Raw genomic sequence first — 50,602 nt, 5'->3', positions numbered from 1 at the left:
GGTTCTCCCCCGCTCACTTCGCCGCCGCGCGCGGGTCCAGCGCGTCGCGCAGCGCATCGGTCAACATGCTGAAGGCAGTCACCAGGGTGGACATGAACACCACCACCATGGCCAGTTGCCACCAATAGCCCTGCAACAGCTCTTCCGGCACTTCCGCCAGCATGGAGCCCCAGCTCACCTGGCGCACGTCCACGCCGAAGCCTAGGAAGGACAGGATCACTTCGTACTTGATCAGGCCCACCATCAAGAGGGAGAACTGCACCAGCAGCAGGTGGGAGACATTGGGCAGGATGTGGATGAACATGCGGCGGCTGTGGCTGGCGCCGATGGCGTCCGCCGCCTGCACGTACTCGCGCGAGCGGTTCTTGATGAACTCCGCGCGCACCAGGCGGAAGGTACCGGTCCAACTGGTCAGTGACAGCACCAGAATGACGGTGGCGATGCCGCGCCCGGCCACGGCGGCGAAGGCGAGCAGCAGCAGCATGTCCGGCACCGAGGTGAACACGCTGTAGAACCACATCAGGAAGTCGTCCACCTTGCGGCCAAAATAGCCGGCCATCGCGCCCAGCGAGGTGCCGATCAGGATGGACAGCAGCGCGCCGAAGAAGCCCACCAGCAGCGAGGTCGCGGTGCCCTTGATCACTTTGTCCAGGATGTCGCGGCCGCGCTGGTCCGCGCCGAAGGGCAGCGACGCCACTTTCTTCACTTCCGGCACCGCGTACTGGGCGGCGTGCGGGCGCGCGGCCTCCAGCCAATCATGGATGGGGTCTTCCGACGGTTTCAAGCGTTCGGTGGGCACGATGGCGCTGGACAGACCTCCAGCGGCGGCCGGTGTTTCCTGCTGGCGGTATTTCTCCAACAATAAAGTGGGCGGCGCGTAGGAGGCGGCGATTTCGTCGTTCCAGCCGCGGCCGGCCAGGTTGAGCCAGCCGGCGGCGGCCAGCAGCATGAAGGCCGCCACCACCCACAGGGAAACGAAGCCGATGCGGTCGCGTTTCAAGCGTTGCCAGCCCAGCGCCCACAGGCTGCGCGAGGGGGCGGCCGGCGGCGCGCCGGCGGTATTGTGCAATGTTGTCATGTCTTGTGCTCCGCGCTTACTTGAGTTGCACGCGTGGATCGATCCACTTGTAGATGATGTCGGCCAGCAGGTTGAACACCATGGCGGCGGCGGCGATGGTCACGGTGATGGCCTTGATCACCGGGAAATCGCTCTTGTCCACCGCCATCAGCAGTTCATTGCCCATGCCGGGGATGCCGAAGAAGCGCTCCAGCAGCATCGAGCCCAGCACCAGGAAGGGCAAGGACATCATCACCGCGGTGACCACCGGGATCAGCGCGTTGCGCAGCACGTGCTTGAACAGCACGGTTTTTTCGGACAAGCCCTTGGCGCGCGCGGTGCGCACGTAGTCGTGGCCCAGTTCTTCCACCACGAAGCTGCGGTAGAAACGCACATTGGGCGCCAGCGACACCAGCATGCCCAGGATCAACGGCAGCGGCACGTAGATCAGCAGGCTGCGCAGCAGGCTGTCGTCGTCCCAGCCCATCACCGGAAACCAATCCAGTTTGAAAGCCAGCAGGTACTGGCCGACGATGATGTAGGCCAGCGAGCTGATGGACATGGCCACGGTGCAGATCAGCGTCACCATGCGGTCGGTCAGGGTGCCGCGGTAGTAAGCCACGACGATGGCGATGGGCAGCGCGGTCAGCAGTTCGAACACCAGCAAAGTGCCGGTCAGCGTCACTGAGGGGCCGATGCGCGAAGCCAGCGTGGCGGTGACGGACTGCTGAGTGGACCAGGAGGTGCCGAAGTCGAAGGCGGCCACTTGCTTGACGAAGAGCCAGAACTGCTGCGGCAAGCTCAGGTCCAGGCCCAACTGGGCGCGGATATTAGCCATGATTTCCGGCGTCAGGCGTTTGCCGGCCAGGATGTAGGTGGGGTCTCCGCCCACCCAGTTGAACAGCACGAACACCAGCAGCATGACGCCGAACATCGTCGGCACCATCTGCCAGATTCGGCGGATGATGAAATTGAACATCTGCTTCTCCAGAATATAGCGGCGCGGCTGCGCCCCGGATCAAGGCGGTTAGCGGCGCTTGCTCAGGTCGATGTCGACATAACGCCAGGACACGCCTACCGTGGCCAACGGATGCGGTTTGTAACCCTTGAGATAGTCGTGACTGACGATATTTTCGAAGCGGGTCACGCCCAGCACATAGGGCTGATAGGCGGCCGCCACCCGATTCATGCGGTCAAACAGCGCGTCGCGCTCCGGGCCGTTGGGCAGCACTTGCGAAGCCTCGTAGGCCTTGTCGAACTCCGGCCGGCTGAAGAACGGCAGGTTGCCGACGCCGATCTGCTTGCTCCACAGGCCGGTGACGAAATCGTCGCCGTCCGGAATGGCGGCGGAACCGCCCAGCGACCACATCTGCACCTTGCCGGCGTAGGCGGCCTTGAGGTTTTCGTTCCACTTGGCCACTTTGAAGGTGACGCGCAGCTTGATGCTGTCGAAAGCCTTCTGCCAGATCTGATTGAACTGCTTGTCGAAAGCGCTGCCTTGGGTGGCCTGGGTGATTAGCAGCGGCTGACCGTTGGGCTGGCGGCGGTAACCGTCCGGGCCTATCTTGTAGCCGGCCTGGTCCAGCAGCGCGTTGGCCAACGCCGGATTGAAGTCCGGCGCGCCGTGAAAGCGCGGATCGTTGCCCACCATGTTTAAAGGCACCAGATTTTGCAGCTGGATGGCCTGCCCGCTGTACAGCAGCTTGATCACTTCCTGACTGGGGTAGGCCATGCCGATGGCGCGGCGCAAGGCAATCTTTTGCTTGCTGTAGCCGCCCACCACCGGGTCGCGCATATTGAAGAAAGCGTAAGTCAGGTCCATGCCCAGGTTGTGGTGCAGGCGAATGCCGCGCTGCGCCAGCGTTGGGTTGAGGCTGGCCTGGAAGGGGTTGGCCTCGCTGCTGTGCACGGTAGAGGGAATGGCGGACTTGGGCACGCCGATGTAGTCGATCTGCTTGTTGAGGAAGGACAGCCAGCGCGGCTGCTCTTCTTCTATCACCTTGATGTCGATGCGGCCGATGACCGGCAGCGTCTTGCCGCGCAGTTGCTCGGCGATTTCGCGGTCCTGAGGCGGCGCGTCGGCAGCCGGCTCGTCGGAGAACACTTCCTTGCGATAGCCAGGGTTGGCTTCCAGAATGATGCGGTTGCCCGGTTTCCATTCCTTCAGCATGAACGGACCGGTACCCACCGGGTGGGCGTTGGTGTTGCTGTCGTAGGCTTCAATCACCTCGCGCGCCACCGCGCCGCTGAATTTGGCGGCCACGGTATAGAGAAAGTTGTAATTGGGCTTTTTCAGCGTCAGCTGTAGGGTATAGCGGTCCAGCGCCTTGATGCCTTCTATAGGCTTATCGTAATCAAAGCGCCCTTTCTTGCTGGCCGCGCTGCCCGCCTCCGCCAACCCCAGCACATAGTCGGTATAGGAGGTGGCGTTGGGCGAGCTGACCTTGGGGTCGGCAAAGCGCTTGATGCTGTAGGCGTAGTCCGCGGCGGTCAGCTCCCGCTTTTTGCCCTTGAAGGCCGGATCGTCGGCAAAGTAGATGCCGGGCCGCACCTTGAAAGTGAACACCTTGCCGTCCGCCGAAATTTCCGGCAGCGCCTGGGCGGTGCCCGGCTTGAGCTTGACCGGCCGCGCCAGATAATCGTATCTGAGCAGATTGTCGAAAATGTTCTCGATCACGCCCAGCGAATAGATATCGCTCATCTTGGCCGGATCAAAGCCGGTCTCAGGCGCTAGGAAAGACACCTTCAGCGTCTTGTTCATATCGGCCGCCTGAGCGGACGCGAATAGGCCCGCCCCCGCCAGCAGCAGGGGCAGCCATTTCCAGCGATTCATCTCGCTTACTCCTTTGTGTCACGGAGCCGGGAAACCCGGCGTCTCTATTGTTATGCCTGCTCCAGCATGAGGAAATGCCATGAGCAAGTGCCGTGACTGTAAAGCGAATCCGCCGGCTAGATCAACAAGAAACTATCAAAATGGCATCAAAGAAAAAACATGCCTATGCATAGAAAAACTCATGCTAAGCCAAGGGCTTGGCGCCACCTTAAGTCGCCGCGCGCAAGGCCCAGTCAAAACAACGGGTTGGCAGCAAACGGCGTAGCCACCAATACAATTTGGTAGGGAAAGTCACCCGGTAACGCGCCGCCGGCTTGGCCGCCGTGATGGCGCGATGCACCGCCTCCGCCACCGCGCTGGCCGGCAAGGTGAACGGCGCGGCGTGTCCCTCTTTCTTCAGCCGCGCCAGCTGCTGCTGATACGCGTCGCGATGATGGCTGGCGTCGATGTCCACGTTTTTCAGGAAACGCGCCAGCGCATTGGGACGGAAACGGCTTTCTATCGGCCCCGGCTCCACCAGGGAGACATGGATATTGGTGCCGTGCAGCTCATGACGCAGGGTGTCGCACAGGCCTTCCATCGCGAACTTGCTGGCGTTGTAGGCGCCGCGCCAGCGCATGGCGGCGAAACCGAGGATGGAGCTGTTGAACACGATGCGGCCATGACCCTGGGCTCGCATCACTTTGAGCGCGGCGTTGGTCAGTTCCCAGGGACCGAACAGATTGGTCTCGAACTGCTCGCGCATCGCCGCTCGGCTGATGTCCTCCACCGCGCCAGGCTGGCCGAAGCCGGCGTTGTTGAACAAGGCGTCCAGTCGCCCGCCGGCCATCTCCAGCGCCTGGGCCAGGCCGTCGCGAATGGAATCGGCGTCGTCCACGTCCAGCCGGATGCAGGCCATGCCCTCGCTGCATAGGCGCTCCACGTCGGCGGCGGCGCGGCAGCTGGCGATCACGCGCCAGCCGCGCTGAGCCAGGATCAAGGCGGTGTGGTAGCCGATGCCGCTGGAGCAGCCGGTAATCAGAATGGATGGTTGCGAATGCATGCTGGCCTCTGTCGTTTTCAATTGGCGACACCCTACCGCAAATGCGGACGACGGGGAATTGTCCGCTAGGCGCGTTCCCTTTCCGCGCAGTTAGCATCCCAACAGCATCCACGCTTGCCGAAAGCGCTCAATCGCCTCTGTCGCCGCACCCTGTAATTGGACTAGAATGACGGCCTTAAAGAGCCGCCTGCGCCCACGCGACACCGACGGAGCCCGCACGGCCCGGCCACCACGAAAGCACCATAAGGAAAACGCCATGGCTAAAGCCAACAAAGCGCCGGCCAGTTTCGAAACCGCACTGGCCCAACTGGAAGACATCATCCAGGCGATGGAAAGCGGCGACATGCCGCTGGAAACGGCGCTCGGCTCCTACAAGCAGGGCATAGAATTGATCAAGTTCTGCCAGGCCAAACTGGCCGACGCGGAACAGCAACTGAAAATACTCGAAAACAACGAACTCAAACCACTGGAATTGTCCAATGGCCAATAAACCTTTCATGGCCTGGATGACCGAGATCCAGCAGCAAGTGGAAGGTGCGCTGGAACGGCTGCTGCCCTCCGATCAGCACACGCCGCAAAAACTGCACGAAGCGATGCGCTACGTCTGCCTGGGCGGCGGTAAGCGGGTACGCCCGCTACTGGTGTTCGCCGCCGGCGAATTGGTGGGGGCCTCGGCCGACAACCTGGCCCGCATCGGCGCCGCGCTGGAGATGGTCCACGTCTATTCGCTGGTGCACGACGACATGCCCTGTATGGACGACGATGTGCTGCGCCGCGGCAAACCCACTTGTCACGTGGCTTACGACGAAGCCACCGCGCTTTTGGCGGGCGACGCGCTGCAAACCCATGCCTTCGATACGCTGAGCGCGCCGCTGCCGGGCGTGGGCCCCGCGGCTCAGCTCGCCATGGTTCACACCCTGGCCCGCGCCGCCGGCCACGCCGGCATGGCCGGCGGCCAGGCCATAGACTTGGCCAGCGTGGGCAAGGCGCTGAATCAGCCGGAGCTGGAATACATGCATTTGCTGAAAACCGGCGCGCTGATCCGCTCGTCGGTGTTGCTGGGCGCCATGGCCGGCCGGCCGTTGAGCGAGGAGGAAACCGCCCGTCTGGACGTGTTCGCCAAGCGCATGGGCCTGGCCTTCCAGGTGGTGGACGATGTGCTGGACTGCGAGGCGGACACCGCTACGCTGGGCAAAACCGCCGGCAAGGACGCCGCCCACGACAAGCCCACCTACGTCAGCCTGATGGGGCTGTCCGAAGCCAAGCAGTTTGCCCGCGACTTGCGCGACGAGGCGTTTGCCGCGCTGGAAGGATTTGGCGATTCCGCCCAACGATTGAAGGAACTGGCCGACTACATCGTCGCGCGCTCGTTCTGAGAAGCAGAAAACTATGTATCCCTTGCTCGAGACCATTCAAAGCCCCGCCGACCTGCGCAAGCTGTCGCGCCAGCAGCTTGCGCCGCTGGCCACGGAACTGCGCGACTTTCTGGTGGAAAGCGTCAGCAAGACCGGCGGCCACTTCGCCTCCAACCTGGGCAGCATTGAGCTGACCATCGCCCTGCACTATGTGTTCAACACCCCGGACGACCGCCTGGTGTGGGACGTGGGCCATCAAACCTACCCGCACAAGATCCTGACCGGCCGCCGCGAACGCATGGGCAGCATGCGCCAGAAAGGCGGCCTGGCCGGCTTTCCCAAGCGCGACGAATCGGAATACGACACCTTCGGCGTCGGCCATTCCTCCACCTCCATCGGCGCGGCGCTGGGCATGGCGGTGGCCGCCAAGACTCAGGGCATAGAGCGCAAGTGCGTGGCCATTATCGGCGACGGCTCCATGACCGCCGGCCAGGCCTTCGAGGCCCTCAACAACGCCGGCGCGATGGACACCGACCTGCTGGTGGTGCTCAACGACAACGAGATGTCCATCTCGCCCAATGTCGGCGCGCTGAACAACTACCTGGCCAAGCTGATGTCCGGCCGCTTCTACGCGGCGATGCGCGAAGGCTCCAGCAAGGTGCTGGGCATCGCTCCGCCGCTGAAGGAGATCGCCAGCAAGGTGGAAGAGCACGTCAAGGGCTTCTTCACCCCGGGCACCCTGTTCGAGGAGTTCGGCTTCAACTACATCGGCCCCATCGACGGCCATGATGTGGACGTACTGGTGGACACCCTGAGCAATATCCGCAGCCTCAAGGGGCCGCAGTTCCTGCACATCGTCACCAAGAAAGGCCACGGCTACAAGCTGGCGGAGAGCGACCCGGTCAAATACCACGGCGTCACCAAATTCGACCCTAGCAACGGTCTGACCAGCGGCAAGGGCGGCGGCAAGCCGCAATACACCCAGGTGTTTGGCGACTGGATCTGCGACATGGCCAAGCGCGACCCGCGCCTGGTGGGCATCACCCCGGCGATGCGCGAGGGCTCCGGCCTGGTGCGCTTCGAGAAGGAGCACCCGGACCGCTATTACGACGTGGCCATCGCCGAACAACACGCAGTCACCTTCGCCGCCGGCCTGGCCTGCGACGGCGTCAAGCCGGTGGTGGCGATCTACTCCACCTTCCTGCAACGCGCTTACGATCAGCTGATCCACGACGTGGCGCTGCAAAACCTGCCGGTCTTGTTCGCCATCGACCGCGCCGGCCTGGTGGGCGCGGACGGCCCCACCCACGCGGGCGCCTTCGACCTGTCCTTCCTGCGCTGCATTCCCAATCTGACGGTGATGGCGCCTTCGGACGAGAACGAATGCCGCCAGATGCTGTACACCGGCTTCCAGATGAACAGCCCGGCCGCGGTGCGCTATCCGCGCGGCACCGGCCCCGGCGCCGAGATCCAGGCGGAAATGACGGCGTTGCCGCTGGGCAAGGGCCTGGTGCGCCGCCAAGGCGAAAAAGTGGCCATCCTCGCCTTCGGCAGCATGGTAACGCCGGCGCTGGCCGCCGCCGAGGCGCTGAACGCCACCGTGGCCGACATGCGCTTCGTCAAGCCGCTGGACGCGGAGCTGGTGTGCCGGCTGGCGGAAAGCCACGATCTGGTCATTACCGTGGAAGAAAACGTGGTGATGGGCGGCGCCGGTTCGGCCTGCCTGGAAGCGATGCAGGCGATGGGCATCCTCAAGCCGGTATTGCAACTGGGCCTGCCGGACGATTACGTCGAACACGGCGACCCGGCCGGCATGCTGGCCGATTGCGGCCTGGACGCCGCCGGCATCGAGCGCAGCGTGCGCCAGCGGCTGGCGATGCTGTAAGCCTGCCCCTCGTGACAGAACAAAGCCCGGCTTAGCCGGGCTTTGTTTTTGCATGAAACCGCCTTTGGAAACGCTCAGGCCTCCAGCAGCTCTAGAATGAGCCGCGCGGTTTCCTCCGGCCGCTCCAGCGGAAACAGATGGCTGCCCTGCTGCATCCGCACCTGAATATTGAAGTGTTTGCGCATGAAGCGCAGGTCAGCCGGCTTGAGCACATCCGAACCGGTGCCAGCGATAAAGGTGGCCGGCACTTTCAATTGTCCGCGATAACGCGGAAAATCATGCGGCAGCGCGCAGTAGATTTCATGTTCGATCTGCGGCCGGAATTTGAGCTTGCGCCCGCCCTGGCCGTCGTCAACGGTGCCGTGCTCGGCGTAGTCGGCCAGGCAGTCCGGATCGAAACGGGCAAACATCGGCTTGCGGGCGAAGTAGTCGTGAACCATGGCCACCGATGCCCAGTTATCGCGCCGCTTCAGGGTGTTGCCGCCCGGGGTGACGCGGTCGATGAAGCCCAGCTTCTTGGCCAGCCAAATGCCTCGCGAGCGGAACGGCCCCATCAGCGGCGAATCCAGAATCACAATGCGCTTGAACAACTCCGGCCGGCGCAATGCGGCATAGAACATCAAAAAGCCGCCCAGCGAATGGCCGACGCCGACGATGGGCCCTTGATAGTGGCTTTCGATGTGCGCAATGGTTTCCTCCACCAGATGGGGCCAGCAGTCTGTCACTGGATAGGCCGGATCGTGGCCGATGGCATCGAGGAAGCCCACTTGGTGGCGCTCGCCCAACGCGGCTAGAAACTTGCGGTAAACCGAGGCCGGAAAACTGTTGGCATGAGCAAAGTGAATCGTTTCTCGCATGATGTATGGTGTTGCGCCCTAGTTTTTATATAAATATTCTATCTTACCGTTTGCCCGGAATTTGAATTTAATGCATATTGTTTTCGCATAGCAAGACGCGGCGGCAACCCAGTCTGCCGCCCTCCGCGCCCCGCCCGGCCGCCAAGGAACCAATGCCTGAGCGCGCCGGTCATTCAAACGCTAACGACCATAAACCATAGAGTCATCCCGTGCCAATCAACTTATCGCTACTCTCATCCCGGATCGTGGGCTTGCTCGCGGTCTCGCTGGCCTGCCTGGGCTTGAGCCTGCCCGCGCACGCCGTCAACCAGGACGACCTGCTGCCGGCGGAGCAAGCCTTCGCCGCCAAGGTTGAACGCGCCGGCGAACAGCTCAAGCTGACGCTGGACGTGGCTCCCGGTTACTACCTGTACCGCGACCGCACCCAGATCAGCAGCCAGCCGGCCAAGCTGGTGGGCGCGCCGCAGTTCCCGGCCGGCAAGGAAAAGAACGACCCGTACTTCGGCAAACAAACCGTATTCACCGGCAAGAACGTGATAACGGTGCCGCTGCAAGCCAATGCGCCGGCAGAGTTTGAGTTGCAAGTACGCCTGCAAGGCTGCGCCGACGCCGGCGTGTGCTATCCGCCTTACACCCACAAGCTCAAAGTGGGCGGCACGCCGTCCGCCGGCGGCAAGCTGGGCGAATGGCTGTCGGAGGCGCCCCCTCAGGGAAAGTCCCCGGCCGGCAACAATGAGCTGGCAGCCCAGGGTTGGCTGACCACATTGGGCACCTTTTTGCTGGCGGGCATCGGCATGGCGTTCACCGCCTGCATGTACCCGCTGCTGCCCATCGTCTCCTCATTGATTGCCGGCCAGGGCGCTACCCTGACCCGCCGCCGCGGCTTCCTGTTGTCCTTCACCTATGTGCAGGGCCTGGCGCTGACTTACACCGTGGTCGGCGTCATCGCCGGCCTCACCGGCGCCTTGCTCACCGTATGGCTGCAACAGCCGGCGGTGGTGCTGAGCGCCAGCGCGCTGATGGTGGTGTTCGCGCTGTCCATGTTCGATCTGTTCACCATCCAGCTGCCGTCGGCGTTGCAATCGCGGCTGGCCGACACCTCTAATCATCTGTCCGGCGGCAAATTCGCCACCGTATTCGCGATGGGCGCGCTGTCCGCGCTGATCATCGGCCCCTGCGTCGCCCCGCCGCTGGCGCTGGCGCTGGGCTATATCGGCAGCACCGGCGACGCCGTTCTGGGCGGCGCGGCGCTGTACGCGATGGCGTTGGGCCTGGGCCTGCCGCTGATCCTGATCGGCACCTTCGGCGGCCATGTGCTGCCCCGCGCCGGCGGCTGGATGAAAACAGTCAAAGCCGGCTTCGGCGTCGTGATGCTGGGCCTGGCCATATGGCTGGCCACGCCCTTCCTGGCGGGCGCGCTGGTCATGCTGCTGTGGGCCTTGCTGCTGATAGGCAGCGCGGTGTCCCTGGGCGCGCTGGAGGGGCTGCCGAGCAACGCCGGCGCTCCGCGCCGCTTGGGCAAGGCCGCCGGGGTGGCTCTGCTGCTGATCGGCGCGGCGCAATTGGCCGGCCTGCTGGCCGGCGCCGACAACCCGCGCTACCCCTTGCGCTGGCTGAGCCAGGGCCAGGCGGAGGCCAAGGCCGCGGCGGTGTTCCAGCCGGTGGCCAACAGCGCACAACTGGATGCGCTGCTGGCCAAGACCAAGGCGGAGGGCAAGCCGCTGTTGCTGGATTTCTACGCCGACTGGTGCGTGTCCTGCAAGGAGATGGAGGCGGAAACCTTCCCGAATCCGGCGGTCGGCCGCCAAATGCAGGGCTATGTGCTGGCCAAGGCCGACGTGACCGCCAACAGCGCGGAGCACCAGGCGTTGCTCAAGCGTTTCGGCCTGTTTGGCCCGCCGGGCATTATCTTGTTCGACAAACTGGGGCAGGAAGCGGATCGCGTGATCGGTTTCACGCAGGCGGAAGCCTTCGCCAAGACCCTGGCGACGGTGAATCCGCAATAGCGGCAAGCGCCAATTGCATTCACGCTCATTGCATTGCAGAATCAGCGGGCCGATCTTTCGATCGGCCCGTTTTCATTTTCCGAGAGCCCCATGGCCATCAATAAAGCGTTCTCCAATGTCAGCATCCTGGCGGTGTTTCAGATCGCCATCATCGCGCTGCTGGTGATGTCCTGCCTGCGCGTGATCCAACCCTTTCTCGGCGCTCTGACCTGGGCCGCCATCATTGCCATTTCCGCTTGGCCAATGCATTGCCGACTACGGCAAAAGCTGGGAGAGCGCCACAAATTGGCCGCCCTGCTCATCGTGCTGGCGCTGGCCTTGGCCCTGGCCATCCCCATCGGCCTGATGGCGCTGACCTTGGCCGACACCCTGCCCCACCTGTCCGGCCTCACCCACGACCTGACCCAGTTGACGCTGCCCAACGCGCCCACCTGGCTGGCCAACATCCCGGTGGTGGGCGAAAGCCTGCAAAAGCTGTGGGGCAGCGTGCAGGCCGACCTGCCCGGCTTCTTCGAAAAAATCCGCCCGGCGGTCAACCAAGGCGCGTTGTGGCTGCTGTCCGGCGGCGCCAATCTCAGCCTGAGCCTGCTGGAAATCGTGCTGGCCATCATTGTGTCCGGCTTGCTGCTGATCAACGGCGACCGGCTGTGGGACATGGTGGAGCTGATCGTGATCAAGCTGGGCGGCGCGCCGGCCGGCGAATTGCCGGATGTGATCGCCCGCACCATACGCAGCGTTACCACCGGCGTGGTGGGCACCGCGCTGGCGCAGACCATCCTGTGCGTGATCGGCCTTTTGATCGCCGGCGTGCCCGGCGCGCTGGTGCTGGGCTTCCTCTGCTTCATCGTCGCCGTGGCGCAAATGCCCACGCTGATCGTCTGGCTGCCGGCCGCGGCCTGGGTGTTTTACACCGGCAACACCGGCCTTGGCATCTTCCTGCTGGTCTGGGGCTTCTTGCTGATCAACACCATAGACAATATTCTGAAGCCCTTGCTGATCAGCCAGGGCGCGCAGATGCCACTGTCGCTGATCTTTCTGGGCGTAATCGGCGGCCTGATCGCCTGGGGGGTGATAGGCCTGTTCATCGGCCCCACCCTGCTAGCGGTAGCCTTGACCATGTTGCGCCATTGGCTGCGCCCGGAATGTCCGGAGCCCAAAACCGGCGAGGACGACACTTGCGAACAGGTCGGCGCTTCCGAGTAACGCATCACAAGAGGCTGTTGACGATCTGCTACGCGTCGGCGCTGCGACATTGAAAACGGCCTCAAAATGCTCATGCATCGTGTGCGCACTCCGCTTTTTCAGCCGTTTTCGCTAGCGCTCGCAAAATCGTAAACGCCTTCCCAACACACAAGGGCCCGCATGCGGGCCCTTGTGTATTTGGCGCTCAAAACGCCGGACACTCCACTTCCCAGTCTTCCTCGCTCAGATGCAAATGGCAGGCCAGCCGCCAAGGCCGCGCTTCGGTCCAGCATTCGCTGGCGGCCTGGGCGGCGTCGATGGCGCCGGCGCGGAGCAACACGTTGCGCTCCTTGCGGCTGGGCCGCTGCTCCGCCTCTGGTGTCGCCAGCCTCACCTTGCAGGTGCCGCACGTGCCCTGTCCGCAGCGCCAGTGCAGGGGCACGTCCGCCAGCCGAGCCAGGTCCAGCAGGTTATCGCCAGCCGCCGCCTGCTGTTCGCCGAGCAGCGCGCCGTTTTCATCGACGAAACGGATGGTGGGCACGACTCACTGCACCAGCGGCAAATAGGGCAGCATATCGCCGCGCGCCACGGCCTGACCCGGCTCCAAACGCACCAGGCCATCGGCCCAGGCACAGGACATCAGCACGCCGGAACCTTGCTGCGGGTACAGCTCCAGTTGCCAGCGGCCGTCCACGCACACGCGCCGCACGCGGATGAATTCGCTGCGGCGCGCATCCGGCCGGGTCCAATCAAAAGCCGCCGGATAAGGGCCTTCCGGCGTCAGCGCCGATACCGGCAGGCCGGCGCGCCGCTCCAGGAAGGCCCTCGCCAACACCTGGAAGGTGACGAAGCCGGACACCGGGTTGCCGGGCAGACCGATGAAATCCGCCTGCCCCACCTTGCCGTAGGCCAGCGGCTTGCCCGGCTTGATTGCCAGCTTCCACAGGTCTAGCGAGCCCTCGGCCTCCACCGCGGCCTTGACGTGGTCTTCCTCACCCACCGACACCCCGCCGCAGGTCATGATCACATCGGCGGCATCCGCAGCGTCGCGCAGCGCCTCGCGCGTGGCGCCAAGAGAATCGCGGACAATGCCCAGATCAATCACCTCGCAGCCCAGGCGCATCAGCGCCGGCGCCAGCCAATAACGATTGGAGTTGTAAATCTGGCCGGCGGCCAGCGGCCGGCCCGGCTCCACCAGTTCGTCGCCGGTGAAGAATACCGCCACCCGCAACGGGCGGAACACCGTCAGCGTCTCCACGCCGATGGACGCAGCCAGACCAATGTCGGCGGGGTTCAGCACCTTGCCCGCCGGCAGGATTTCCTGGCCGGCGCGGATGTCTTCGCCGCGGCGACGGATGTTCTGGCCGGCGCAGGCCGGCTGGCTGAAACTGACTGTGCCGTCGTCGGCCGTTTCGGCCTGCTCCTGCATGATGACGGCGTCGGCGCCGGGCGGAATGGGCGCGCCGGTGAAAATGCGCGCCACGCTGCCGGCGGCCAGCGCTTGCGGCACGCTGCCGGCCGGCACTCGCTGCGACACCGGCATCGCCGCGGTTTGCTCCCCGGCGCGCAAAGCGTAGCCGTCCATCGCGCTATTGTCGTGCGGCGGCACGTCCAGCGTGGCCAGCACCGGCTCGGCCAGCACGCGGCCGGCCGCGGCCAGCAATTCGACTTGTTCGGTGGCGGCCAGCGGCTGGGCGCGCTGCAGCAGCCAGTCGCGGGCTTGTTCAAAGCTCAGCATGGGACAGGTCCAATCTTGAAATCAGGAAGGCGGCGACAGCGTCCGCGTCGTCGCGGTGAAACCAGGGGATGTCCAGCGCCTGCGGCAAGTCGCCGACCACGGCCAGCACTTGCGGATCGGCCGGATGCAAGGCCGGCGCGGCCAAAGCGCTGTTGACCACTTCTATCTTGGGAATGGCTTCCTGTTTGAAGCCTTCGGCCAGGGCCAGGTCGCAGGGGCCCAGCATGGCCAAGTGGGCGGCCAACGGCAGCTCGTTGCTGTCCGCCAGCTCCTCCACCAGCATACGGCGACGGGCCGAAGCCAGCAGCACTTGCGCCGCGCCGGCCTGACGGTGGCGCCAGCTATCCTTTCCCGGGGTGTCCCAGTCCACATCGTGGTGAGTGTGCTTGATCACGGCGACGCGCAGGCCGCGCGCCGTCAGCCGGGGAATCAGTTTTTCCAGCAAGGTGGTCTTGCCGCTGCCGGAATAGCCGGCGAAACCCAACACGCGCATGGCGCAGACGCCCCCATAAAGATTCAGGCGGCCATGATAGCATGGCCGCCCGCGGGCTTGACTCCTACCAAAGAGCTAGCCGCCTAGAGCGTATTTACGATCTTGCCGGCTAGAGAGAGACAGGCGAAAACAGCTGAGAAAGCGGAATGCGCATCCAGTCCATGAGCTTTTCGAAGACGGTTTGAACGCCGTATCGCCGAAGCGCAACAGACTTTGAACAGGCTCTTAGGCCGCATGAGCTAGCTTGCTGGCGGGCTCCGGCGTTTCAAAACGTTTCCAATCGACGATCATCACCTGGGTCAGGCCGCAGTCCACCGCCAGCTGCGCCTCGATTTCCTCCAGCACCTGATGGCAATGGATCACGCCGTTGATCACCACTTCGGCCCGGCGCATCACGCTGTCGTCCGGCGTGACAAACCATATGCAGTAATGGCCCATATTCGCTCCCCCAGGTGGTTTCATCGCGACGACAAGCGCATTTGGCCATCGTCAACTACAAATATCGTCCCAGTTGCCGCCAAACTTCAAGTTTTCTGTCAAACGCCAGGGTATGCGCCGGGCTGGAAGAAGGCAAGGCCAGGATGTCCAGGGCCAGCCCGTCCAGCTGTCCGGCCGCGCGCGCGGCGGTGGCGCCGTTGAAAGCAACCGCGCGCAGCCGCGGCAGGCTTTGCGCCAGTTCCCGCAGATCGTTAGCCTGCTGATCGCGGATGTCGGCGTCCAGGCTGCCTCGGCGCCGCGCGCTGGCAATCACGTCCCACAACGCCACGCCTGCCTGCTGCAACGCCTCCAGGCGCTCGGCGTAGGCCAGCTCGGCCAGCGGCCGGCCGGTGATCGCCTGCATCAACGGCCAGAATTGATTGCGAGGGTGGGCGTAGTACTGGCCAGCCTGCAAGGAGGCGTCGCCGGGCAAGGAACCCAGCACCAGTACGCGGGCGTCCGGCCTCGCTACCGGCGGGAAGCAGGATTTGGCGCCCTCGCCGCTCAAAACAACTGTCCCTGCTGACGCGCCAGCCAGGCCTTGACCGGGCCGAAGCTCTTGCGGTGAGCCGGCAAGGCGCCGTGCTGTTCCAGCGCGGCCAGGTGTTCGGCGGTGGGATAGCCCTTGTGGCGGGCGAAGCCGTATTGCGGATGCAGGGCGTCCAGGGCCACCAGTTCGGCATCGCGCGCGGTCTTGGCCAAAATGGAGGCGGCGGAGATGGCCGCCACCTTGGCGTCGCCCTTGACGATGGCTTCCCCCGGCACCGGCAGCCCCTTGGGCACGCGGTTGCCGTCGATCAGCGCGCGCGTCGCCTGCGGCTGCAGGCCTTGCACCGCGCGTGTCATCGCCAGCATGGTGGCGTGCAGAATATTGAGCTTGTCGATTTCCTCGACACTGGCGCTGGCGATACACCAGACCAGCGCGTCGCGCTTGATCAGCAGCGCCAGTTCGTCCCGGCGGGCCTCGCTCAGTACTTTGGAGTCCGCCAGGCCGGCAATAGGCTTCGCCGGGTCCAGAATCACCGCGGCGGCGAACACCGCGCCGGCCAGCGGGCCGCGGCCGGCCTCGTCGACGCCGGCGATCCTCTCCAGATCAAGCCCGCTCATTGCCGCCCCGCCACCTGCAACACCGCTTCCGCGGCCAGCGCGGCGGTGTCCTGACGCAGCGACTGATGCAGCTCGGTAAAGGTCTGCACCATCTCGCGGCGTGCGTCCTGATCTTCGTACAGCCTTTGCATCTCAGCCGCCAGCTTGGCCGGCGTGGCCTGTTTCTGCAGCAGTTCCGGCACCACGAAGCGCCCGCACAGGATATTGGGCAGGCCGACGTAGGGCAGACGGATTTTGCGTTTGACCAGGCGGTAAGTCAACGCGGACAGCTTGTAGCTGATCACCATCGGCTTCTTGGTCAGCGCCACTTCCAGCGTGGCGGTGCCGCTGGTGACCAATACCGCGTCGCTGGCGATCATCGCCATCTGCGCGTGGCCGAACAGCTTGCGCAAGGGCAGATCCCAGCCCTTGCAGCGCGTCAGCATGCGGTCGAACAATTCCATCGTTGGGCGCGTGGCCAGCGGTACCAGGAACTGGGCGTCCGGATAGCTTTTCAGCAGCAACTTGGCGGTTTCGATGTACAGCGGCGCCATGTGCTCCAGTTCGCCGATGCGGCTGCCCGGCATCAGGGTGAACACCGGCGCGCGCTGCGGCAGCCCCAGTTGTTCGCGCATCGCGCTCTGGTCCGGCCTCAACGGGATCTCACTGGCCAACGGGTGGCCGACATAGGTCACCGGCACCCCGGCCTGGCGGTACAAGGGAGGCTCCATCGGGAACAAGCACAGCATGTGACTGACGCTGCGGCCTATCTTCTGCACCCGCTCCGGACGCCAGGCCCAAACCGAGGGGCTGACGTAGTGAACGGTGGGAATGCCGGCGCGTTTGAGCGCGGCCTCCAGATCCAGATTGAAGTCCGGCGCGTCAATGCCGATGAAAACATCCGGCTTCTCCGCAATCAGGCGGTCGCGCAGGGTACGGCGGATGCGCAGCAGCTCCGGCAAACGCTTGAGCACTTCGGCGTAGCCCATCACCGCCAGCCGGCTTTGCGGCGCATGGCTGACGAAGCCCCTGGCTTCCATCCGCGGGCCGCCGATGCCGGCGAACTCGATGTCGGGATAGCGCGCCAGCAGCGCGTCCATCAGGTGGGCGGCAAGAAGGTCGCCAGAGGCTTCCCCAGCCACCATGGCGACCTTCAGTGCCCGCTTGCTTTTAAACAAAGTGTCGGGCATGGATCTTAGCGAATGATGCCTCTGGCGGACTGGCCAAAGAAGCGGGTGAACGGCGCCAACTCGTCGTGACCGGCGGCGGCTTCCTCCAGAATGGCGGCCTTGGCGTCTTCGAAGGACAGGCCCTGGCGGTACAGCGTCTTGTAGGCGCCCCGCACGCGGCGGATCTGCTCTGCGCTGAAGCCGCGGCGCTTCATGCCTTCGGCGTTGATGCCGGAGGGCACCGCACGGTTGCCGTGCGCCATCACGAACGGCGGCACGTCCTGAGCCACGGCGCTGGCGAAGGCGGTCATCGCGTGCTCGCCGATGATGGCGAACTGATGCACGCTGGTGAAGCCGCCCAGAATTACCCAGTCGCCCAGCTGCACGTGCCCGGCCAGCGTGGCGTTGTTGGCCAGAATCACGTTGTTGCCCACCTGGCAATCGTGCGCGACGTGCACATAGGCCATCACCCAGTTGTCGTTTCCAACGCGGGTCACGCCCACGTCTTGGGCGGTGCCTGTGTTGAAGGTGCAGAATTCGCGGATGGTGTTGTTGTCGCCGATTTCCAGACGCGTCGGCTCGCCGGCATACTTCTTGTCCTGCGGCTGGGCGCCCAGCGAACAGAACTGGAAGATGCGGTTGTTCTTGCCGATGGCGGTATGACCCTCGATCACCACGTGAGGGCCCACCCAGCTGCCGCTGCCGATGCTGACGTTGGGGCCGATGATGGAGTAAGGGCCGATCTCGACGTCGTCGGCGATCCGGGCCTTGGGGTCGACGATGGCGGTTGGATGGATGGCCATGATCACACCTCGCGCTTGGCGCACATGATTTCGGCTTCGCAAGCCAGTTGGCCGTCCACCAGCGCGCGGGCGGAGTACTTGCCGATGCCGCGCTTGCTGGTGATCAGTTCCACTTCGAATGTCAGTTGGTCGCCCGGCACCACTTGGCGCTTAAAGCGAGCGTTGTCGATGCCGACGAAGAAATACAACTCGTTCTCGGCGCGCTCGCCCTGGCTGCGGATGGCCAGGATGCCGGCGGCCTGAGCCATCGCCTCGATGATCAGCACGCCCGGCATCACCGGGTATTGCTCGAAGTGGCCGACAAAGAACGGTTCGTTGATGGTGACGTTCTTCAGCGCTTTGATGCGCTTGTTTTCCTCGAATTCGGTGACACGGTCCACCAGCAGAAAAGGATAGCGATGCGGCAGATAGCGCATGATTTCGCGGACATCGATGGTGACGGCGTGTTCAGACATTGGGGGATTCCTCCTGATTCTTCATTTCTTTGAGCTCGCGCTCGAGCTGCTTGAGCCGCTTGGCCATATCGTCCAGATGACGGACGTGCACGGCGTTGGCCAGCCACTCTTTCATCGGTTGTAATGGGTAAGACGAGGCGTAGGTGCCCGGCGTCTTGATCGACTTCGACACCAGGGTGCCGCCGCCGATATGGGTTTTGTCCGCTATTTCAATATGACCGACGAACATCGCCGCGCCGCCCACCGTGCAGTAAGCGCCGATCTTGGCGCTGCCGGCGATGCCGACGCAGCCTGCGATGGCGGAATGCTCGCCGATCTGTACGTTGTGGGCGATCTGCACCAGGTTATCCACCTTGGCGCCTTTCCTGATGACGGTGTCCGCCATCGCGCCGCGGTCCACCGTGGTGTTGGCGCCGATTTCCACGTCGTCCTCAATGATGACGCGGCCGGTTTGCGGAATTTTGAACCAGTGGTCCTTCTCCCAGGCCAGGCCGAAGCCGTCGGCGCCGATTACGCTGCCGGAATGCACGCCGACGCGATTGCCCAGCACGCAGCCGTGGTAAAGCGTGACGTTGGGGTACAACACCACGTCGTCGCCCAGCACACAGTCGTCTCCCACCACCACGCCCGGCAGCAGGCGGCAGCGCTCGCCGATGACGGCGTTGCGGCCGATGCTGACGTGCTCGCGCACTTCGGCGCTGGCCGCTACCTGAGCGCCCTCTCCCAGCACCGCGCTGGGGTGCACGCCGGCTTGCGGCTGCGGCTGCGGGTGGAACAGAGTCGCCAGGCGCGCAAAGTAGAGATAGGGGTCGGCGGCGACAATCCAAGAGCGCTGGCTCCAGGCCTCGCTCTGCGCCAGCTCTTCCGCCATCTTGGGCGAAACGATCACTGCGCTGGCGCCGCTGTCGTCCAGCTGCTTGCGATACTTGGGATTGGCCAGAAAGGCGATGTCGCCGTCCGCGGCCGCTTCCAGCGGCGCCAGGCGGCCGACCGTCAGGTCCGGGCCGGCCCGCTCGCCGCCCAACCTTTCGATAATAAATGAGAGGGTATAAGCCATCAAAAACGAAAGCCGACCTGGGGTCGGCTTGCTCCCGTAATCATGTGTTGGCGCACCGGCCGCAGCCGCGCGCATCCGGGGCGGCCTTCACGCCGCCCCGCCCTGCCTTCAGCGGTCCAGTTCCTTCAAAACCTTGGGCGTCAGGTCGTACTTGGGGTTCACATACACCACGTCTTGCAGGATCAGATCGTACTGCTCGCGCTCGGCAAGTTGCTTGAGCGCGCGGTTAGCCCGCTCCTGCACCGAAGCGAACTCCTCGTTGCGGCGCTGGTTGAAGTCCTCGGACAGCTCGCGGCCCTTGGCCCGGTAATCCCGGTCCAGCGCCGCGTACTCACGCTCGTAGCGCTTGCGGTCGTCGGAATTCAAGCTGCTCTTGGCCAACTGAGACTCCAGCTCCTTGGCGCGCGCCTCCATCTTCTTCAGCTCATTGCGCCGCTCGCCAAACTCCTTGTCCAGACGCTTCTGGATGGCGATGGCCGGCGCGGCTTCGCGATAGATGCGCTCAGTGTTGACATAGCCTATTTTGAGTTCGGCCGCCTGGGCCGACATGGCGGCCATGGATAAGAGCACGGCCGCCCATTGCAATGCTTTCATATAACAACCCCGTCAATTTTAGAACACGGTACCCAGCTGGAATTGGAAGCGCTGGACTTTGTCGTTGTCCTTCTTCTTCAGCGGATTGGCGATACTGAATTTCATCGGACCGATCGGAGACAACCAGGTCAGCGCCACGCCCGCGGAATAGCGCATGCCGTCGCCAGCGGAACTGCCCGCCACCGTCGGATCCCACAAAGTCCCGGCGTCGAAGAACAGACTGGTGCGCACCGACTTATTGTCCTTCATTCCCGGGAACGGGAACAGCACTTCGGCGTTGGCCACCGCCTTGCGGGTGCCGCCCAGGTAATCGCCGTTGGTGTCGCGCGGGCCGATACTGCTGGTGTCGTAACCGCGCACCGAACCCAGGCCGCCCATGTAGAAGTTCTGAAAGAACGGCAGACGCGAAGTCTTGCCGTAGCCGTCGGCGTAGCCCAGCTCGCCGTTCAGCATCAACGTGAAGGTCTTGGTCAGCGGGAAGAACCAGGTCTGCTGATGGGTCAGGCGGTAGTACTGCAGATCGCCGCCCGGCAGGCCGGCGTCCGCGCCCACCTTGATGACCGCGCCGCGGGTAGGCCACAGCGCGCTGTCTCGGGTGTCCCGGCCCCAACTGATGGTGCCCAGCAAGGTGTTGTTGTTGCTGCCATACTGGTTGACGAAGTCCTTGTAACGCTGCGGACTGTTATTGTAAGTGCTGATCTTGGTGTTTTCCGCGCCGATGCTGAAGTTGATGCGATCGTACTCGGTCACCGGCACCCCGAAGCGCACCGCGCCGCCTATGGTGCTGGTCTTGTACGCGGAGATATTGGTGGCGTCCGGGTTGTAGACGCGGTTGTACAAGTCGTATCCCAGGCTGACGCCGTCCGGCGTGAAGTACGGATCAGTGAAAGACAACGACAGGTTCTTGTTGACCTTGCCGGTGGACAGGCCCAGCGACATGTATTTGCCGGAACCGAAGATATTGCTCTGCGACAGGTTGGCGGACAATTGCACGCCCTCGCCCTGCACGAAGCCGATACCAGCGGACACGCTGCCGGTGGAGCGTTCCTTCAGGCTAATGTTCATGTCGACCTGATCGGCCGCGTCAGGCACCGCCGGGGTTTCGATGTTGACGTCCTCGAAATAGCCCAACAGCTCAACGCGCTCCTTGCTGCGCTTGATCTTGTCCGCGCCGTAAGGGGCGCCTTCCAGCTGACGCAATTCGCGGCGGATCACTTCGTCGCGGGTCTTGGTGTTGCCGGCGATGTTCACGCGGCGAACATAGGTCTTGCGGCCCGGATCCACGAAGAAAGTGAAGGCCACCGTCTGTTTTTCGTGGTCGATGTCCGGCAGCACGTTGACGTTGGCGAAGGCGTAGCCGGCCTGGCCCAGGCGGTCGCTCAGCGATTTCACCGACTCGGTGATGCGCTCGTTGTTGAAGGTGTCCCCGGACTTGGCCTGAATCAGCTTGCGCAGATCGGCTTCCGGCACCTTGAGATCGCCGGCCAGTTTGATGTCGGAGATGGTGAACTTCTTGCCTTCGTGAATATTCACCGTCAGGAACATATCCTGCTTGTCGGCGCTAATCGACACCTGCGTGGAATCGATGTTGAACTCCAGATAACCCTGGTTCTGGTAGAAGGCCTTGAGTTTTTCCAGATCGCCGGTCAGCTTCTGCTTGGAATACTGGTCGTCCTTGGTCACCCACGACAACCAGCCGCCGGTGGTCAGGCTGAACTGATCAATCAGCTCGGACTGTTTGAAGGCGTTGGCGCCAACGATGCGGATTTCCTTGATGCGCGCGGTCACACCCTCGTTGATGTCCAGCGTCACCGCCACGCGGTTGCGTTCCAGCTTGGTCACCGACGGGGTCACTTCCACGGAGTACTTGCCGCGGCTGTAATACTGGCGCTTGAGTTCCTGCACCGCGCCGTCCAGCAACGCCTGATCGAAAATCAGCGATTCGGCGAAACCGTTGTCCTTCAAGGCCTTTTTCAGTTGGTCCTTGCTGAACTCCTTGGCGCCGTTGATGTTGAGCTGACTGACCACCGGGCGTTCGGCCACGGCCACGATCACCACGCTGTCGCGCGACTCGATGCGCACATCGTTGAAGAAGCCGGTGGCGAACAAGGCCTTGATCGCCTCGTTGGCCTTCTGGTCGTTAAAGGTGTCGCCCACCTTGACCGGCAGATAATTGAACACGGTGCCGGGTTCGGTGCGCTGCAGGCCCTCGACTCGGATGTCCTTGATGACGAACGGATCAACAGCCCAGGCCATGGAGGCCGTAGTCAAGCCCAATACGGCTGCTGCAAGCAATTTCAATTTCATAGATCGGTTTTAACCCCCAAATAGGCGGCTGAAATCATTCAGCAAGGCAAACGCCATCAAAGACGCCAGCAAGATGAAGCCAATTTTTTGTCCGAACAATTGCGCCCGCTCACTGACGGGGCGGCCTCTGATCAACTCCGCGACATAATACATTAAGTGCCCGCCATCCAGAACTGGAATCGGCAGCAGATTTAGCACGCCTATGCTGATGCTGATCAGCGCCAGAAACTCCAGATAAGGCGTCAAACCCTCGCGCGCGGTCTGGCCGGCGACATTGGCGATGGTCAGCGGACCGGACAAATTATCCAGCGACGCCTGACCCATCAGCATGCGCCCCATGAATTTGACGCTCATCCAGCCGGTATCCCAGGTCTTGGCCAGGGCGGCCAGACCGGCCTGCGCGGTCGAATAATGTTCGGTGTACAGCAGCTGCCGGCCCCAGCCTGCGTCCGCCTGCGGCGCAGCGCCGATGCGCCCCACCACTTCGCCGTCCTGCTGGTGGGCCTGCGGCCGCACCTTGATGCTCATCACGTCCGCGCCGCGCAGGATCTTCACCTCCAGATCCCGGCCGGGGCTGTTGCGCACCTCGGCCACCCAACCCTCCCAGTTGCTCAGCGGCTTGCCATTGAGCATCAGCAGTTTGTCGCCCGGCTTGAGGCCGGCGCTTTGTGCTGCGCCGCCCTCTTCCAACGCGCCGATCACCGGCAAAAAGCGCCCCGGCGTCAGGCCGGCGCTGCCTTGCTGCATCGCGGCCACCGCCTTGTCGCCGAAGCGAGCCGGGTCGATGCGGCGCTCAGCGCGTGCGCCTGCCGCGGTCTCCACCTGCACCACGGTGGCGTCCGGCGACATCGCCGCCTCCACCAGGGCAAGACGGATCTGCTGCCAGTTGGCCACCGGGCGGGCGGCCACGCTCAGTATCCGGTCGCCAGGGGCGAAGCCGGCCGCTGCGGCCGGAGTCTGCGCCACCACAGTGCCGACCAGAGGCTTGATCTGGGTCACGCCCTGCGCCATCACCACCCAGTACAGCAGCACCGCCAGCAGAAGATTGGCCAGCGGGCCGGCGGCTACGATGGCGATGCGCTTCAGCACATGCTGATTGTTGAAGGCTTGCGGACGCTGTTCTTCCGGCACCGGGCCCTCACGCTCGTCCAGCATGCGCACGTAGCCGCCCAGCGGAATCGGGCAGATCACCCACTCGGTGCCCTTGCGCCAATACGTCCATAGCGGCTTGCCGAAGCCAATGGAGAAGCGCAGCACCTTGACCCCGCACAAGCGGGCCACCCAATAGTGGCCCAGTTCGTGAAAGGTCACCAGCACGCCGATGGCGACCAGAAAGGCGAGCAGGGTCAGCATGCGGCCACCTGTTGCAGCGCGAAGGCGCGCGCCTCTTCATCCTTGGCCAGCAAGGCCTCCACCGAGTCGCTACCCACCAGGCTAACGCCGTCCAGAGCGGCGGATACCACCGTGGGGATGTCGACAAAACGTAGGCGTCCGTGCAGGAAGGCATCCACGGCGACTTCATTGGCCGCGTTCAGCACCGCCGGCGCGTCGCCGCCCAGGCGCAACACGTCGAAAGCCAGTTTCAGACAAGGGAAACGCTCCAGATCGGGCGCTTCGAAAGTGAGGTTGGACAAGGAGGAAAAGTCCAGCGAGCCCACGCCGGCCTCGACCCGCTCCGGCCAGGCCAGCGCACAGGCGATAGGGGTGCGCATATCCGGCGCGCCCAACTGGGCCATCACCGAACCGTCGCGATATTGCACCATGGAATGAATCACGCTTTGCGGATGCACCACCACTTCGATGCGTTCCGGCGGCGCGGAAAACAGCCAATGCGCCTCGATCACTTCCAGCCCCTTATTCATCAAGGAGGCGGAATCGACGGAAATCTTGCGCCCCATCACCCAGTTGGGATGACGACAGGCGTCATCCGGAGTGACGCGCAGCAAGTCCTCAGCAGAAGACTGGCGGAAGGGACCGCCGGAAGCGGTGAGGATGATCTTGCGGATGCCGGCGGCGTCCAAGTTGCCGGCGTAGTCGTGCGGCAGCGACTGAAAGATGGCGCTGTGCTCGCTATCCACCGGCAACAGGGTCGCGCCGTGACGACGCGCCGTGTCCATGAACAGACGGCCGGCCACCACCAGGGATTCCTTGTTGGCCAACAGAATGCGCTTGCCGGCGCGCGCCGCCGCCATCGCGGACGGCAGGCCGGCGGCGCCGACGATGGCGGCCATCACCACCTCGGCCTCCGGCAACGCAGCCACCTGAACCAGCGCGGCCGGGCCGTGCAGCACCTCGGCGTCCACGCCGGCCTCGGCCAAGCGTCCGCGCAAGGCGTCGGCCGACGCGGCGTCGCCGGTCACCACATAGGCCGGACGGAATTGCAACGCCTGTTGGAACAGGCGATCCACCTGGCGGTTGCCGCTCAGCGCCACCACCCGGTAACGCTCCGGGTGGCGCGCCACCACGTCCAACGTATTGACGCCCACGCTGCCGGTGGCGCCGAGAACGACAATCCCTTGCGGTTTCGTCATTGAAAGTGTTCCTGCGGTTACATGCCGCCCAGAGCGCGCAGCGCGTTGCTGACGGCGAGGACGGCGATAAGACTGTCGATACGGTCGTACACGCCGCCGTGACCGGGCAGCAGCCGGCTGCTGTCCTTGATACCCGACGCCCGCTTGAACCAGGATTCCAGCAGATCCCCCATCACGCTGACCGCGCTCAGCGGCAGCGCCAACAACAACAGCGCCCAAATCGGCAAGCCGATGTCTATCCAGCCCAGATGATCCACCAGCGCCACGTACAGAGCCACGCAGATCACGCCGCCGTACACCCCTTCCCAGCTTTTGCCCGGGCTGATGGACGGCGCCAGCTTGCGTCGGCCAAACGCCTTGCCCGAGAAATAAGCGGCGATATCCGCCACCCACACCAAGCCCATCACCGCCAGCAAGGCGAAGGCGTCCGCCGCTCCAGGGTGCGGCCGCCATTCCAGGAAGGCGAACCAGGCCGGCAACATCAGCAGCCAGCCCAGCAGCCAGGCCGTCGCCCCCTGGCGGATGCGCCAACGCTTGGCCAACCAGCACGGCACCAACAGCAGCCAGAACGCCAGCGTCAGCGCGTGCTCAACCGGGCCCAGCCGGTAATGGCCGAACCAGGCGGCCGCGGCCAGCGCGCTGCTAACGGCCAGATACAGCCATTTGCCTGCACCCGCCATGCCGGCCATGCGGCTGAATTCCCACAAGGCCAGCACGATGATCAGCCAGGAGAAGCCGGCCCAGGCTTCAGCCGGAAATAGAAACAGCGCTGCGAGCATCAGCGGCAACAACACCAGAGCGGTCAGAACGCGTGTCAGCAGCATGGCTTAGCGCCCATCCCGGCGCAGATGCTCGGGCAATTGTTCGCTGGTGCGTCCAAACCGGCGCTCGCGGCACTGGTAGGAGCCGATGGCGATTTCCAGCGCCGCGCGATCAAAGTCCGGCCACAGCGTTTCGGTGAAGTACAGTTCGGAATAAGCCAACTGCCACAGCAAGAAGTTGCTGATGCGCTGCTCGCCGCCGGTACGGATGAACAGGTCCGGCTCAGGTGCCCACGGCATCGACAGACGCTGGGTCAGCGCCTCTTCGCCGATATGGGTGACGCCCTCTGCGATCAGGCTGTTGACCGCGTTGAGAATATCCCAGCGGCCGCCGTAATCGGCGGCGATGTTCAAGGCCAGACCATCGTTGCCGGCGGTCTTTTCCTCGGCGCGCAGGATGCGTTCCTGCAGATCAGCGCTGAAACGCTCGCGAGAACCCAATACCCGCAAACGGATATTGTTGCTGTGCAGTTTGCTCACCTCGTGCTCCAGCGCGCGAATGAACAGGTCCATCAGGAAGGACACCTCCTCCTGCGGACGCCGCCAGTTCTCGGTGGAGAAGGCGAACAGGGTCAGGCATTCGACCCCCAGTTCCTTGCAGGCTCCGACGATCTCGCGCACGGTGTCCAGGCCGCGCTTGTGGCCGGCCACCCGCGGCAGAAAACGCTTTTTGGCCCAGCGGCCGTTGCCATCCATGATGATGGCGATATGCCGCGGCACGGAACGCACCTCCGGCACATCCTTGGTAGAGCTTGCAAACAAGGTACGGCGCTCCTTAGACGGCCATCAGGTCGGCTTCCTTGGCGGCCAGGGCCTTGTCGATTTCGACAGTGTACTTGTCGGTCAGCTTCTGGATTTCATCCTGGCCGCGACGCTCGTCGTCCTCGGTGATGGCCTTGTCTTTGAGCAGGTTCTTGAACTCGTTATTGGCGTCGCGGCGGATATTGCGAACGGCCACGCGCGCGCCCTCGGCTTCACCGCGCACCACCTTGATCAGGTCCTTGCGACGCTCTTCGGTCAGCATCGGCATCGGCACGCGGATGATCTCGCCCATGGAGGCCGGGTTCAGGCCCAGGTCGGAGTCGCGGATCGCTTTTTCGATCTTGGCCAGCATCGGTTTTTCCCAGGGCTGCACGCCGATCGTACGTGCGTCCACCAGCGTCACGTTGGCCACCTGGCTGATGGGTACGTCGCTGCCATAGTAGTCCACCATGACATGATCAAGAATGCCGGTATGGGCGCGACCGGTGCGTACTTTGCTCAGGTCGGTCTTAAACGCTTCCAGCGACTTCTGCATTTTCTGCTCGGCAGATTTCTTGATGTCGTTAATCATGTCTACTCCAAATCGAAACTTAAAAAGACAAGGCGAAAACGGCCATTGCCGCTTTCGCCTTCAGCAATTTTCAAACTTAGCAGTGTACCAGCGTGCCTTCATCTTCGCCAAGCACGACCCGGGTCAGCGCACCGCTCTTGAAGATGCTGAACACCTTGATGTTCAGGTTTTGGTCGCGGCACAACGCGAAGGCGGTGGCGTCCATCACTTTGAGATTGCGCGAGATCGCCTCGTCGAAGGTCAAGGTCTGGTAACGTATCGCGTCCGGGTTCTTTTTCGGGTCGTCCGTGTACACGCCGTCCACTTTGGTGGCTTTCAGCATGATGTCCACGTTCATTTCCATGCCGCGCAACGCCGCGGCGGTGTCGGTGGTGAAGAAAGGGTTGCCGGTGCCGGCGGCGAAGATCACCACCTTACCCTCCTCCAGGTACTGCATCGCCTTGCCGCGCACATAAGGTTCCGCGATCTGCTGCATGGTCAGCGCCGATTGCACTCGCGCGATCAACCCAGCCTTGGTCATCGCATCCTTCAGCGCCAGCGCGTTCATCACCGTCGCCATCATGCCCATATAGTCCGCGGTGGCGCGGTCCATGCCCGCAGCCGCCGGCGCCACGCCGCGGAAGATGTTGCCGCCGCCGATCACCACCCCCACTTGCACGCCAAGCTCCACCACCTCCTTGATCTGCCCCACGATTTGCTCGATCGTGGTGCGGTTGATGCCATAGTTGTCATCGCCCATCAGGGCCTCGCCGGACAGTTTCAGCAGGATGCGTTTATAGGCAGGAACTTGGCTCATGGTAACCTCGGTTTGGCTGGATATTCGGTTTTTAGTTTGCAAAACGGCACCCTGCTAGGCAGGGTGCCGTCAATACGTCTCGCGACTGAGATCTTACAGCTTGGCGGCTGCAGCCACTTCAGCGGCGTAGTCTACTACTTTCTTCTCAATGCCTTCGCCCACTACGAACATGGCGAACGCCTTGACGGAGGACTTCTTCTCTGCCAGCAGCTTTTCAACGGTCACGTCCGGGTTCTTGACGAAGGGTTGGCCCATCAGGGTCACTTCGGCCAGGAACTTGTTGACGCGGCCTTCCACCATCTTGGCGACGATGTCGGCCGGCTTGCCGGATTCGGCGGCCTGAGCGGTATAGATCTTGCGCTCTTGTTCCAGGGTTTCGGCCGGAACCTGATCCTTGGATACGCAGATCGGCTTGGAAGCGGCGATGTGCATGGCCACGTCCTTGCCCACTTGCTCTTCGCCGGCGAAGTCGACGATCACGCCGATCTTGGCGCCGTGCAGGTAGGTGGCGATAGCGCCTTCGGTCTGGTAGCGAACGAAACGACGGATGGTCATGTTCTCGCCCAGCTTGGCGATGGCGGCCTTGCGGATGTCTTCAACGGACTGGCCGTCGATTTCCACAGCGGACAGCGCTTCCACGTCAGCCGGGTTGGCAATCACAACCGCCTTGGCGGCAGCGGCGGCCAGAGCCAGGAAGGTCGGGTCCTTGGCAACAAAGTCGGTTTCGCAGTTGACTTCCACCAGGGCGCCAACACCGCCTTCAACGAAGGAACCGATGATGCCTTCAGCGGCCACGCGGCCAGCCATCTTGGAAGCCTTGTTGCCGGACTTGATGCGCAGGATTTCTTCAGCTTTGGCAGCGTCGCCTTCGGCTTCCACCAGAGCTTTTTTACATTCCATCATGCCGAGGCCGGTAGCCGCGCGCAGATCCGAAACCATTTTTGCGGTAATTTCCGCCATACTTCGCACTCCTAATGATTTTGATTACGTGGGTCTAAAAAAAGGGGCTTGCGCCCCCTTTTCGTCTGCTTACTCGGCTTGAGCCGATTCAGCAGCCACGATCTCTTGCAGAGACTGGGCGCGGCCTTCCAGCACCGCGTCGGCCATGCCGCGAGCGTACAGACGGATGGCGCGGCTGGAGTCGTCGTTGCCCGGGATCACGTAATCGATGCCGTCCGGGGTGTTGTTGGTGTCAACAACGCCGATAACCGGGATACCCAGTTTCTTGGCTTCGACGATGGTGCCCTTCTGGTAGCCAGTGTCGATAACGAAGATGGCGTCCGGCAGGCCCTTCATATCCTTGATGCCGCCCAGCGAACGCTCCAGCTTGTCGACTTCGCGTTGCAGGTCCAGCAGTTCTTTCTTGTTGTAACCGGTATCGCCAGCGGATTCCAGAATGGCGCGCTTCTCTTCAAGACGCTTGATCGACTGCTTCACGGTCTTGTAGTTGGTCAGCATGCCGCCCAGCCAGCGGTGGTCAACAAACGGCATGCCGCAACGGGCAGCTTCTTCACGTACGATCTCACGAGCCTGACGCTTGGTGCCCACGAACATGATGGAACCTTTGTTGGCGGCCAGACGACGCACATATTCCTGGGCTTCCACGAACAGCGGCAGAGTCTTTTCCAGGTTGATGATGTGAATCTTGTTGCGGCTGCCAAAGATGTACTTAGCCATCTTCGGGTTCCAGAAGCGGGTTTGGTGGCCGAAGTGAACGCCGGCCTCAAGCATTTGACGCATGGTAACGTTGGTGGACATGCAAAAACTCCTTAAAGGGTTAAGCCTCCATCCGCGCAGACAACCTCGAAACGAGGCACCCTTTGGCGCGGATGTGCGTAATAGATGATTTTCCCCCGCCAGGATGGCAAGGGACGCGGGATTCTAACACCGGACGGCGGAGCGCTCAAGCCTCGTCGCGCGCCTCGCGGGCTTTTTCACGCTGGCGGCGCAGCTTGCGCCGCGTCATCCGCGCCACAAAAAAGGTGGGCAACACGCCCAGGAAGAACAGCGTGGACAGCGAAGCCAGCACGCTGTGCTGCGCCACCGCCAGCATCAGCACCACGTAAAGCCAGCCCAGCAACACGATCAGCAGCATATTTAAACAATCGTTTGAATTTTCCGGCAAAGCCGACAACAATGACAGCGCCGGGTCCAGCCCATTGCGCCCGCCAACCCCCGACCGACCGATATTGTAAAGCGAGCCCCGCCCCATGCAAACCGCCATTACCCGACTGCTCGACATCCAGCGCCCGCTGATCTGCCCCGGCATGAGCTACATCGCCACCCCGGAACTGGTGGCCGCCGTCGGCAACGCCGGCGGCCTGGGCATACTCGCCACCGGCCCGCTGACGCCAGAACTGACGCGACAAGCCATCCGCCGCGTGCGCGAACTGAGCGACCGGCCCTTTGGCGTCGGCTGCACGCTCATGATGCCAGGCGCCAAGGAAAACGCCATGGTCGCCCTGGAAGAACGCGTGCCTGTGATCAATTTTTCGCTGGGCAAGGGCGATTGGCTGATTGAACGCGCTCACGCCTACGGCGGCAAGGCCATCGCCACCGTGGTGACGGAAAAGCACGCGCACTCGGCGGAAGCGTCCGGCGCCGACGCCCTGCTGGTCACCGGCCACGAGGCCGCCGCCCACGGCGGCGCCGTCACCTCGCTGGCACTGATCCCGGCCATCCGCAAGGCCAGCGCCTTACCCATCATCGCAGCCGGGGGCTTTGCCGACGGCCAGGGACTGATTGCCGCGCTGGCGCTGGGCGCCGATGCCGTGGCAATGGGCACGCGACTGGCCATGAGCAAGGAAAGCCCTGTGCACCAGCGCACCAAGGAGATGATTCGGCAACGCGGCGTGGCCGACACCTTGTACTCCAAGAACTTCGACGGCCTGTGGTGCCGAGTGATGGACACCCCCGCCGCTCGCCAAGCCACGCGCAAGCCGCTCAGCCTGCTGGCCGCCGCCTGGCGCGCCAGCGCCGCCGCGCGCAAGCTGGGCATGCCCATCGCCAAAGTCGTGCTGGGCGGCCTGCTGAGCCAACCCCAAGCACTGCGGCAACTGGCGCAGTTCGGCGCCGCCACAGAATCCATCCGGCTGGCGATAGAGGACGGCGACCACAACAAAGGCGTGCAGCTGATTGGCCAGGCCCAGGGCCTGATCGACGATGTGCCCAGCGTTGCCGAGCTGTTCGAGCGCATCCTAACCGAAGCACACACCTGCCGGCAAAGACTCGCCACCCTAGACCTCTGACAAATAAAAAACCGCCGCCCCCATCAAGGGAACGGCGGTTTTTGCAAGGCCAGCCCGAATCAGGACGCGGCGTTGGCTTTGGCCATCTTGCGACGATCCGATTCGTTCAGATAACGCTTGCGGATGCGGATGGACTTCGGCGTGATTTCCACCAACTCGTCGTCGTCGATAAACTCCACCGCGGACTCCAAGGTCAACTTGATCGGCGTGGTCAAACGCACGGCTTCGTCGGTGCCGGAGGCGCGCACGTTGGTCAACTGCTTGCCCTTGACCGGGTTCACCACCAGATCGTTGTCGCGGCTATGAATACCGATGATCATGCCTTCGTACAGCTTCTCGCCCGGGGCCACGAACATCCGGCCGCGGTCTTCCAGCTTCCACAGCGCGTAAGCCACCGCTTCGCCGTTCTCTTGCGAGATCAGCACGCCGTTGTGACGGCCCGGCATATCCGGCTTGACCGGCGCGTAGTCGTCGAACACGTGGCTCATCAAGCCGGTGCCGCGAGTCATGGTCATGAAGTCGGACTGGAAGCCGATCAGACCGCGCGCCGGAATATGGTACTCCAGGCGAGTGCGGCCGTTGCCGTCGGATTCCATATTGGTCAGTTCGCCGCGGCGACGACCGATTTCTTCCATCACGCCGCCCTGGTGATCGTCTTCCAGGTCGATGGTCAGGTTTTCGTACGGCTCGCACTTCTGGCCGTCGATCTCCTTGAACACCACGCGCGGCTTGGCCACGGCCATTTCAAAACCTTCGCGACGCATGTTTTCCAGCAGAATGGTCAGGTGCAGTTCGCCACGACCGGACACGCGGAACACATCGGAGTCGCCGGTGTCTTCCACGCGCAGCGCCACATTGGTCAGCAACTCCTTGGTCAGACGATCGCGGATTTGACGCGAGGTCACGAACTTGCCTTCGGTGCCGGCCAGCGGCGAGGAGTTCACCATGAAGTCCATGGTCAGCGTCGGCTCATCCACGGACAGCATCGGCAGGCCTACCGGCTGCTCTTTGTCGCAAATGGTCACGCCGATGCCGATATCCTCGATGCCGGAGATGATGATGATGTCGCCCGCCTCGGCTTCTTCAACCGGAACGCGGTCCAGGCCCTGATAACCCAGAACCTGGTTGATGCGGCCGGAAGCCACTTGATCGTCATGGTTCATCACCACCACTTGCTGACCCGGCTTGATACGGCCGTTCAGCACGCGGCCCACGCCCAGGCGGCCAGTGTAAGTGGAGTAGTCCAGCGCGGAAATCTGCAGCTGCAGCGGCGCGTCGGCGCTGCCCGGCGGGGTCGGCACGTGCTTGAGCACGGTGTCGAACAGCGGGCGCATATTGTCGGAAACCTCTTCCAGCTCGAGCTTGGCGAAACCGTTCAGGCCGGAAGCGTAGATGATCGGGAAGTCCAGCTGTTCGTCAGTCGCGCCCAGCTTGTCGAACAGGTCGAAAGTCTGATCCACCACCCAATCCGGACGCGCGCCCGGACGGTCCACCTTATTGATCACCACGATAGGGCGCAGACCCAGCGCCAGCGCTTTCTTGGTAACGAAACGGGTTTGCGGCATCGGGCCTTCTACGGCGTCAACCAGCAGCAGCACGCCGTCCACCATGCCCAACACGCGCTCAACTTCGCCGCCGAAGTCGGCGTGTCCCGGAGTGTCGACGATATTGATGTGCACGCCTTCGTATTCGATGGCAGTGTTCTTGGCCAGAATGGTGATGCCGCGTTCTTTTTCAAGATCGTTGCTGTCCATTACACGCTCGTCCACCTGCTGGTTCTCGCGGAAGGTACCGGATTGACGCAGCAGTTGGTCTACAAGCGTGGTCTTGCCATGGTCGACGTGGGCGATGATGGCGATATTGCGAATTTGTCGGGTCATTTTTGGAGGAGGATGGATACAGAAAAATCGCTGGATAATAGCACAAAAAACAGTCCCTACCAAAAATTCCGGCGGACGACAAGCGTTGGGCTTTTGCGTACACTGCGCGGCAAACCGATTTTCGACGAGGAAACGCGCTATGTACGACTGGAACGCCTTATGGAAGGAGCACGAGGCCTACCGCACCGGCTACGCCGTCCAGCACAACGACGCCAACCAGTTGGCAGACGCCTTGTCCGCCACGCTGATCAAGCCGGCCGCGGGCATAGAAGACGTGGCCGTCTACGACAATGGCGACCGCTACCTGCTGGCCGGCCACAAAGACGGACTGCAACTACTGGAGATCTCCAAGCACAGCCTGTTCGACATCACGCTGCGCTTCGTCACCGAGGACGAGGAGCAGGACATCGCCCCGCCCTACATCGAAATCCATGTCGACAACCTGGCCACTGAAGAGCAGGCGGTCTGGCGCGCCGCGGTCAGCCGCGACGAAGAAGGCCGGATCTGGGTAGGCAAGCGCGCGCTGGACGAAGGCGTGGTGCCGGCCATGCCTTTCGACGAACTGTCCTTCACCGACGACGCCCGCTTCCGCGAAGAACTGACCCGCGTATGGCACGAGGACCTGCCGCAGTTGAAGCCGGCGCTGGAAGCCTGGTTCCAGCACGGCGCGCTGAGCGCCCCGGACGACGAGCCGGCCCACTACGGCGACGCCGCGCGGGTGCGGCAGATCTGCGACCGCTACGCCGAAATCGTGCGCCGCGAACAGGCGCTGCTGTCGCGCCAGTTCAGCGACCCGGAACTGCACCTGATCGCCCAGGTGCTGAAAGGCGTGCACTTCGACGACGCCGCCGCCTGCCGCGGCGTGTGGCTGGCGGTGGAGACCCGCATCATCGAAGAAGAGCTGGACCAGCAATGGAAGGTGGACGGGGAAAAGCTCCTGACCAAGATGAAGGCGCTCAGCTACGCGCAGGAAGTGGCCTTGATAGAAGCGCTGTCGCCGTTGCCGTCCAACTGAACACCTGAAACCGGATCGCGGGTAAAATGCCCCCGATCCGAGCAATCACTCCAATATATCCAAGTGACCGGCCCCGCCAATATGCGCCGCGCCGGCCCACATCAAGAAAGACTAAAAGACATGGCTAAAACAAGCGCCCTGAGACAGCTTCCGCAAAGCAATCTGTTCCGCCCCGGCGACGTCTTCGTCCTGTTCGGCGAACTGTTCGGCCGCGGCTACGCCAACGGCCTGATCAACGAAGCGCGCAAGGCCGGCATGGACATCATCGGCATGACCGTGGGCCGCCGCGACGAAAACAACCAGCTGCGCCCGCTGAACGAAGAAGAATTGGCCGCGGCCGAGGCCAACCTCGGCGGCCGCGTTATCAATGTGCCGCTGATGGCCGGCTTCGACCAAGACGGCGCGCCGACGCCGACCGAACTGCTGGCCGCGCTGACCCTGAAAAGCTGGCAGGACGACAAGCTGGACTGGGAGCACATCGAACAATGCCGCCAGATCGGCGTGCGGCGCTTCAAGGACGGCGTCGCCCAAGCGATGGCCCAGCTGGAAGGCATGATAGCCGACGGCCGCAACGTGTTCTTCGCCCATACCATGGCCGGCGGCATTCCCAAAGCCAAGGTCTTCCTGGCCATCGCCAACCGCGTCTACAAAGGCCGCGGCGAGCGCTTCCTGTCCACCCAGGCGCTGCTGGACAGCGATCTGGGCAAGCTGATCCTGCAGAACTTCGACGAAGTCACCGCCAACACCTTCCAGCACCTGATAGACGGCAGCGCCGCGCTGCGCGACCGGCTGGAAGCCGCCGGCGGCCAGGTGCGCTACACCGCCTACGGCTACCACGGCACCGAGATCCTGATCGACGGCGACTACCAGTGGCAGACCTACACCAACTACACCCAGGGCTACGCCAAGATGCGCCTGGAAAACGTCGCCCGCGCCGCCTGGGAACAAGGCATCAAGGCCACGGTGTTCAACTGCCCGGAAATCCGCACCAACTCCTCGGACATCTTCGTCGGCGTGGAGCTGCCGCTACTGGCGCTGCTACGCGCGCTGAAGCGCGAGGACGGCGGCGCCTGGGCCGACGCGCAATGGCAGGCCTGCGCCGCGCTGCTGCAGGACGGCCACACGCTGGAAGAAGTGCTGGAAAAAATAAACGCGCTCAATAGCGGCGAGGTGATGCGCGGCTTCCGCAATTTCGACGCCTGGCCGATGCCGAACAGCCCGGAGCTGGCCGAGGTGATGATAGGCACGTCCGACGCCATCGTGGATATGCACCAGGACAAGAAGGCCTTGATCACCGACCACCTGAGCAGCCTGGTGATCGACGCCACCGGCCCGCTGATGTTCCACGAAGCCGCCGCGCCCGCCGGCCCGGTGCTGTGGCTGAACCACGACATCATCGCGCGTCAGTTGAACCGGATGCACGCTTAAGAACCTGTTTACGATCTGCTGCGCTTCGGCGATACAGCGTTGAAAACACCCTCAAAATGCTCATGTACCAACCGTACATTCCGCTTTTTCGGTCGTTTTCGCCTTGTCTCGCTCTTGCTCGCGAGATCGTAAACACGTTCCAAGAAGCGATCAGCCCCCTTCCCCAACGCAAAAGCGCGCCCACTCGGGCGCGCTTTTTTTCGTCCCAAACCCGCTCAGCCCGCCAGCACCGGAAACAGCGTCAACACCACCTTGCCCAGATTGCGGTTGGCCTCGACATAGGCGTGCGCGTCGGCCACCTGGGTCAAGGGATAGGTCGAGTCCAGCGTCAGACGCAGCTCGCCCCGCGCCAAGGCTGGCAAAACCCGGGCCTCCACCGCCCGCGCCAAGCGCGCCTTCACTTCTAAAGGCTGCGGCCGCAGCGTGGAACCGATCACAGCAATGCGCTTCATCAGCAGCGCGCCCAAGTTCAACTCCGCCTTGGCCCCGCCCAGCAGGCCGATATTGACCAGCCGCCCATCCGGCTTCAAGACCGAGACATTGTCGTTCAGATAGCTGGCGCCCACCGGGTCCAGCACCACGTCGGCGCCGCCCCACTCCTTGACCAAGGCGCCGAAGGCCGGCGTCTGCCGGTAGTTGAACGCCTGCGCCGCGCCCAATTCGCGGCAAAACGCCACTTTCTCCTCACTGCCCGCGCTGGCGTAGGCCTGCGCGCCCAATAGACCAGCCAACTGGATCGCCGCCGCGCCCACGCCGCTGGCGCCGGCGTGCACCAACACGGTCTCGCCGGCCTGCAAGCCGGCCTTTTCCACCAGATTGAACCAGGCCGTCATCCAGGCCTCGGGCAGGCTGGCCGCCTCCACCCAGGACAGCCAGTCCGGCTTGGCGATGGCCAGCGCCTCGTCCAGCAGCGCGTATTCGGCGTAGCCGCCGCCGCCAATCAGGCCGAACACCGCGTCCCCGGGCTGGAAGCGCGAGCCCGCATCCGCCTCCTCCACCACCCCGGCCACTTCCAGGCCCAGAATTGGGCTGGCGCCCGGTGGCGGCGGGTAATGCCCGGCGCGTTGCGCCAGGTCCGCGCGGTTGACCCCCGCGGCCATGACCCGCACCAATAGCTGCCCGGCGCCGCGAAGCGGCGGCGCGATCTCGTCCAAGCGCAGGGTGTCGACTCCGCCCGGAGCCGACTGCACGACTGCCAACATACCCCCTCCTTTCGCTCTCAAGCGACTGATTAGCAATGTCAAATACCTTTGCCAAGGCGGACGCGGACGCGTATCATCTGCGCCCTTGCCCTGTTCCAGCCTCGCCGGACCGGGCCAACCGAATCTGCATTGGGTTCCCTCACCCCATCCAAATAAAAAGGCCGACATCATGTTTAGCTTTACCCGCCAACAGCGGCTGTCCGCGCTGCTGTGGCTGTCTCTGTTCCACATCGCCATCATCGCGTCCAGCAACTACCTGGTGCAACTGCCGATCACCGTGTTCGGCTTCCACACCACCTGGGGCGCGTTCACCTTTCCCTTTATTTTCCTGGCCACCGATCTAACCGTGCGCGTATTCGGCGCGCCGCTGGCCCGCCGCATCATTTTCGCGGCGATGCTGCCGGCGCTGGCGATCTCCTACCTGATCTCCACCCTGTTCTATCAGGGTGCCTGGCAAGGCGCCGCCGCGCTGACCAGCTTCAACCTGTTCGTCGCCCGCATCGCCGTCGCCAGCTTCGCCGCCTACGCGCTGGGCCAGATCCTGGACGTGCAGGTATTCAACCGCCTGCGCCAGCTGAAAACCTGGTGGATCGCCCCCGCCTCGGCCATGTTGTTCGGCAATATCAGCGATACGCTGGCCTTCTTCTTCATCGCCTTCTACCAGAGCAGCGATCCCTTCATGGCCGCCAACTGGGTGGAGATCGCGCTGGTGGACTACAGCTTCAAGCTGCTGATCTGCCTGCTGTTCTTCCTGCCGATGTACGGCGTGATCCTGAACCGCATTCTGAAGCAATTGAGCTTGCGCGGCGTCGAACCGCAGCTGCGCACCGCCTAAGCGGCTCCCGCCTCAGACCAGCAGCCCCAGAATGGGGGCTGACGCGGCCTATTCCAACACGCTAGCGCAAGCCAAACGCGGTCGGATTGATTACAATCGGCCATCATGAGTGAAAACTGCTTCCACTGCGGCCTGCCGGTGCCGCCCGACGTCCAGTTCCCGGTCAAATACCGCGAAGTCGATCAGCCCACCTGCTGCGCCGGCTGCCAGGCGGTAGCCGTCACCATCATTCAGTCCGGCCTGTCCGATTACTACCAGCACCGCACCGAGGGCGCGCGCCAGGCCGAACCGGTGCCGCTCGAGCTGCTGGAGCAGATCAAACTCTACGATTCCGACGAGCTGCAGCGCAGCTTTGTGCGCTTTGAAGCGGAAAACCTGCGAGAAGCCTCCCTCATGCTGGAAGGCATCACCTGCGCCGCCTGTGTTTGGCTCAACGAGCAGCACATCCGCCAGCTGCCCGGCATCGTCAGTGTCGACATCAATTACAGCAATCACCGCGCCCGCGTGCGCTGGGACAATAGCCGGGTTCAATTGTCCGCCATCCTGGAAGCGGTCAGCGCCATCGGCTACCGCGCCCACCCCTACGACGCCGAGCGCCAAGAAGCGCTGAACCAGAAAGAACGCAAGCAGGCGATCAACCGCCTGTGGGCCGCCGGCCTGTCCATGATGCAGGTGATGATGTACGCGGTGCCTATCTATCTGGCGCCGGACGGCGAGATCACGCCGGACTTTCTATGGCTGTTGCACTGGTCCAGCTTCATCCTGACTCTGCCGGTGGTGCTCTACTCCGCCGTGCCCTTCTACCGCGCCACCTGGCGCGATCTCAAAACCCGGCGCGTGGGCATGGACACCCCGGTGACCATCGGCATCCTCACCGCCTTCCTGTCCAGCTTCTGGGCGCTGATCAACAAAGTGGAACACGGCGTCTACTTCGACTCGGTGTCGATGTTCGTGTTCCTGCTGCTGGGCGGCCGCTACCTGGAGGGCATCGCCCGGCGCAAAGCCGGCGAGGCCACGGAAAGCCTGGTCAAGCTGATCCCCGCCTTCGCTCATCGCCTGACCGGCTGGCCGGATAACCGCCAAAGCGAGGAAACCACGGTGGCGCAGTTGCGCCCCGGCGACGTGATTCTGGTCAAACCCGGCGAGACCATTCCCGCCGACGGCCTGGTGCTGGACGGCCATAGCGCCAGCAATGAAGCGCTGTTGACCGGCGAAAGCCGCCCGGTGAGCAAGGACGCCGGCGCAGCGGTGATCGCCGGCAGCGTCAACACCGCCAGCCCGTTGGTGGTGCGGGTGGAACAGACCGGCCAGGACACCCGGCTGGCCGGCATCGTGCGGCTGCTGGATCAGGCGCTGGCGGAGAAGCCGCGGCTGGCGGTGATCGCCGACCGCTTCGCCAGCTGGTTCGTCGCGTTGCTGCTGCTGGCCGCGGCCGGCACCTACCTGGGCTGGCACTACATCGAACCGGACCGCGCGCTGTGGATCATGGTGGCGGTGCTGGTGATTTCCTGTCCCTGCGCGCTGTCGCTGGCCACCCCGGCGGCCTTGACCGCCGCCTCCGGCCACCTCGCGGCGCTGGGCGTGCTGACCACCCGCGGCCACGCGCTGGAAACCCTGCCCAAGATCAGCGACGTGGTCTTCGACAAGACCGGCACCCTGACCCATGGCGATATGCGGCTGCTGGACAGCTGGACAGCGCCCGGCCGCGACGCGGCGGCGGCGCTGGCCACGGCGGCGGCGCTGGAGCAGGGTTCGGAGCACCCGGTGGCGCGCGCCTTGCTGGCCGCCGCCGGCGACGGCCCGCAGCAGGCGGCGGAAGCGCTGCGCAACCACCCCGGCCAGGGCGTGACCGGTCAACTGGATGGCCGCGCCTGGCGCATAGGCTCGCCGGAATTCATCGCCGCTCAGTTGGGCGGCTGCCCTCTTCCTTCCGCAGACTGGCACGGCGACAAAACCCTGATCGCGCTGGCTGATGAAACGGAACTGGTCGCCTTGTTCGCCATCGGCGACGCCGTGCGCGCCGATGCCGCGCCGCTGTTGCGCCAGCTGAAACAGCACGGCCTGCGCGTGCATCTGCTCAGCGGCGACGGCGCCGGCCCTGTCTCCAATTTGGCGCGCCAGCTGGACATGGACGCGCATATCGCCCGCGCCGCGCCAGAGGATAAATTGGCCTACGTCGGCCGGCTGCAAGCCGCCGGCAAGCGCGTGCTGATGGTGGGCGACGGCATCAACGACGCGCCGGTGCTGGCCAAGGCCGACGTATCCATCGCCATGGGCGGCGGCACCGACGTGGCGCGCGCCAGCGGCGACATGGTACTGATTGGCGACCGGCTGGGGCTAATCGCCAGCGCTTTCGAACTGTCTCGCAAGACCTTGTCTGTGATACGTCAAAACTTGTGGTGGGCCGCCGCTTACAATATCGTGGCGCTGCCCTTGGCCATCACCGGCCACGTTACGCCGTGGATCGCCAGCCTGGGCATGGCGTCCAGCTCTCTCATCGTAGTCGGCAACGCCCTCCGACTGGTCAAACGGAAATCCTGATGGAAAGCCTGTATCTGCTCATTCCGCTCAGCCTGGTGCTGGCCTTCGTCATCGGCGGCATTTTCTGGTGGGCCACCCGCAACGGCCAGTTCGACGATATGGAAGGCCCGGCGCATCGCATTCTGATGGACGACGACAAGCCCAAGGACGGCGGCGGTGGCGATGCTCCGCGCGGCGATTAAAGCGCCGTCCACCCGTCCAAACCACTCCCGGCGCCGTCCGTGCGCCGGTTTTTTCCGACCCGCCGCGGTGCGCCCCATTGTCCCGCAGCGGACCGAACCCTCACCCAAATCGAATAAAATCAAGGACAAAGCGCTTCAATCGCTTTCGTTCTCCGATTTTTGCTGTAAAATCGCGCACCTTGAGCAATATTAGCTAATCATCATCTAATAATCGTTGGATCCGCCTGGCCCGGCGCCATGCGCCAGCCGGTCAGCTTCCGCACCTTCATCTCAGGGTTGTTCGTGAATACCTTACAAGCTCTCGTCGGCATGTTGTTCCTGCTGGGCACCGCCTATGCGCTGTCCACCAATCGCAAAGCCATCAACTGGCGCATCGTGCTGATCGGTCTGATCATGCAAAGCACGCTGTTCTTGGTCATCAACTACGTACCGGCCGCGCGCGCGGTGTTCGAAGCCTTCGGCTCCGGCTTCGCCAAAGTACTGACCTTCTCCGGCGAAGGTGCCACCTTCGTGTTCGGCGACCTGGCCAAACCCAACGGCAGCATGGGCTTCTTGTTCGCCTTCATGGTCTTGCCCGTGATCATCTTCTTCTCCGCCTTCAGCGCCCTGCTCTACCATCTGGGCATCCTGCAACGCGTGGTGGCCGGCATGGCCTGGGTGATGAAACGCAGCATGAAGCTGTCCGGCCCGGAAAGTCTGACCGTGGCGGGCAACATCTTTCTCGGCCAGACCGAGGCCCCGCTGCTGATCCGCCCCTATATCAAGCACATGACCCGCTCCGAGCTGGCCTGCGTGATGATTGCCGGCATGTCCACGCTGGCCGGCGGCGTACTGGCCGCCTATGTCGCCTTCCTCGGCGGCAGCAATCCGGCGGAACAAGCCAAGTTCGCCACCTATCTGCTGATGGCTTCCTTCATGAACGCGCCGGCAGCCGCGGTATTCGCCAAAATCATCTACCCGGAAACCGATCGCGGCCATACCTCCAGCGACAAGCTGGACTACAGCCAGGAAGACGATCAGGGCAGCTTCATCAACGCCATCGTCAACGGCGCGATGTCCGGCATGAAGATGGCCGCCGCGGTGGCCACCATCATCCTGGCCATTGTGTCCATGATCGCGCTGGCCAACTTCGTCGTGAAGGACGGCATCGGCGCGGCGCTGGGCGTCAACGAGATGATCAAGGCCTCCACCAACGGCGTGTTCGACGGGCTGACATTGCAATACCTGTTTGGCCAGGCCTTCCGCGTGTTCGCCTTCATGATGGGCGTGAGCTGGCACGAAACCCTGGAAGTGGGCAGCCTGCTGGGCCAAAAGATCGTGGTCAACGAGTTCATTTCTTACCTGGACCTGGCCAAGATGAAGGCCGCCGGCACCCTGTCGCCTCAAGCCATCCTGATTTCCACCTTCGCGCTGTCCAGCTTCTCCAACTTCAGCTCGGTGGGCATTTGCGTCGCCGGCATCGGCGCGCTGGCCCCGTCGCGACAGAAGGAACTGGCCCAGATCGGCATGCGCGCGCTGGCCGCCGCGGTGATGGCGGGCTTCATGACCGCGACTACCGCCGGCCTGTGGATGTCCATCTTCTAAAAGCGATCACCGCGCGCAAAACGCCTGATGCTGCGTTGCGCCGACTTGCTTGCAACCCCGCGCTCCGGCGCGGGGTTTTTCATTAACCCGCGGCGGCGTGCTAAGCTGCCGCCATTTTCACGCGCGGCACCGCCAATGGAACGCAAACACTGGGATATTTTCTGCGCCGTGGTCGACAACTACGGCGACATCGGCGTCGCCTGGCGGCTGGCGCGCCGGCTGGCCCACGACTTCGGCCTGGAAGTGCGGCTGTGGGTGGACGACCTGGCCAGCTTCGCCCGCATCGCGCCGGAGCTGGACCCGGCCTTGCCGGCCCAGCGCCTGGCCGACATCGACATCCGCCACTGGCCGGCGGACGGCCCTCCCGACGATACCGTGCCCGCCGACGTGGTGATCGAAGCCTTCGGCTGCCGGCTGCCGGAGCGCTTTGAACAGGCGATGGCCGCCAAGGCGGTCAAGCCGGTATGGATCAATCTGGAATACCTGTCGGCGGAAGACTGGACCCGCGGCTGTCACCGCCAGCCCTCGCCGCACCCGCGCTTGCCATTGACCAAGCACTTCTTCTTTCCCGGCTTCGGCGCCGACACCGGCGGCCTGATCTGCGAGCAGGGCCTGCTAGACGTCCGCCGCCAATGGCAGGACGACGCGCTGGCGCGATGCGCCTACTGGCAGTTGCTGGAGCTGCCGGAACCAGCGGCGAACGAATGGCGGGTCAGCCTGTTCGCCTATGAAAACCCGGCCGTCACCAGCCTGCTGGCCGCCTGGGCGCTGGGCGAGCGGCCGGTGACCTGCCTGCTGCCGGAAGGCAAGGCGTTGCCGGACGCGGCCCGCGTCTTCGGCCACCCTCTGCGCGCCGGCATGCTGGCGCGCCAGGGCCAGTTGACGGTCAAGGTGCTGCCGATGACCGACCAGGACAGCTACGACCTGCTGCTGTGGTCCTGCGACCTCAATCTGGTGCGCGGCGAAGACAGCTTCGTGCGCGCGCAATGGGCCGGCCGGCCGTTTCTCTGGCACATCTATCCGCAGGACGACGACGCCCATCTGGCCAAGCTTGATGCCTTTTTGTCACAGTACGGCGCGGCGCTGCCCGTCGGAGCGGCGCAAGCGCTGACAGCCGCCAGCCATGCCTGGAACCACGGCGCCGATATGGCCGCCGCATGGACGGAATTGGCCGCCTGGCTGCCCGCATGGCGCGAACACGCCGCCATCTGGCCGGAAAAATTGCTGGCGGACGGTGATCTGGGCGACAGACTACTGCACTTTGTCCGGGAAATCGGCTAAAATACGCCGTTTTTCGGAAACCTTTTTTCCGACTTCAATCAAGAGTTTGGGACTTTTAGTAATGAAAACCGCACAAGAACTCCGCGCCGGCAACGTATTCATGGTAGGCAGCGACCCGATGGTCGTGCAGAAGGCTGAATTCAGCAAATCCGGCCGCAACGCCTCCGTTGTGAAAATGAAAATGAAGAACCTGTTGACCGGCGCCGGCAGCGAAGCCGTATATCGCGCAGACGACAAGTTCGACGTCATCGTGCTGGACCGCAAGGACTGCACCTACTCCTACTTCGCTGACCCGATGTACGTGTTCATGGACACCGAATTCAACCAGTACGAAGTGGAAGCCGACAACCTGGGCGACACGCTGAACTACATCGTCGACGGCATGGAAGAAGTGTGCCAAGTGACCTTCTACGACGGCAAGGCCATCTCCGTTGAACTGCCGACCACCGTGATCCGCGAAGTGGAATACACCGAACCGGCCGTGCGCGGCGACACCTCCGGCAAAGTGCTGAAGCCGGCTCGCCTGGTGGGCACCACCTTCGAAGTTCAGGTTCCGGCCTTCGTCAACACCGGCGAAAAGATTGAAATCGACACCCGCACCAACGAATTCAAGAAGCGCGCCTAAGCGTCCTCTTGCTTCGCAGTGCCCAAAGCCGCCCGGCGCCGACGCGCCGGGCGGCTTTTGTTCGACCGCCGAGACGCAAAAAAGCCTTGCTTACGCAAGGCTCAACGCGCCGGACAGGCCGCGCCATTAACCGCAGACATCAACGTGCCATCGGCGCCGCCACCTCGATTTTCACATGGCGGGTATTGCCATTCTTCTGATTAAAACTGCGATTAATCACACCGATAGCGCTACTGCTGCCCTGCTTGACCTCTTTGTCAAACAGGAAAGTCATCACGCCAAGATTACCCTTGATCAGCAATGGCTTGCTGGTGCCCTCCCAGTTGGAACTCAGCAATTGGGCCGCACCTTCGCCAACCATGTCCAATTCCAGGGTTTGATCGGTATGGCACCTACCGGGAGAGCGGTTGAAACCCGGATAAATCGCAACACTATCATTGCTTATCGTCCTGACGATTTTATTGCCGGCCTCCACCGGAGTTTGCGGACCCTCGCCGCTTAGCGTGTATTTAATCGGACAAGAGCCATTATTGACTAACTCAAAAGTATAGGCATCGGCAGCCATGGCATGGACGCTGCCCAAAAGCAGAGCGGCACTGATCGCCAAGTATTGAAACTTCATGATCTCCCCAAAAATTAAAATGAATAATCCAACCCTAAAAGAATGCAAATCGGCTGGAAAATCAGATTAATGGAGAGATTCTGAAGAGGAAAACATTCTCAAATCAATCTAAAAGCCACCTCGCGGAATGGCTTTGAGTCCTGCACCACCATCACATGGCCCGCCTCCGCGCAAAATCCAGCCACAGGTCCGCCACCTGGCGCGGTTGCTCCATCATCGGCAGATGGCCCACCTGCTCCAACACCTGCTTTTCACTGCCGACGATGGAGGCGGCGAAGCAATCCGCGTCCTCCACGTGCAGGATGCGGTCCTCGCGGCCCCAGACGATCAAAGTCGGCGCCTGGATGCTTGCCAGCAAGGGCCGCTGGTCCACGCTGTCTAACAGGTCGTCGAAAATCTTGCGCTCCACCTCAACGCGTTCCGCCTTGCGCGCCGCCGCCACTTCGATGGCGAAGCCGGGCACCGGCGGCGGCCGGTACATCGCCCAGTCCAACATCGCTCGCACCCCGTCCGCGCTGCTCATATCCAACATTGGATTTTCCCCGCTGCGCTGCCACAGCTCGGCCATTTCACTGGCGCTGACGCCGGCGCCGGCGGCGTTGAGCAAGGTCAGGCTGGCCACGTGCCTCGGATAACGCGCGGCGAAGTTGGCGGCGATGGCGCCGCCCATGGAATTGCCGATCAAGTGGACATGCTCCACGCCCCAAACCTCCAGAAACGCGCGCAGCCGATCCGCTTGCGCCTCCACTCGGTAGCTGATGTCCAGGTTGGACATGCTGTCGCCGTGGCCTGGCAAGTCTGGTGCTATCAGCCGGAATGACTTGGGCAGGCGACGCGCCAGCATCGCCCAGTGGTCTTTTTCCGCGCCAAAGCCATGCAGCAGCACCAGCACCGGCGCGCCCGCCGGCGCGGCGCGCTCCAACCAGCTCAATTCACCCTGCTCCAGCCTGCGCCGTCGCGGCTTCAGCCCTGCCCAGCGCCGCTGCTGGCGCACGCCCCAGTCAAACAACCATTGCTTGCCATTCCAGATCCAGCGTCGCCACATTGCAGCCTCCTTGGAAAACCATCGATGGTAAATAGTGCTTAGAGCCTGTTCACAGTCTCGCGAGCAAGAGCGAGACAAGGCGAAAACGGCTGAGAAAGCGGAATGTACAGGTGGTACATGAGCATTTCGAAGTTGCACTCACCGAGCCATGTTTCACAGCGCGCAGCAGATCGTAAACAGGTTCTCAGCCGCGCTCCAGCACCTCTGCCACCCTCTGCCGCAAAGCCGGCAGCAGTTCGGCCTCGAACCAGGGATGGCGGCGCAGCCACAGTTGATTGCGCGGGCTGGGGTGCGGCAAGGGCAGCAGCGCCGGCCAGTGCTCGCGCCAGCGCTCCACCGCCTCGGTCAGCCGCGGATAACGCCCAGGCAGGTGATAACGCTGCGCGTACTGACCCAGCAAAATCGTCAATTGCAGATGAGGCAGGCCAGCCAGCAAGGGCTGACGCCAGGCGGCCGCGCATTGAGGCGGCGGCGGCAGATCGCCGGACTTGCCGGTGCCGGGGTAACAGAAAGCCATCGGCAGGATGGCGATGCGGGTCTCATCGTAAAACACCGTCTTGTCCACGCCCAGCCAATCACGCAAACGCTCGCCGCTGGGGTCGTCGAACGGCAGGCCGGACGCGTGCACGCGTCGTCCCGGCGCCTGGCCGGCAATCAGGATGCGCGCGTTCGGATGCCATTGCAGCACCGGGCGCGGGCCGTGCGGCAGGCTGTCCGCGCACAGCCGGCAGGCGCGCACTTCTTGCAGCAGGCCGGCGGCGTCCATGCGCGTCGCCGTTTACAGCACCACGCCGGCCGGCGGCTGGTCGTGAGTCTGGCCGACGGACTGGTGCGGCAGCTCCAGATAGCTGCGCGACTGCATCTCGGTCAGCCGGCTGGCGGTGCGGAAGAATTCGCCGGCCTGCACCCCTTCGGTGTACAGCTGCTCCGGCTCGGCGGCGGCGGAGGCCACCAGCTTGACGCGGTTGTCGTAGAACACGTCCACCAGCCAGGTGAAGCGGCGGGCGATGGACGCCTCGCGCGCGGTGATCTTGGGAATGCCGCTGACGAAGACAGTATGGTATTCGGTGGCGATTTCCAGGTAGTCGGTTTGCGCGCGCGGGCCGTCGCACAGGGCCAGGAAATCGAACCAGATCACCCCGGCGGCCAGGCGCTTAACCGGAATCTCGCGGCCCAGCACCTGGATGGAGCGTTTCTTCTGCTCCACGCCGTGGCTCAGGCGCTGGAACAGCTGCTCCATTTTCTCCTCGCTGGCCGCGTCCGCCGGCACCATGAACAGCGGCTCGCGCGTCAGCTCGCGCAGACGGTAGTCGTTGCCGCCGTCCACGTTCAGCACTTTCAGCTCGCGCTTGATCAACTCGATGGTGGGCAGGAAGTTCTGCCGTTGCAGGCCGTTGGGATAGAGGCTGTCCGGCGCGTAGTTGGACGTGGTGACCAGCACCACGCCGCGCTCGAACAGCGCCGACAGCAGCCGGCCCAACATCATCGCGTCGGCGATGTCGCTGACGTGGAACTCGTCGAAGCACAGCAGGCGGGTATCGCGGGCGATCTTGTCGGCATAGGCCAGCAGCGGGTCCTTGCTGCCGGCCAGCGCGCGCAGCTCGCGGTGCACCTCAGCCATGAAGTTGTGGAAATGAATGCGGCGCTTGCGGCGGTACGGCACGCAGGCGTAGAAGGCGTCCATCAGAAAGCTCTTGCCGCGTCCCACTCCGCCCCAGAAATACAGGCCCTTGGGCACGTCCGGGCTGCGCAGGCTGCGCCCGAGGAAGCGGTTGCGCTTGTTCTTGAACTCCACCAGCTGGTGCCACAGCAGGTCCAGTTCCTCAATCGCCGCGGCCTGGGCCTCGTCGTGGATGAAACCGGGTTTTTCGCTGGCGGCCTGATACCAGGCCTTGGGGCTGAGATGGGCGTTCCCATCCGGGGAGAAAGTGTGCTGAGACATGGGCGGCGGAGTGTGCAAACGCAATGATGATACGGCCTGACATCATACCCCGTTTGCGCACGGGGGCAAAAACCCAGGCGCCGCCGCACTAGGGCCGCGGCGCGGTAAAACAGAGCGCCGGTGCCTGTTTAGACCTGGCCGGCGACTCTTTGCACGCGCGCCTTGGCCACCAGCACGTCCAACACCTCCCGCGTACGCTCCGGCGGGGCCGCGGCAATCGCGTACTTGCCGTCCACCACCAGCATGGGCGTGCTGAAGATACGGTAATCCTTGGTGAACTGGGCGATAGCCTCCACTTGAGCCTTCACCGCGAAGGATCGATACACCGCCATGGTCTTGGCAACGTCCACGCCCGGCTGGCGGCGCAACCACTTCTCAAACTCCGCCTCCTTGCTCAAATCGACCTTGTCATGCTGCACCGCGCGGAAGGCCGCGCCATGCAGACGGTCCGAGAGGCCGGATACGTTCAAGGTGGCGAACACCCGCGCGTACCCTTCCATCGGTTTGCCCCACACCACATGCTTGCGTACTACGCGCACATCCGCCGGCTGAGTCTTCAGCCAGGCGGATATCGCGGCGTCTTGAGAGTAGCAATGTCGGCATGGGTAGGAGAAAAACTCCACCACCTCGATCTGATCTCCGCTGGACACCGGATGCGGCTTGGGCAACACCAGGTAATCCTTCCCTACCACGATCTGCGCTTGCGCCGCGCCCAGCGCCAGAACAAACCAACACAACAACAGTAACACTCTCATTCACTACACTCCATTGATTCCGCCGCCGGGCTCCGTCTCAGTACATGCCTCGCGTTCAAGGGCGGGGTTAACTCTCAGGCCGTGGCCAACAAAGTCGGCACCTCAACCGGCTTGTCCACTTTGTTCAGCTTGATTTCGGATTTGGCCGGCCCACGCAGGCGCTGCAACTCCTCTTTCAGCAGCTTGATTTCCTCTTGCAACCTATGCCGCATGTCCGCCTCCGCCTTGCGCACGTCCAGGCTCAGTTTTTTCTCCATTTCCGTTGTCAGTTTCTCATCGAGAAACGACTCGTACTTCTTGAACAGCTCATCGCGGTAAACATCCAGCTGCAAGCGCAGCATGAGGTTTTCCTCCTCCATTTCGGCCAATTTGTGCTGGAACTGGGCGGCATTCATATTGAAGTTCATGCTTTCTCCTAGCAGATGGCTCGCAAACGGCGCGATCAGCGCATGCCGACAGGCCGGAGCGGGATTCCGGTTAAAAAAATATCCCTCTCCACGCAGGGAGAGGGAGGCAAACATGGGGAGTTTGCAATAGACACTAGGCAGCTCAACACCGGGGGATCGGCGTGAGACCCTATGCAAAGAACGCCGCATAAGATGGGCAAAGTATGCGCAAACGCTCCGCGAAAAAATATCTGACCAGTACGAAAAGCCGGCGCAGCCACGCTTTTTTTGCGCGCGTGGAAGCATGGCTCAAACCAGGCGGTTAAGCCCGTTCAAACCGTGACACAGACACTGTTGCACCGGCTCCAACAAAGCCACCGCCTCCTCGCTGCTGAACAGCAAGGGCTCGTCGCGACGTTGCAGCAAGGTCAGGATGGCTTGCAAGCCGACATGAGCCGAACGAATCTCCATCAAGCCTTGCAATAGGCAAGCGTCCATTTCCGCGCACTGCTCGGCCATCTGCCGGCCAAGCAAAGACAAGGCGGTCTGATCCGGCCGGGCCTCGAGCAAATCCTGATTCAATTGTTTCAGTTGCTCCATCACGGGCAATTGGTCTTTCATCGCCGCTCTCCTTATGGGTGAGCCAGCGCGCGTTCAACGCCGGCGGCGATTTTCAAAATATGGGAGTCGCGGCCATGCAGCCCGCACACGCTCAAGCCGATCTGATCCGTCAGCGGCAGACTGACCGCGCAGCCGTCCAACAGATTGACGACGGCGCTGTTGCGCAGAACCAGCCGGTTCAGGCGAGCGTAAACGTCCTCGTTCTCCAACTCCGCCAGCTTGGGCGGCAAAATCGCCACGGTGGGCATCAGCCAGGCATCGGCCATGGACAAGCGATACGCGGCGGCTGCTTGCAGCTCGCGGCGTTGCTCCACCAGCTCCAGATACCTGACCGCGCTCAGGCCGGCCCCTTGCCGCAGGCTTTGTGCAATGCGCGGGTCATAGCAAGCGCCGCCCTCGCCCTCCAGCCGCGGGCCGTGCCAGCGCCAGGCCTCCGCCGCCGCCAACCCGCCTTGGGCCTCCATGTCCGCAATCCGCCCCAACTCCGAAAAATCGAAACGGATGATGCGAGCGCCAGCCCGGGACAAGCACGCCAGGGCGTCGTCGAAGGCCTGCGCCACCGCGGAGTCCACGTGTTGGGAAAGATAATCGTCAGTCACGTAAAAGCGGCGTTTTGTCACATCTGGCGGCAGGCCGCGCGCGTGGGAGGGCGTCCAGCCGCCGCTGAGCACCGCGTCCAGGATGGCGCAGCAAGAAACCGAACGCGCCAGCGTTCCGATGGAATCCAGCGACGGCGATAAAGGCAGACAGCCCTGCATCGGCACCCGCCGCGCGGTGGGTTTAAAGCCAACCAGGCCGCAAAAAGCGGCGGGGATGCGCGCGGAGCCGCCGGTATCGGCGCCCAGCGCGGCCGCGCTCATGCCCAGAGCCACGCTGACCGCCGCGCCGGAGCTGGAGCCGCCCGCCACGCGCTCCGGATCTCCGGGATTGCGCGGCGTGCCGTAGTGCGAATTCAGCCCCAGGCCGGAGCATGCGAACTCGCTCATATTGGTGCGCCCCAGCAATACCGCGCCGGCAGCGCGCAGCGTCGCCACCACGGCCGCATCCCGAGGCGCCCGCGGGTTGCGCTTGAACGCCACGGAGCCGGCGGTGGTGACCTGCCCCTGGATATCGAATAGATCCTTCACCGATACGGGAATGCCGGCCAGCGGAGTGGGATAGAGCCCGGCGGCGTCCACCTGCCGGGCCGTGGCCAGCGCGGCTCTGGCGTCCACCAGGGTGAAAGCCCGCTCGCCGGCTTCCTGGTGGCTGACGATGGCGGCCAGCGCCCGCTCCGTCAGCGCCACGCTGCTGGTATTGCCTGACAGCAAGTCCCTGTGCAATTGCATCACGGTGGGTTTCATGTCGCCTCCCCTTCCTGGGCGAAACAGAAGGGCTTCATGGCAAGCGCCTTGCTGTGGCGCGAGGCAAACTCATGACATTGCGACATAAGGCTCTCCTAAAGACGGTAGGAGATTGAACTCCTAATTGAACTCCTGGATTGAGCGCTTGAGAACGTGTTTACGATCTCGCGAGCTAAGGCGAGGCAAGGCG

The 50,602-nt window shown here is 63.3% G+C and carries 50 protein-coding genes; 14 read left to right on the top strand and 36 right to left on the bottom strand.

Translation table 11 applies throughout. The annotated features are described in order from the left end of the window. Positions 1–13 precede the first annotated feature (13 nt). From MOV80_RS02040 to MOV80_RS02025, 4 genes are all read right to left on the bottom strand, one after another. Positions 14–1,078, bottom strand: coding sequence for an ABC transporter permease (locus MOV80_RS02040; RefSeq protein ID WP_107732327.1), 1,065 nt, complete (start codon positions 1,076–1,078; stop codon positions 14–16). A 16-nt stretch (positions 1,079–1,094) separates the two neighbouring features. Further along, on the bottom strand, positions 1,095–2,036 hold the full coding sequence (locus tag MOV80_RS02035; RefSeq protein WP_019100403.1) for an ABC transporter permease: 942 nt from the start codon (positions 2,034–2,036) through the stop codon (positions 1,095–1,097). Positions 2,037–2,084: 48 nt separating this feature from the next. Next, a complete protein-coding gene (locus MOV80_RS02030) occupies positions 2,085–3,890 on the bottom strand; it encodes an ABC transporter substrate-binding protein (RefSeq protein ID WP_118267009.1) in 1,806 nt (601 codons plus the stop codon). Between the two features lie 208 nt (positions 3,891–4,098). Beyond that, a complete protein-coding gene (locus tag MOV80_RS02025) occupies positions 4,099–4,932 on the bottom strand; it encodes an SDR family NAD(P)-dependent oxidoreductase (protein WP_019100401.1) in 834 nt (277 codons plus the stop codon). A 256-nt stretch (positions 4,933–5,188) separates the two neighbouring features. On the opposite strand from MOV80_RS02025, the gene MOV80_RS02020 reads away from it, so the two are divergent. The 3 genes from MOV80_RS02020 to dxs are packed head-to-tail and all read left to right on the top strand — an operon-like array spanning position 5,189 to position 8,172. Beyond that, complete coding sequence (locus tag MOV80_RS02020) at positions 5,189–5,422, top strand: exodeoxyribonuclease VII small subunit (RefSeq protein WP_019100400.1); 234 nt, start codon at positions 5,189–5,191, stop codon at positions 5,420–5,422. After that, the gene (locus tag MOV80_RS02015; protein WP_118267006.1) at positions 5,412–6,308 is read left to right on the top strand and encodes a polyprenyl synthetase family protein; all 897 of its coding nucleotides are present in this window, start codon (positions 5,412–5,414) and stop codon (positions 6,306–6,308) included. Before MOV80_RS02020 ends, MOV80_RS02015 begins: the two co-directional genes overlap by 11 nt. 13 nt (positions 6,309–6,321) lie before the next feature. Further along, entirely contained in the window at positions 6,322–8,172 is a 1,851-nt protein-coding gene (dxs, locus tag MOV80_RS02010; protein ID WP_249604791.1) for a 1-deoxy-D-xylulose-5-phosphate synthase, read from the top strand. A gap of 74 nt (positions 8,173–8,246) precedes the next feature. On the opposite strand, the gene MOV80_RS02005 is transcribed toward dxs, so the two are convergent. After that, positions 8,247–9,029 (bottom strand): alpha/beta hydrolase, encoded by a 783-nt coding sequence (locus MOV80_RS02005; protein WP_019100396.1) that lies wholly within the window; start codon positions 9,027–9,029, stop codon positions 8,247–8,249. Between the two features lie 245 nt (positions 9,030–9,274). Between MOV80_RS02005 and dsbD the strand changes: the two genes are divergently transcribed. Further along, positions 9,275–11,035 carry a protein-disulfide reductase DsbD gene (gene dsbD / locus MOV80_RS02000; protein WP_249604793.1) on the top strand — a complete coding sequence of 587 codons (1,761 nt, stop codon included), beginning with the start codon at positions 9,275–9,277 and terminating at the stop codon, positions 11,033–11,035. Positions 11,036–11,125: 90 nt separating this feature from the next. After that, a complete protein-coding gene (locus MOV80_RS01995) occupies positions 11,126–12,238 on the top strand; it encodes an AI-2E family transporter (RefSeq protein WP_052052309.1) in 1,113 nt (370 codons plus the stop codon). Between the two features lie 184 nt (positions 12,239–12,422). On the opposite strand, the gene MOV80_RS01990 is transcribed toward MOV80_RS01995, so the two are convergent. The 21 genes from MOV80_RS01990 to MOV80_RS01890 form a co-directional block, all read right to left on the bottom strand. Continuing rightward, positions 12,423–12,758, bottom strand: a complete 336-nt coding sequence (locus tag MOV80_RS01990) for a 2Fe-2S iron-sulfur cluster-binding protein (protein WP_249604790.1) — start codon at positions 12,756–12,758, stop codon at positions 12,423–12,425. 3 nt (positions 12,759–12,761) lie between these two features. Continuing rightward, complete coding sequence (gene glp / locus MOV80_RS01985; RefSeq protein WP_019100293.1) at positions 12,762–13,955, bottom strand: gephyrin-like molybdotransferase Glp; 1,194 nt, start codon at positions 13,953–13,955, stop codon at positions 12,762–12,764. Then, positions 13,942–14,448 carry a molybdopterin-guanine dinucleotide biosynthesis protein B gene (gene mobB / locus MOV80_RS01980; RefSeq protein WP_043594496.1) on the bottom strand — a complete coding sequence of 169 codons (507 nt, stop codon included), beginning with the start codon at positions 14,446–14,448 and terminating at the stop codon, positions 13,942–13,944. The genes glp and mobB overlap by 14 nt, the downstream gene beginning before the upstream one ends. Before the next feature lie 225 nt (positions 14,449–14,673). Beyond that, the gene (locus MOV80_RS01975; RefSeq protein WP_019100291.1) at positions 14,674–14,886 is read right to left on the bottom strand and encodes a hypothetical protein; all 213 of its coding nucleotides are present in this window, start codon (positions 14,884–14,886) and stop codon (positions 14,674–14,676) included. 55 nt (positions 14,887–14,941) lie between these two features. After that, the gene (locus MOV80_RS01970; RefSeq protein ID WP_107732322.1) at positions 14,942–15,433 is read right to left on the bottom strand and encodes a DNA-deoxyinosine glycosylase; all 492 of its coding nucleotides are present in this window, start codon (positions 15,431–15,433) and stop codon (positions 14,942–14,944) included. Beyond that, positions 15,430–16,032, bottom strand: a complete 603-nt coding sequence (gene rnhB / locus MOV80_RS01965) for a ribonuclease HII (RefSeq protein ID WP_019100289.1) — start codon at positions 16,030–16,032, stop codon at positions 15,430–15,432. Before rnhB ends, MOV80_RS01970 begins: the two co-directional genes overlap by 4 nt. Further along, positions 16,029–17,201, bottom strand: a complete 1,173-nt coding sequence (gene lpxB, locus MOV80_RS01960; RefSeq protein ID WP_019100288.1) for a lipid-A-disaccharide synthase — start codon at positions 17,199–17,201, stop codon at positions 16,029–16,031. The genes rnhB and lpxB overlap by 4 nt, the downstream gene beginning before the upstream one ends. Positions 17,202–17,206: 5 nt before the next feature. Further along, on the bottom strand, positions 17,207–17,983 hold the full coding sequence (gene lpxA / locus MOV80_RS01955; RefSeq protein WP_039753581.1) for an acyl-ACP--UDP-N-acetylglucosamine O-acyltransferase: 777 nt from the start codon (positions 17,981–17,983) through the stop codon (positions 17,207–17,209). Between the two features lie 2 nt (positions 17,984–17,985). Then, entirely contained in the window at positions 17,986–18,438 is a 453-nt protein-coding gene (fabZ, locus tag MOV80_RS01950) for a 3-hydroxyacyl-ACP dehydratase FabZ (RefSeq protein ID WP_019100286.1), read from the bottom strand. Next, positions 18,431–19,495, bottom strand: coding sequence for a UDP-3-O-(3-hydroxymyristoyl)glucosamine N-acyltransferase (lpxD, locus tag MOV80_RS01945; RefSeq protein ID WP_249604789.1), 1,065 nt, complete (start codon positions 19,493–19,495; stop codon positions 18,431–18,433). Before lpxD ends, fabZ begins: the two co-directional genes overlap by 8 nt. Positions 19,496–19,603: 108 nt before the next feature. Beyond that, complete coding sequence (locus MOV80_RS01940; protein WP_039753577.1) at positions 19,604–20,089, bottom strand: OmpH family outer membrane protein; 486 nt, start codon at positions 20,087–20,089, stop codon at positions 19,604–19,606. A gap of 18 nt (positions 20,090–20,107) precedes the next feature. Further along, positions 20,108–22,396 carry an outer membrane protein assembly factor BamA gene (gene bamA / locus MOV80_RS01935; RefSeq protein WP_043594503.1) on the bottom strand — a complete coding sequence of 763 codons (2,289 nt, stop codon included), beginning with the start codon at positions 22,394–22,396 and terminating at the stop codon, positions 20,108–20,110. 9 nt (positions 22,397–22,405) lie between these two features. Beyond that, positions 22,406–23,749, bottom strand: a complete 1,344-nt coding sequence (rseP, locus tag MOV80_RS01930) for an RIP metalloprotease RseP (RefSeq protein WP_043594507.1) — start codon at positions 23,747–23,749, stop codon at positions 22,406–22,408. Next, positions 23,743–24,927 carry a 1-deoxy-D-xylulose-5-phosphate reductoisomerase gene (ispC, locus tag MOV80_RS01925; RefSeq protein ID WP_019104404.1) on the bottom strand — a complete coding sequence of 395 codons (1,185 nt, stop codon included), beginning with the start codon at positions 24,925–24,927 and terminating at the stop codon, positions 23,743–23,745. Before ispC ends, rseP begins: the two co-directional genes overlap by 7 nt. Positions 24,928–24,944: 17 nt before the next feature. Beyond that, positions 24,945–25,751 (bottom strand): phosphatidate cytidylyltransferase, encoded by an 807-nt coding sequence (locus MOV80_RS01920; protein ID WP_019104405.1) that lies wholly within the window; start codon positions 25,749–25,751, stop codon positions 24,945–24,947. 3 nt (positions 25,752–25,754) lie between these two features. After that, positions 25,755–26,510: an isoprenyl transferase gene (locus MOV80_RS01915; protein ID WP_019104406.1), complete on the bottom strand. Its 756-nt coding sequence runs from the start codon at positions 26,508–26,510 to the stop codon at positions 25,755–25,757. 13 nt (positions 26,511–26,523) lie between these two features. Then, a complete protein-coding gene (gene frr / locus MOV80_RS01910; RefSeq protein WP_019104407.1) occupies positions 26,524–27,081 on the bottom strand; it encodes a ribosome recycling factor in 558 nt (185 codons plus the stop codon). Positions 27,082–27,157: 76 nt separating this feature from the next. Further along, entirely contained in the window at positions 27,158–27,877 is a 720-nt protein-coding gene (gene pyrH, locus MOV80_RS01905) for a UMP kinase (RefSeq protein ID WP_019104408.1), read from the bottom strand. Between the two features lie 93 nt (positions 27,878–27,970). After that, positions 27,971–28,837, bottom strand: a complete 867-nt coding sequence (gene tsf / locus MOV80_RS01900; RefSeq protein WP_019102340.1) for a translation elongation factor Ts — start codon at positions 28,835–28,837, stop codon at positions 27,971–27,973. Positions 28,838–28,906: 69 nt separating this feature from the next. Next, a complete protein-coding gene (rpsB, locus tag MOV80_RS01895) occupies positions 28,907–29,635 on the bottom strand; it encodes a 30S ribosomal protein S2 (protein WP_048411249.1) in 729 nt (242 codons plus the stop codon). Between the two features lie 145 nt (positions 29,636–29,780). After that, on the bottom strand, positions 29,781–29,972 hold the full coding sequence (locus MOV80_RS01890; protein ID WP_118266999.1) for a hypothetical protein: 192 nt from the start codon (positions 29,970–29,972) through the stop codon (positions 29,781–29,783). 115 nt (positions 29,973–30,087) lie between these two features. Between MOV80_RS01890 and MOV80_RS01885 the strand changes: the two genes are divergently transcribed. Beyond that, positions 30,088–31,125, top strand: coding sequence for a nitronate monooxygenase (locus MOV80_RS01885; protein WP_118266997.1), 1,038 nt, complete (start codon positions 30,088–30,090; stop codon positions 31,123–31,125). A 59-nt stretch (positions 31,126–31,184) separates the two neighbouring features. On the opposite strand, the gene typA is transcribed toward MOV80_RS01885, so the two are convergent. Next, a complete protein-coding gene (gene typA / locus MOV80_RS01880) occupies positions 31,185–33,005 on the bottom strand; it encodes a translational GTPase TypA (RefSeq protein ID WP_043594514.1) in 1,821 nt (606 codons plus the stop codon). 139 nt (positions 33,006–33,144) lie between these two features. On the opposite strand from typA, the gene MOV80_RS01875 reads away from it, so the two are divergent. Continuing rightward, a complete protein-coding gene (locus MOV80_RS01875) occupies positions 33,145–34,020 on the top strand; it encodes a hypothetical protein (protein ID WP_043594517.1) in 876 nt (291 codons plus the stop codon). Between the two features lie 120 nt (positions 34,021–34,140). Next, positions 34,141–35,448, top strand: a complete 1,308-nt coding sequence (locus tag MOV80_RS01870; protein WP_118266994.1) for a hypothetical protein — start codon at positions 34,141–34,143, stop codon at positions 35,446–35,448. A gap of 215 nt (positions 35,449–35,663) precedes the next feature. Here the strand turns inward: MOV80_RS01870 and MOV80_RS01865 are convergent, their stop codons facing one another. Then, a complete protein-coding gene (locus MOV80_RS01865; protein ID WP_118266991.1) occupies positions 35,664–36,650 on the bottom strand; it encodes an NAD(P)H-quinone oxidoreductase in 987 nt (328 codons plus the stop codon). Between the two features lie 169 nt (positions 36,651–36,819). On the opposite strand from MOV80_RS01865, the gene MOV80_RS01860 reads away from it, so the two are divergent. From MOV80_RS01860 to efp, 6 genes are all read left to right on the top strand, one after another. Then, a complete protein-coding gene (locus tag MOV80_RS01860; RefSeq protein WP_019103029.1) occupies positions 36,820–37,485 on the top strand; it encodes a 7-cyano-7-deazaguanine/7-aminomethyl-7-deazaguanine transporter in 666 nt (221 codons plus the stop codon). Between the two features lie 105 nt (positions 37,486–37,590). Further along, positions 37,591–40,026, top strand: a complete 2,436-nt coding sequence (locus tag MOV80_RS01855) for a heavy metal translocating P-type ATPase (protein ID WP_118266988.1) — start codon at positions 37,591–37,593, stop codon at positions 40,024–40,026. Beyond that, a complete protein-coding gene (ccoS, locus tag MOV80_RS01850; protein WP_043591501.1) occupies positions 40,026–40,208 on the top strand; it encodes a cbb3-type cytochrome oxidase assembly protein CcoS in 183 nt (60 codons plus the stop codon). The genes MOV80_RS01855 and ccoS overlap by 1 nt, the downstream gene beginning before the upstream one ends. Before the next feature lie 282 nt (positions 40,209–40,490). Beyond that, on the top strand, positions 40,491–41,792 hold the full coding sequence (locus MOV80_RS01845; protein WP_039755819.1) for a nucleoside transporter C-terminal domain-containing protein: 1,302 nt from the start codon (positions 40,491–40,493) through the stop codon (positions 41,790–41,792). 135 nt (positions 41,793–41,927) lie between these two features. Then, positions 41,928–43,073, top strand: coding sequence for an elongation factor P maturation arginine rhamnosyltransferase EarP (gene earP, locus MOV80_RS01840; RefSeq protein WP_118266986.1), 1,146 nt, complete (start codon positions 41,928–41,930; stop codon positions 43,071–43,073). Positions 43,074–43,134: 61 nt separating this feature from the next. Next, positions 43,135–43,698 (top strand): elongation factor P, encoded by a 564-nt coding sequence (gene efp, locus MOV80_RS01835; protein WP_019103034.1) that lies wholly within the window; start codon positions 43,135–43,137, stop codon positions 43,696–43,698. Positions 43,699–43,837: 139 nt separating this feature from the next. On the opposite strand, the gene MOV80_RS01830 is transcribed toward efp, so the two are convergent. From MOV80_RS01830 to MOV80_RS01795, 8 genes are all read right to left on the bottom strand, one after another. Continuing rightward, the gene (locus tag MOV80_RS01830) at positions 43,838–44,320 is read right to left on the bottom strand and encodes a hypothetical protein (RefSeq protein WP_118266983.1); all 483 of its coding nucleotides are present in this window, start codon (positions 44,318–44,320) and stop codon (positions 43,838–43,840) included. Between the two features lie 151 nt (positions 44,321–44,471). Beyond that, entirely contained in the window at positions 44,472–45,365 is an 894-nt protein-coding gene (locus MOV80_RS01825; protein WP_081575678.1) for an alpha/beta fold hydrolase, read from the bottom strand. A gap of 184 nt (positions 45,366–45,549) precedes the next feature. Continuing rightward, entirely contained in the window at positions 45,550–46,131 is a 582-nt protein-coding gene (locus MOV80_RS01820; RefSeq protein ID WP_019104084.1) for a uracil-DNA glycosylase family protein, read from the bottom strand. A gap of 12 nt (positions 46,132–46,143) precedes the next feature. Further along, on the bottom strand, positions 46,144–47,307 hold the full coding sequence (gene zapE, locus MOV80_RS01815) for a cell division protein ZapE (protein ID WP_107732307.1): 1,164 nt from the start codon (positions 47,305–47,307) through the stop codon (positions 46,144–46,146). Positions 47,308–47,435: 128 nt separating this feature from the next. After that, positions 47,436–48,062, bottom strand: coding sequence for a thiol:disulfide interchange protein DsbA/DsbL (locus MOV80_RS01810; protein WP_249604788.1), 627 nt, complete (start codon positions 48,060–48,062; stop codon positions 47,436–47,438). A 74-nt stretch (positions 48,063–48,136) separates the two neighbouring features. Further along, positions 48,137–48,469, bottom strand: coding sequence for a hypothetical protein (locus MOV80_RS01805; RefSeq protein WP_019104087.1), 333 nt, complete (start codon positions 48,467–48,469; stop codon positions 48,137–48,139). A 288-nt stretch (positions 48,470–48,757) separates the two neighbouring features. Beyond that, positions 48,758–49,069 (bottom strand): hypothetical protein, encoded by a 312-nt coding sequence (locus MOV80_RS01800; protein ID WP_249604787.1) that lies wholly within the window; start codon positions 49,067–49,069, stop codon positions 48,758–48,760. An 11-nt stretch (positions 49,070–49,080) separates the two neighbouring features. Then, entirely contained in the window at positions 49,081–50,412 is a 1,332-nt protein-coding gene (locus MOV80_RS01795; RefSeq protein WP_249604786.1) for an amidase, read from the bottom strand. Positions 50,413–50,602 lie beyond the last annotated feature (190 nt).

This window comes from Chromobacterium sp. IRSSSOUMB001, assembly GCF_023507765.1.
GTDB lineage: Bacteria > Pseudomonadota > Gammaproteobacteria > Burkholderiales > Chromobacteriaceae > Chromobacterium > Chromobacterium haemolyticum.
This window is presented reverse-complemented; position numbering and strand designations above follow the sequence as displayed.

Bases quoted from the DNA above. Each gene is read 5' to 3' on its own strand.
- glp (WP_019100293.1), bottom strand. From the start codon at position 13,955: ATGCTGAGCTTTGAACAAGCCCGCGACTGGCTGCTGCAGCGCGCCCAG.
- earP (WP_118266986.1), top strand. From the start codon at position 41,928: ATGGAACGCAAACACTGGGATATTTTCTGCGCCGTGGTCGACAACTAC.
- typA (WP_043594514.1), bottom strand. From the start codon at position 33,005: ATGACCCGACAAATTCGCAATATCGCCATCATCGCCCACGTCGACCAT.
- MOV80_RS01865 (WP_118266991.1), bottom strand. From the start codon at position 36,650: ATGTTGGCAGTCGTGCAGTCGGCTCCGGGCGGAGTCGACACCCTGCGC.
- frr (WP_019104407.1), bottom strand. From the start codon at position 27,081: ATGATTAACGACATCAAGAAATCTGCCGAGCAGAAAATGCAGAAGTCG.
- rseP (WP_043594507.1), bottom strand. From the start codon at position 23,749: ATGCTGACCCTGCTCGCCTTTCTGGTCGCCATCGGCGTGCTGGTGACC.
- MOV80_RS02035 (WP_019100403.1), bottom strand. From the start codon at position 2,036: ATGTTCAATTTCATCATCCGCCGAATCTGGCAGATGGTGCCGACGATG.
- dxs (WP_249604791.1), top strand. From the start codon at position 6,322: ATGTATCCCTTGCTCGAGACCATTCAAAGCCCCGCCGACCTGCGCAAG.
- MOV80_RS01810 (WP_249604788.1), bottom strand. From the start codon at position 48,062: ATGAGAGTGTTACTGTTGTTGTGTTGGTTTGTTCTGGCGCTGGGCGCG.
- fabZ (WP_019100286.1), bottom strand. From the start codon at position 18,438: ATGTCTGAACACGCCGTCACCATCGATGTCCGCGAAATCATGCGCTAT.
- MOV80_RS01825 (WP_081575678.1), bottom strand. From the start codon at position 45,365: ATGTGGCGACGCTGGATCTGGAATGGCAAGCAATGGTTGTTTGACTGG.
- MOV80_RS01870 (WP_118266994.1), top strand. From the start codon at position 34,141: ATGGCTAAAACAAGCGCCCTGAGACAGCTTCCGCAAAGCAATCTGTTC.
- ccoS (WP_043591501.1), top strand. From the start codon at position 40,026: ATGGAAAGCCTGTATCTGCTCATTCCGCTCAGCCTGGTGCTGGCCTTC.
- MOV80_RS02025 (WP_019100401.1), bottom strand. From the start codon at position 4,932: ATGCATTCGCAACCATCCATTCTGATTACCGGCTGCTCCAGCGGCATC.
- MOV80_RS01875 (WP_043594517.1), top strand. From the start codon at position 33,145: ATGTACGACTGGAACGCCTTATGGAAGGAGCACGAGGCCTACCGCACC.
- MOV80_RS01800 (WP_249604787.1), bottom strand. From the start codon at position 49,069: ATGAAAGACCAATTGCCCGTGATGGAGCAACTGAAACAATTGAATCAG.
- MOV80_RS02020 (WP_019100400.1), top strand. From the start codon at position 5,189: ATGGCTAAAGCCAACAAAGCGCCGGCCAGTTTCGAAACCGCACTGGCC.
- MOV80_RS01940 (WP_039753577.1), bottom strand. From the start codon at position 20,089: ATGAAAGCATTGCAATGGGCGGCCGTGCTCTTATCCATGGCCGCCATG.
- MOV80_RS01805 (WP_019104087.1), bottom strand. From the start codon at position 48,469: ATGAACTTCAATATGAATGCCGCCCAGTTCCAGCACAAATTGGCCGAA.
- MOV80_RS01885 (WP_118266997.1), top strand. From the start codon at position 30,088: ATGCAAACCGCCATTACCCGACTGCTCGACATCCAGCGCCCGCTGATC.
- MOV80_RS01830 (WP_118266983.1), bottom strand. From the start codon at position 44,320: ATGAAGTTTCAATACTTGGCGATCAGTGCCGCTCTGCTTTTGGGCAGC.
- lpxA (WP_039753581.1), bottom strand. From the start codon at position 17,983: ATGGCCATCCATCCAACCGCCATCGTCGACCCCAAGGCCCGGATCGCC.
- lpxB (WP_019100288.1), bottom strand. From the start codon at position 17,201: ATGCCCGACACTTTGTTTAAAAGCAAGCGGGCACTGAAGGTCGCCATG.
- MOV80_RS01860 (WP_019103029.1), top strand. From the start codon at position 36,820: ATGTTTAGCTTTACCCGCCAACAGCGGCTGTCCGCGCTGCTGTGGCTG.
- rnhB (WP_019100289.1), bottom strand. From the start codon at position 16,032: ATGAGCGGGCTTGATCTGGAGAGGATCGCCGGCGTCGACGAGGCCGGC.
- tsf (WP_019102340.1), bottom strand. From the start codon at position 28,837: ATGGCGGAAATTACCGCAAAAATGGTTTCGGATCTGCGCGCGGCTACC.
- mobB (WP_043594496.1), bottom strand. From the start codon at position 14,448: ATGCGCGTGTTGGGTTTCGCCGGCTATTCCGGCAGCGGCAAGACCACC.
- MOV80_RS01820 (WP_019104084.1), bottom strand. From the start codon at position 46,131: ATGGACGCCGCCGGCCTGCTGCAAGAAGTGCGCGCCTGCCGGCTGTGC.
- MOV80_RS01920 (WP_019104405.1), bottom strand. From the start codon at position 25,751: ATGCTGCTGACACGCGTTCTGACCGCTCTGGTGTTGTTGCCGCTGATG.
- rpsB (WP_048411249.1), bottom strand. From the start codon at position 29,635: ATGTCCACCAACGTTACCATGCGTCAAATGCTTGAGGCCGGCGTTCAC.
- efp (WP_019103034.1), top strand. From the start codon at position 43,135: ATGAAAACCGCACAAGAACTCCGCGCCGGCAACGTATTCATGGTAGGC.
- bamA (WP_043594503.1), bottom strand. From the start codon at position 22,396: ATGAAATTGAAATTGCTTGCAGCAGCCGTATTGGGCTTGACTACGGCC.
- MOV80_RS01855 (WP_118266988.1), top strand. From the start codon at position 37,591: ATGAGTGAAAACTGCTTCCACTGCGGCCTGCCGGTGCCGCCCGACGTC.
- MOV80_RS01995 (WP_052052309.1), top strand. From the start codon at position 11,126: ATGGCCATCAATAAAGCGTTCTCCAATGTCAGCATCCTGGCGGTGTTT.
- MOV80_RS01795 (WP_249604786.1), bottom strand. From the start codon at position 50,412: ATGAAACCCACCGTGATGCAATTGCACAGGGACTTGCTGTCAGGCAAT.
- MOV80_RS02005 (WP_019100396.1), bottom strand. From the start codon at position 9,029: ATGCGAGAAACGATTCACTTTGCTCATGCCAACAGTTTTCCGGCCTCG.
- zapE (WP_107732307.1), bottom strand. From the start codon at position 47,307: ATGTCTCAGCACACTTTCTCCCCGGATGGGAACGCCCATCTCAGCCCC.
- MOV80_RS02040 (WP_107732327.1), bottom strand. From the start codon at position 1,078: ATGACAACATTGCACAATACCGCCGGCGCGCCGCCGGCCGCCCCCTCG.
- ispC (WP_019104404.1), bottom strand. From the start codon at position 24,927: ATGACGAAACCGCAAGGGATTGTCGTTCTCGGCGCCACCGGCAGCGTG.
- pyrH (WP_019104408.1), bottom strand. From the start codon at position 27,877: ATGAGCCAAGTTCCTGCCTATAAACGCATCCTGCTGAAACTGTCCGGC.
- lpxD (WP_249604789.1), bottom strand. From the start codon at position 19,495: ATGGCTTATACCCTCTCATTTATTATCGAAAGGTTGGGCGGCGAGCGG.
- MOV80_RS01890 (WP_118266999.1), bottom strand. From the start codon at position 29,972: ATGCTGCTGATCGTGTTGCTGGGCTGGCTTTACGTGGTGCTGATGCTG.
- MOV80_RS02030 (WP_118267009.1), bottom strand. From the start codon at position 3,890: ATGAATCGCTGGAAATGGCTGCCCCTGCTGCTGGCGGGGGCGGGCCTA.
- MOV80_RS02015 (WP_118267006.1), top strand. From the start codon at position 5,412: ATGGCCAATAAACCTTTCATGGCCTGGATGACCGAGATCCAGCAGCAA.
- MOV80_RS01975 (WP_019100291.1), bottom strand. From the start codon at position 14,886: ATGGGCCATTACTGCATATGGTTTGTCACGCCGGACGACAGCGTGATG.